The following is a 56405-nucleotide window of genomic DNA, read 5'->3' as shown; positions in this document are numbered from 1 at the left end:
GCCTCGCACTTAAGAGCCTAGACGAGCGTAGTCAGCATATTGTTCGCTCTCGTTGGTTAGAAGACAATAAAGCCACGTTGCAAGAACTGGCAGATACTTACAATGTATCAGCCGAGCGTATTCGTCAGTTAGAGAAGAACGCGATGAAGAAGCTTAAAGCGGCGGTTGGCGAGTTCTAATAGCCACGCACAAACTGATTTATCTAAAAAGCCGAGATCAAACGATCTCGGCTTTTTTGTTGCTGATCGCTTATCGATATTTTGCCTGTTTTTCGGGATCGAATGTAACCGACTTGCCTGTGGGTAACTCTGTGTGGAAATTATTGGCTATCTGTCAGAAAGCAGGGTGAATAAAGGGCTGTACTCTCTTTATCCAATGGGGATAGTTTTCTCTTTACACACAATCAAATAAGGATCATCACTACATATTGTGGATCGATTCTTATAAAAACACTTTATCAACGTAATCCACAAATTTATCCACAGATGGTTGAATTATGATCACTGGTGGATAACCTTACTGACACAGAGTACTTGTTGACCACTGGATAGGTTACAATCGCGTTAGTAAAATTAGCGATAAAAGAGAAAGATTATGGACCAGTTTAAACATATAGATGTGGCAGGTGCTCAAGCTCTGCTTGAGCAAGGTGACGCGAGAATGGTCGATATCCGCGACCCGCAATCTTTTGCTGTGAGTCATGCCAAACAAGCATTTCATTTGACCAACGATACGATGGTTTCGTTTATGGATGATGTGGCGTTTGAACAGCCGATATTGGTGATGTGTTATCACGGTATTAGCAGTCAAGGCGCGGCGCAATATTTGGTTAACCAAGGCTTTGAGCAGGTGTATAGTGTTGATGGTGGTTTTGAAGCCTGGCACAGGGCAGGGCTTGCTACGGAATCGAGTTTAGGATAGCAGTATGGTGAGACTGATTGCTCTCAACAATCCAAGAATGGCGCAAGCGTTTATCGATTATATGGCGTCTCGAAAAATAGACGTGCAGATGATGCCTGAGGGAGAGGGTCAGTTTGCTCTGTGGCTGGTGGGGGTAGAACATCAAGTGGAAGCGGAAGCTGAGCTGAAGCAGTTCCTGGCCAATCCAAACGCTGGCAAATACCAAGCGGCCTCATGGCAGGTAGCTGAAACAAGGCAGAATCATTTTAAATACCACTCGCCCAGTATGTTGGCAATGATCAAGGCGAAAGCTGGGCCAGTCACATTAAGTGTAATGATGATGTGTATCGTCATCTTTGGTTTGCAACAGTTTGGGTCAGGCCAAGGGGTGTTTAACGCACTCCACTTCCCCGCTTTTTCTACTCAGCAGTGGCAGCTATGGCGTTGGGTGAGTCATGCACTGTTGCATTTTTCCATTATGCATATCGCTTTTAATTTATTGTGGTGGTGGCAGTTGGGTGGCGATATTGAGCAGCGTTTAGGCTCGGCAAAACTGCTTCAGTTGCTGGTGATTTCCGCAGCGTTGTCGGGAGCAGGCCAATACTGGATTGAGGGTGCAAACTTTGGTGGTTTGTCTGGGGTAGTTTATGCGTTAGTCGGCTACTTATGGATGCTCGGTTACAAAGCGCCTCAACTGGGCTTAAACCTTCCTAAACCTGTGATTGGCTTCATGTTGGTGTGGTTAGTGCTGGGGTTTGTCCAGCCGTTTATGGCTATTGCTAACACGGCTCATTTGGCCGGTTTGATTTCTGGGGTGCTATTAGGTCTGTTGGATGCCAGTCGCATGGTAGAGCGAGACTAGTCAATGCGGCGCCTCATAGAGTGCGCCGTTTGGTTTTATTGGTAGAGATATTTAGTGAACAGTAAATCGGCGATAATGGTTTTGCCAGTTTCAGGCAGCAAGGTCGCATTTAATTGCTCAACTAAGGTTTTACGAAGATCTTCTCGCCCAGCGAGTGATGTGACGGTTTCTTCGGTTTGTTTACCGAGTAATTCTATCACTGCATCTCGAATAAGCGGTTGATGCAGTTCGATGATACCGAGGTCAGCCTGACTGGCAACCATGATGTCGATGCGAACTTGAATATAACCGAGCTTTTTTCCTTTGGTGTAGAAGTTGGTAGTGAGATCAGGCTCTAGAGTAAAATAAGCCAACTTGGGTGCGCCTTCCTCTTCGGCTAGTGTGGGTAAGCTAACAAGCAACCCCCAGACGACAAATATTTGGGCTAGGTAACGTTTAATCATATTTATAACTTTTCTTTCTTCCAATCACGATATTCGAATCGCCTGAGTCTTGTTACAATAGAGCATCTATTTGTAATAAAAATGCGTTAAGCACTCTATCTAGTGGTTAACATCAGAGTTCGAAGCTTTATTATTGTACGATGATAAGGCTACTTATTGAATACTAGTATGAATCAATCAACTGCGCTTTATTTATCTGCTTTACGTCAAGTTGAATGGCAAGACCCAAAACATTTTAGCTTTCCCACTCCAAGTGCGAAGGTTTGGTTGCTAGAACAGGGCTCCTTGTCACGTTTATTAGAGTCTTACTGTCAGGTATTGAGTGTCGACTTGCTACATAACAAAGCCATTGATGGCCAACAGCTTAATTGCCAAGAAGTAAGCTTGCTGACTCAAGAGCAGTGTTTGTTACGCAAAGTCGTCTTAAAAGGCGATGGTCAAGCTTGGGTATTGGGCCGAACCTTGATTCCAAAGAGCTCGATGCAAGGACAAGACTTTGATCTATCCGACCAAGGCGAAATACCGCTAGGGCTAACCGTATTTAGTGCCAGTAATGTTAAACGCGACGCTTTGCAAGTTGGGGCGGTGGACATTGATGGCCAGACACTATTAGCTAGGCGCTCGCGATTATGGATGAATCACAAACCTATGCTGGTGGCTGAATTGTTTTTGCCGACAGCGCCCATTTACACCAAGGAGAATGCGAGCGATGACCGCGGATAAAGCCGTTGCTTATTGGCAATTGATGCGTATGGACAAGCCGATTGGCACTTTGTTACTGCTGTGGCCGACTTTATGGGCGCTGATCATTTCGGCCCAAGGCATGCCAAACGTTAGTGTTCTAGTCGTGTTTACACTTGGGGTGATTTTTATGCGTGCCGCTGGGTGCGTGATTAACGATTTTGCTGATCGTAATGTTGATGGTCACGTCAAACGTACCGAGCAACGTCCTTTGCCTTCCGGGCGCGTCAGTGCCAAAGAGGCGATTGCGCTGTTTCTTCTTCTCGCGTTGAGTTCATTCCTGCTTGTTATGAGCATGAACCCGCTAACCATCAAGCTCTCATTTGTTGGCCTTTTCTTGGCGTTTATCTATCCATTTATGAAGCGCTATACGCATCTGCCGCAACTGTTCCTTGGTTTAGCATTTAGCTGGTCGATTCCTATGGCCTGGGCTGCGCAAGCCAATGAAGTGCCAATGATGGTGTGGTTTATCTTTGCTATCAATGCCCTGTGGACTATTGCCTACGATACGCAATACGCCATGGTTGATAGAGATGATGACTTAAAGATTGGTATCAAATCGACGGCCATTTTATTCGGTCGCTATGACAAGATGGTGATTGGTTTATTGCAACTGGTCACTTTGGCTATGCTGATGTGGGTAGGCAGTTACTATCAACTGGGCGCAAGCTATTACTGGAGCTTGCTGATTGCAGGTGCGCTGTTTGTGTTTCAGCAACATCTTATCCGCCATCGCGAACGAGCGTTGTGCTTTCGAGCTTTCCTCAACAACAACTATGTCGGTATGGTGATAACCATCGGCTTATTTATCGCATTCTGGTAAAACAAAGGGCATCGATATGATGCCCTTTGTTCTTTTATTTTAATGCTTCTTTGTGTGGTCAGTCGCCTGATGGATACTCTCTTTAATGGTCAGGCGTACTTCTGGATAAAGCATTGAGTAGAGCAGTTTTGCAAGCTCATTACTCTTGATGCTATCGCAGTTTCCGTCACCGTCGAGATACGCCTCTTGTTTGAGGGTAGCAAACATGGCCGAGAAGGCGCCTTTATCAAAGAACTCCGGGGCATTAATACCGTGCAACCGACCTAAACGTTGGGCAATATCTTGGCTCTTTTGTTCCAAATCAGACTTACCCAGATCAGGGCTTGAGACCAATAGGTTTAGCGCAATCGAATAACGTTGCAGAGTTTCGGTAATGGTGCGACCCAGTAATACCAGTACTTGGTTATTGGCTTGGTTCATGGCCACATTGTGCTGGTCATCAATGGTGACAAGGCCTTGATGCGCCAATTCTTCGATATACGCTTCAGTAAGTTCTGCCAGCCTCTTTTGTTCCACGCTTAAAAACAACTCTTGCTTAAGAAATGGGTAGATGAGCGCGACATTACGTTGAATCTGTTGCAGTGATAATTGCTGATGGCGAACCAGCATCTGCGCAATCAAGGAAGGTATCGCTAGCAAATGAATGATGTTATTACGGTAATAGGTCATCAAAATCGACTGACTGCGGTCAAGTGAGACAATATCGCCCATACTGTCGGTCTCAATAATAAACTTATCCAGTGACTCAGCATGTTTGACTAAGGCCTTGGCATCCTCAGTAGGGACGGTATAAGTTTCTGAGTACGGCACATTTTTCAAAATCGACAGATAACAGTCGATTTGATTCACCAAGCTGTCACGAGATAGGGCGCGCTGGCGAGAAGCAAGCAGTGCCGTTGCACATAACGTCATCGCGTTGGTTGCTGCCGCATCATTGATGTGCGTCATCATCTTGGTCGCAAGCGAGTTGACCACAGGGTTTAGCCATTGTGGTTTGCTACCACCGATAGGATCGATATCTTTGGTCCATTGTGGCGCTTGCTCGTTAAGGTACTGGTTTAACGGGATCGGTTCACCGAAGTTGACATAGCCTTGGCCGAAGTTGCGCAGTTTACGAATGGTGCGTAGCACTTGGCTGGCATTCTCTTTCTCTTTGCGTTTGCCGCGCAGCTCTTTGGCGTAAGTCCCGACTTCCATTACGTGCTCGTAACCAATATAAACTGGTACTAAGGTGACCGGGCGATTTAATCCGCGCAACATGGCCTGAATAGTCATCGCTAACATGCCAGTTTTGGCTTGCAGTAAACGACCAGTCCGAGAGCGGCCACCCTCACTAAAGTATTCGACGGAGTAACCTTTGGCGAACAATTCGGCTAAGTATTCACGGAAAATAGTTGAGTAGAGCTTATTGCCCTTAAAGCTGCGACGAATAAAGAAAGCGCCGCCACGACGGAAAAGCGGTCCGGCCGGGAAGAAGTTAAGGTTTATCCCTGCAGCAATGTGCGGAGGTACCATACCTTCATGGTAAAGCACGTAAGACAATAATAGGTAGTCCATATGACTACGGTGACAAGGAACATAAACAATCTCGTGACCATCTTGAGCGAGTTTACGTACAGTCGCCGCATTGTTAATGTTCAAGCCTTGATAGATGCGATTCCATAGCCAGCCAAGCAGACGGTCACCATTTTTTACCAGTGAGTAAGAAAAGTCTGCGGCGATTTCATCCATAATGGCATGCGCTTCTTTACGCATTTTTTCAATCGAAACGTTTTTCGCTTTTGCCTCATCTTCGATCACTTTTTCAATCGCCTGCGATTTCATTAAACGCTTAAACAGCGCTTGGCGACTTGGCAGGTTAGGGCCTGATGCTGCGAGCTTCTGACGTGAGAAGTGAATACGTGCCACGCGGGCCAGTTTATGGGCAATCGAAGTATCGGTGCCGTGCGAATCAGCCATATAACGCAGTGAGACCACAGGGCTGATACGAACAAGACAGTCGCGCCCAGAGACAATAACCGCCATGGCTTTTTGTGGGCCATTAAGCGATTGAAGGTAAGGCTTGTGCTGAGACTCTTTACCCGGTTTACGTCCCCATAGCACCGTCGTTGGGATCACTTGCACATCGAGATCTGAATCAAATTTATGCAGCTCAAGTAGATCTGAAAAGAGGGTGATCGATTCGTTCGGCACGTCTTGGTCGTTGTTTATCACGGTTTGTCGTGCAGAGGTAAACACATAGCGAGTGAACTGCTTACCATTGATCTCAACAGGCTGAAGGGGGTCTGGTAGCCCTAATGCGATAACCTGCTTTTGCAATGCGAGCAAGTCGACATTGGAGCGATATGGTAGCGCGTAAATAATGGGTTTGTTGATATCAATGCTATGATCTTCAATAGGATTTGAAGGAATTGTTGTCCCTTTTACTAACAATGACATGGGCAGTTTCAGTAAAGAGTACGATAACATTCGTCCAGAAGACATAAGGTTCTTGGCCTCAAAATTTGCGAGTTTGCGTAAGCGTATTTCCACTTCTCTAACTATAGAAGTGGGGGACGCCCAAGCGTTATTTTTTATAGCCGGCAAGGATACCAGAAACTGGTCTAACCTTTTACTTATTATTGATTAGGAAAACGTCAATTTTCACATCAACAAAGTCGTTCAATAAACTGCCGATAGAAAGCAACATGCCACTGAAAACCCTACATGGGGTCACTCCTCTTAGCAACGTAACCCGATGTTTATGCTAAGGGCTAAAAGGATGTTTTAAAATGACTTGCACCCAAACGGACCACAGTTTGTCATACTCATTCGACTCTCTGCTCGCATGATCTTAGCCAGTTAACACTCCTGTTAAAAAACAATCAATTGGCTTTTCATTTTTATAAATACTGGATATACTCACAGTCAACTGTATAAAAAGACAGGTGACTTATGAAGCCGCTAACGCCCCGCCAGCAACAAGTGTTTGACCTCATCAAGAACAAAATTGATGTGACAGGTATGCCACCAACACGAGCAGAAATTGCTCGAGAATTGGGGTTTCGCTCCGCTAATGCAGCAGAAGAGCATTTAAAAGCGCTTGCGCGTAAGCAAGCGATTGAGATCATTCCAGGCGCTTCGCGTGGTATCCGTATCTTGCTTCAAGACGCTGCAAATGACGATCAAGGTCTGCCGTTGATTGGCCAAGTTGCAGCCGGTGAACCTATTTTAGCGCAAGAGCACGTCGAGACGCATTATCAGGTCGACCCTGGTATGTTCAAGCCTCAAGCGGATTTTCTTTTGCGTGTAAATGGCGAGAGTATGAAAGATATCGGCATCATGGATGGCGATTTGCTTGCGGTGCACAAGACCCAAGATGTGCGTGATGGTCAAGTCGTGGTGGCCCGTGTCGACGACGACGTAACGGTCAAGCGTCTTGAGCGTAAAGGCTCAACAGTACTGTTGCATGCAGAAAACGATGAGTTTGCACCGATCAAAGTTGATCTTACTAGCCAGCATCTCGCAATAGAAGGGCTGGCTGTCGGCATTATCCGCAATACCGACTGGATGTAGTTAATAGTTGAGATCAATTCTCATTTGTTGCTTTTGTAACTGATATTCATTATCATCTTCTTCTGGCGACAGAAGGAAGATGATAATGGCCACTAACCCCCAATCCAATCAACATCGCTATCAAATCCCAGTCAATTTGCTCCAACCTATGTGGCTGCGCAGTCGTGAGAGTTTAATCGACAATGGCCTAGTTTACGATCCGATCGCCGCGCGTGCTTGCCAACGCTGTCAACTCGCTCCCGAATGCTTCTCTGGTGATATTGACCAGAAGCAACTACTTCATGTCACCTTAGCCCGTCTATGCGATCAGCACGTATCCGCTTTTATTAAACGCAATCCCGATGGTTGGATCATTAATGTTGGGGCAGGGTTGGATACGCGTTTCTACCGGGTCGATAATGGCCGTTGTCACTGGCTCGAATTGGATGTAACAGAACACTTGTTGTGGCGAAAAAAACTGTTTCATCATAGCGAACGCTACCATCACCTGTGTGGCAGTGTTGATGATTTAAGCTGGCTGACGCAGTTACCGGTGGGGGATAAGAGCCCGGTCATGATTGTTTGTGAACACGCTTTGTTAGATTGTAATCAACAGCAAATCGCCAAGTTTGTGCAGGCGCTTGGCTGTCATTTCGACAGCGCACGGATTTGTATGGTTTTAGCTGGAGATTTGTGTGTGAGTAAGTTGGGACAAAAGATGGGAGCCAGTCATTATCAACATGGTTATCGTTCGCCAGGAGAGGCGATGCTAGGTTATTTGCCTTGGGCACGTTGGGTTAAAACGGATTCACCACTTGAACGTGATTGCGGTCGTTGGAAGCTTTGGCAGCGTTGGATCAGTAAATTCCAGTTCCTAAAGCAGCGTTTAACCCCAGTCGTGGTTCAGCTGCGTTGGTGATCTTACTGTAATGATCCAAACAAACGGGTCGTTTAATTTCTCAATCAGTGACGCAGTCAACCAGTCAGTATTGACTTAAACACAAACAAGCCGGACAGGGTCCGGCTTGAAACAAGACATGAATATTAAAACAGTCGGTTGAGGCCATTGAGCGCAGCGACGCGATACGCTTCAGCCATGGTTGGATAGTTGAAGGTCGTATTGACGAAGTATTCGATGGTATTGGCTTCGCCTTTTTGCTCCATAATCGCCTGGCCGATGTGGATGATCTCAGCGGCTCGTTCACCAAAGCAATGGATGCCTAAAATTTCTTTTGTTTCGCGGTGGAAGAGAATCTTCAAACTGCCAATATCTTTACCTGCGATCTGAGCGCGAGCAAGGTGCTTGAACGAAGAGCGCCCAACTTCATATGGAACTTTGGCTGCCGTTAACTCCTGTTCGGTTTTGCCGACAGAGCTAATCTCGGGAATGGTGTAGATACCCGTTGGAATGTCATCAATCAAAAGCCCTTCTGCTTGGCCTTTATTAATCGCCTGCGCGACGAAGCGACCTTGGTCATAAGCGGCGCTTGCAAGACTTGGATAACCAATCACGTCACCGACGGCGTAGACATGGTCAATGTCTGTTTGATAGTTAGTGTCAACTTTCAACTGACCACGAGAGTCTGCTTCAAGGCCAACAGCAGCAAGATTAAGCTTATCGGTATTACCAGTGCGGCCATTGGCGTACAAAATACAATCGGCGCGCATTTTCTTGCCTGACTCTAAGTGAACAATCACGGCGTCTTCTGTGGCTTCAATTTTCTGATACGTTTCATCATTGCGAATAACGACACCGCTGTTCCAGAAATGATAAGACAGCGCGTCCGACACTTCGTTATCAAGGAAAGAAAGTAGTCGATCTCGGGTGTTAATTAGATCGGTTTTGACGCCTAACCCGCGGAAGATAGAGGCGTACTCACAGCCGATAACCCCGGCTCCGTAGATAATGATATGGCGAGGGTCATGTTTCAGACTCAAAATCGAGTCGCTGTCGTAAATACGTTGATGTGTGAAATCGACATCGGCTGGTTGGTACGGGCGTGAGCCAGTGGCAATCACAAAGCGATCCGCGCTGTAAGTCTCTTCGGTACCATCACTTTGCATCACGGCGATAGTGTACTTATCGGTGAAGCGAGCGGTACCAAAGATCAATGAACACTGATTACGATCGTAGAAACCTTGACGCAAGCGCGTTTGCTTATCTGTCACTGATTTTGCATGACCAAGAATATTGGAAAAGGTGGAATGCAAACTGGTGTTGTTGTGGCAAAACAGCGGGTTGTTATTGAATTCAATAATACGGCTAACGGCATGACGTAATGCTTTAGAGGGAATCGTTCCCCAGTGAGTACAACCGCCACCGACGCTGCTCTCTTTTTCCACAATGGCAACATTCAATCCCGCTTTGGTTAATCCCATCGCTGCCCCTTCACCTCCGGGGCCACTACCAATAACGATTACATCAAAGTGGTTATTCTCCGCCATAGCGCTTTTCCTTGTTATAGATTCTTAACATTGCTGTAGCGAGATTTTAACTGATTCGCTGACAGCGTAAATGATAAGCGCACTAGAGAGTCGGCGAGATCACGCAGAATAGATCAAAATGGCTAAAGGGTATGCTGTATGTCTCTAATTAGTCGCGAAAGGATTGAATTCTCAACTCAGCTCGATTTAATTGCCATTCGGTCATCAAAGCGAACGATTATGGCTTATCTCGTTACTCCAATCGTTGTATATTAATGGTATTAGAAGTAAAAAACAGAATTACAGCTATGAAATCCATGGGAATCCGAGCACAGCAGAAAGAGAAGACACGACGTTCTTTGATAGATGCTGCGTTTAGTCAACTCAGTGCCGATCGCAGTTTTTCCAACTTGAGCCTACGTGAAGTTGCACGTGAAGCGGGCATTGCCCCCACCTCGTTCTATCGTCACTTTAAAGATATGGACGAGTTAGGTCTGACCATGGTTGATGAAGGTGGTTTGTTGTTACGCCAACTGATGCGTCAAGCGCGCCAGCGTATTGTAAAAGAGGGCAGTGTGATACGCACGTCGGTAGAGACCTTTATGGAATTTATCGAGAGCAGTCCCAATGTCTTGCGTTTGTTATTGCGTGAACGCTCAGGCACCTCATTTGAATTTCGTAATGCTGTGGCGCGTGAAATGCAGCATTTTGTTGCTGAGATGACCGAATACTTAATTAGTAGTGGTATGGCGCGCGATGAAGCTTTTACCCAAGCTGAAGCGTCTGTGACGTTAGTTTTTAGCTCGGGTGCTGAAGCGCTAGATTTAGAGAGACCTGAGCGTGATGAACTCGCTGAGCGTCTTATTATGCAGTTGCGAATGATCGCCAAAGGGGCGTTTTGGTATCGCAAAGAACGTGAACGTAACCGATTAAAAGGTGGGATAGATTAATGTCGAATGAAACAAACCAAGTTAATCGTGGCTCTGAGAAAAAAACACTGGTTCTGGCGCTAGTCGCTGGTATGTGTGGTGATGCAGTGCTGTCATGGTTAACCATGAGCGAAGTCTCTTTCTCTATTTTTCCATTGATTGCGCTGGCTCTGTCAGTCCAAGCTCTGTATCGAGAGTATTTAAGTAACCCGGTCTCTGAAGATATTCCTTTAGTCGGACTGGCGTGTTTCTTTGTTGGTGCTTTTGGTCACTCTGCGTTTATCAAAGCGCAGTATCCTGAGGCAGGATCAAACATGCTCGCAATCTTTATTACCCTTGGTTTACTGTTATGGGTAGCCAAAAAGCTTGGTTTTCTGACTGCCACAGAAAAAGCTCAAGAGTAATCATTATCAACGCCATAAAAAAACGAGCCATCACGGCTCGTTTTTTTATATCAAAGTGATATTTAGACTTTACGCTCTAGCATTACACCCGCTTCCATGTGGTGGGTAAATAGAACCTTTAGTCCATCAAAGTCTACAGAGTTATATTTTTTAATTGTAAGATCATGATTAATATTGTTTTTTATGATCTTATTGTCCGTTGGAGTCCAAAGCCGTACAATAGAAACTCGATGTTCCCCGTACCCCACGCCGTACCCAGAGCCGTACCCAGAAATGCAGAGGTTTTCCAACGATGACGAAACGAATCAGCACCAATGCAACGTTGCAAGCATTGAAGCCACAGGATAAGGAATACTCGATTCCCGATAAGAAGGTCGAAGGATTGAACATTCGAGTTCGTCCAACAGGCACGATGACTTGGATCTTTCGTTTTCAAGTAGGGAAGAAACACGAAAAAATCTCTATGGGTCGATACATTAAGATCAAACCAGAGCGCGGGATGACATTGGATCAGGCGCGAAAGGAAGCTGGCCGTTATCGAAGTTGGTTGGAGAATGGTAAGAACCCAAAGGTTGAACTGGATATAGAGAAACGAGCGCAAGATGAAGCGAAAACCTTTGATGATGCGTTTATTAGCTTTGATGAGAAACGGCTATCAAAACAGCTACGGGGTGACCAGTCGAGGACCATTTACAATCGAGATATCAAGCCAGTTCTCGGTAACATCAAATTGGCAGATTTAAGCATATATGACCTCAATAGGGTCTTTGATGCTAAGGTTGATAAAGACGGTAAGCGTATGGCGGGGGCCATTGGAGTTTGCCATAAAATCATCAACCAAGTGATTAACCATGCCCTAGCGCTAAATATGCTCGATACTCATCCTGCACCCCAACTGAAAGCAAAAGACGTTGGTGGCGGCTCTAAAGTCACAAAACGTAATTTAAGCTTTTCAGAGTTAAAGATTCTGTTAACGAGTATGCCGTCATGGCGTACAGATCCCTCGAACATCCGTTTAATGCAGTTCTTACTTGGTTGTGGACAGCGTATTAGTGCCGTACTGGAAATGCGTTGGAGTGAGTTAGATTTTGATGAGGGAATTTGGCTATTACCAGCCAGCTCAGAAGAGCGACACACTAAAAGCCAAGACGCACGTAAAGTGCCTTTAAGTGGCTATTTGCTTGCACTTCTAAACGAGCAGCGTGACAGTGTGCCAAGTAAGTGGAAGTTGGTATGGCCCCAATTAATGGTCGATAGAGTGCAAGAACCTGCGGCTGTACGGGCATTGATCAAACGTAATCTACCTAGCGATTTTGAGCGCTTTTCACCTCATGACTTGCGCCGTACCTTTATCAGTCGTTGTAGTGAAATGGGGTTAGATATCGTAGCGATTGAAAAGACAGTCGGCCACCAGCTGCCAGGTATGCTCAGAGTCTATAACCATCATGATTATATCGATGAGCAGTTGAAGGTTCTGGAGGCATGGGGTAACAAGTTGCAATCACTAATGGAAGCGAACGTCCACCCGTTACCCTCTGCTAAGATGGCTTAGGTGGTCGTCTGGTTCTATGTAATCCACTAGGTGCTGTGGTTAAGAGATCTGGTGGAGATTAAGATTCATTTTTTTTGGATGAGCTCTGGTAAGCCGCATTTATCAACCGGTCAAGAGTTTCATTCATTGTTAGATCATAAACACATGATAATTTTTTAAGTTTTTCTTTTGTTCTCTTATCTGTAACAAAGTTAAAGTTAACTTTGTTTTCTTTTTTTATCTTATTTCTATATTTAACCTGTCCCCAAGCCTGTCTCATTTTTATTATCAATAATTCCCTTTCTGCATCTTCCATGTCCATTGAATAAATTAATGAAGGTACGGTTATATGAATTAATTCTTCTTTATTCAAGCACTTAGGAATTCTTTTTGTTATTGTTTCTATTAGTTCATTATTGGATATATATTTCTTCAGCCAAATAGCCTGATCTCGGTTTCCTTTTTCTATCCAAGAAAGTTTATTTTCAGATTTATATTTTTCGTAAAATTTGGATATTTTATCATTTACCTTTCCTTTTATACTACTATCGATGTTAGAGTTTTCATTATAATCAAAGAAAACTTCTAGCATATCTTGAGTTCTATATACCTCTATAACACCAACAAAATCTTCCAATCTAAACTTTTCAGTTATTCTTGTTAATCCAAATCTAGGTATGATATCGCCATTTTCTTGGAAATTATGAATATAAAGAAAAATGTATGGTATAGCTATGCTCACAGGATCACTATTATCTATGAAGCTAAGATCTCTTCTTGAAATAAAATTTTTTAATTTTTTATCTCTATCGGTCTGGTGGATTTGTGGCATCATCATTACTCAGTAGTTTTTGTATTAATTTTTTAACGTGTTTTTGGACGTTTTTCAAGTGTTTGTTTAGAGTTGTATGAACTAAGTAGTGTCTTTGTTGCTATGTGGTCAATGCCTAATTAGTGATAGATTCACAGAGAAATGTTGATGTGAAAGGCACTTTAAAGCGGTAAGTCTGAATGAAGACTCACCTCTGTATTGTTGAACCGATGATAAGTTACGTTGTTATGTATAACTTTAGATGATTTAAAGGAAAAAATAGTTATATCTAATATTTCTAGAGATGTTTACTGTAGGGGGGGTATTTAAAATGAAACTGATATGATGTTTTTTATTATATGTTTTTGGTGGTTTTTTCATTGTTCAATGTCGTTATAGACTTTTTTTGATATAATCTCTGTTGTTTTTTCGATTTGTTGATTATTTTAATTTTTGGTCGATGTCTGTCTGGTTAGTATTATATTATCTTCGTATCTATATAAACCCTCTACTGAGTCATCCCTAGTGACTCACAGTACGCAATTAAAATTAACGACACAGACCTATCTATGAACCTAAACACAGGAGTAGATAGGAATGAATGTACGTTCTAGAAAAAACAAAAACCTCAGACTAACCACCAAGAAAACGTTTCTGGGTAGACCTATCCAGACCGAGCATGGTCCACTCTATATCGACTACTTAGATAAAATGCACAATACGATTGATCTCGCATTGGACGAGTATCCTCGGCTTATGGCTATTCGCGTGGATTTGAGGTTTCCTAAGCTCAGGAAAAATGAAATGAGCGGTAATGTGATGACCGATTTTTTACGCTCATTACAGTCGCAGATTGAGCACTCGGGAAAGCGAAAGAAAAGAGAAGGGAGTAGAGTGCATCCCTGTAAAGTGCGGATTGTTTGGGTGAGGGAACGCTCTAGCTCGATAAATGACCACTATCACCTAGTACTCATGTTCAACAAAGATAGATTTAACTGGTTGGGGAAAACTCAAACGCAACAGGAGAACTTAGGCTCTTTTATCGTAGAAGCATGGGCGAGGGTAGCAGGTGTCGACTATGAAGAAGCTAATGGATTAGTCCATTTTTCAAAGAGAAAGAATAGTGACAGTGTGGTCATCCACCGCTTGAATTGTAACTCTGATGACTTTGATGATGCGTTTGATGAGTTCTTCAAGCACATTAGCTATCTAGCAAAAGAGAACACTAAGCACTTTGGTAGCGGTAGACGAAATTTCGGCCATAGTCATAAGTAGCTTAAAATTACGGTAGTTACAGTTCCTGTGGGAATCACAACAAACCACAGGAACCAATCATGATTCATCAACTTAACGTTGCTCATAGTCGTTCAGATGCTCTTAACCACCACACCATCACTCATGACAGAACCTTTAATGGGAAACCTCTCTACTACTTTGAAGATGGTCTCGTCCTCGAATACCTGGAGGAGATAGACCGAGTGCTGAATGATGCACTAAACCAATACCCAAGAATCTTTGCTGTTCACATCAACCTAAATCTACCGAGTGACTTAGGGGGTGATTACCTAACGGTGTTTGCCCATTTCTTTCGTATTTTAGAATCGGAGACTAATGAGCTCTGTAAGGACAAATACACGGGCAGAACTTATCAATACCAGCAAACGGTCATTCGTTATATCTCGGCGAAGGCGAATGAATCCACCAGCAAGCACCATCATCTTATCTTGCTCTTTGATAGGGTTCTCTTTCAAAGTTTAGGTACTGGTCGAGAGGGTTGGGGACGTTTTCTCTACAAAAAAGTGAGGAAGACATGGGATAGGGTGGTTGAAGCTTATTACAGCCAACCATGCTCTGGATTAGCGTATTCCCCTAGCAATGAAGGTTTTGAGCTGTTGTCTGACGCTGAAATGTTCCCGCTACAGTTAAACGAGTTCTTCTATCGAATCAGTCGTCTCGCGAAGCCCATTGCCAACCGGAACGATCACCGCAACAAGGGCTTTGGTTGCAGTCACGACTGACCTTAAAAAAATACAGCGCGAGTAATGCCTATGTCATTCACACACTAAAAGGCATTACTCATGGCGAATAGAACCTACCTCCCAAGCATTACCCTTGATAGAACTTTTGAAGATTACCCGCTGTATTACAGCGACAAGGGGTTATACGAATCAGCACTGACCTCGATGGTCGATGTTTTTGAACAGGCACTCAGTCAGTTTGACATCGCTCTCGCCACACGTTTGGACTTGTTTTTGCCAGAAGACCATCTAGATACCGACCTCAGTATCCTCAACGATTACTTTAATCTGCTTAAAGAAAAGCTTGATACGGATTCTCTGTTCTATGTATGGCGTAAACGGGAAGACAAGGTGCCATCCCACAACTATCGCGTGATGCTGTTTACTGACTATAGCCAGCACTTTGGTCCCGATATTTGCTGGGAAAAACGCAATGAATTGGTTGAGCACCTTAAAGAGGCTTGGCAAGAAGCGATAGAGAAGCACTACAGCGGTAAAGCGCGTTCATTGGTATTTCTCAATGACCGAGGTAATTATGGCTTGGGGACACGCTGTAGGGAGCAGGACACGAACATCAAACGCACTGTCTTTCATCGCATGAGCAGTCTTGCTGAAGCATGGAAAGAGCAGCGTTACTTCTTTGGCTCTAGTTCCGATTAGACCGACTGCACTTTTTTACAGTGGCGACTTATCTCATGGGTATATACAACACAGGAGATAATTCCCAATGATAATGAGGTTCTTAAGATTAAACGATGTAATCGCAGCGACAGGGTTAAGTCGTTCAACCATCTACAAGTTTATGGATGAAGAAGTTTTTCCTAAAACCATTCCATTGGGAGGAAGGGCAGTGGCATGGCTAGAAAGTGAAATCGAAGAATGGATGGAGCAACGTCTAGCACTGCGAGATAGCCAAGACTAATCCAAGTAGCAGAACACACACCTACCACATCAAAAGGGAGCCCACGAAGACTCCCTTTTTCAATTAGAGAGAGATAAAAAATGAGTTATTCAATTTACGTAGACGGCGCAGCACCAAACAATCAACACGGATGCACACAAGGTGGCATTGGTATCGCAGCCTTTAACGAACAGGGTGAACTAGAGCATCAAGATAGCATCACCATTAAGCGTAATACCACCAATGCCGAATTAGAGCTAATGGCATTAATCGAAGGTTTAGAGTATGCCCAAGATGGCGATACCATCTACTCAGACAGTGATTTCTGTGTAAAGGGCTACAACGATTGGTTAGATAACTGGAAAGAGAGAGGTTGGCGTAAGTCAGACAAGAAGCCAGTAAAGAACCGCCATCTATGGCAACAAATCGATGAACTGCGTTCAAAGAAATACGTTGAGGTGTTTAAGGTCAAAGCTCACTCAGGTGATAAAGGTAATGACATGGCAGACTTGTTAGCCGTTGAAGCGACAGAGGCTGATTAAGACTATGTGCACAGTTTGTTAGCAGACCGCTAACAGGCTGTGCGGTCGTATTCTTGCTTTATCCCTAAGAATGGTAATTCGTCCTTAGGGTAGCGTTAAGCGTTTTTATAGATAACATATACCTGAAGATTAATCGGTGTAGCGTTGATTGCTAATATTGAATGTGACTGGGATTAATCTGCCTCTACATGTTTGCTGAATTAGTTGGTTTGGTGGCAGGTGAAAAGTAGAGCCTTCCTTTATTATTAAATTATTAATTAAAAGGTGAACTGTTCACAGTAAAGAGATCGTTATTACTTCGTGTTTGTTCGCTAATAATAGCTACATAAACCTTTGCTGTGTGAGTAATACCATGAATCCATTAGACTACACCTTCTATACTTTAAACGCGAAACAGTACTTACCGGAAACCCCTCAAACAATGACAGTGATACAAACTCAAAGCCGTCCGCGTTTGTCTGGTATAGTTTTCTTGCTGGGATTCATCGTCGGCCAGATCGTCCATATCTATTAATTTCGGCCTGCGAGATCATAAACACACTATTTTATGTTACGTCGCCAAGTCACAGAGTGAACCGTCGTTTCTAATGAAGATAATTTTTGAGGTTGACATGGTAGGTTCTAAGTTGTTGTCCACGAGTCATCTACAACGCTTAAAGCAACTAGAGAAACATTTTTCTCGCAATGAAACTTATGATGTCGATATCGTCACCCTTGCTGAAATTCTGGTCTGTTCAGAAAGGTACGTGAGTAAGCTAATGGCTGCTTTCGAGAGTTTTGGGCTTATCCATTGGGCTTCGGGTCAGGGACGTGGCCACCGCTCTAAACTGACACTACTCAAAAGTTTTGAGGCCTCACTGCTGACTCAGTTAGAGCAGATGGCTCGCTCTGGCAGAATGAATCAGGCATTTCGGCTAGCCACTCAATTTGGCGAAGTCCGCCTATTTCAAGATCACATACCTCTCTGGTTAGGGGACGCACAACAGGAACTGAAAAAGCAGAACACTTTAATGTATTTAGTGCCTTATATGCTGCCTGAATGGCGTCCACATTTGGCACAGTCCGCTCGTTCTATTTTATTGATCGAAAGCGTGTTCGACACCTTAGTGCGCTATGACCCCGTTCAAAATGATATTGTGCCTCATATCGCTCACCAGTTTCACTACAGTGACAAGCAAATCCGTCTTCGCATCCGCAATGACATCATGATGCACAATGGAGAAGCGCTGACACCGGAGCTGGTCAAAAAAAATGTCGAGATGCGTCTCAACACGCCGCACCCATATCAAATTCTATTTCGCCATGTCGAGCGGATTGACATAGATAGGCAGTGGGTCATTTTCTCTATGCGTCAATCTGACCCCGTTTTGCTTCATTTATTAGCCGATTCGCACAGTGCGATTTTTGATTATCAGGCGTCAAAACCTATCGGGTGTGGAGCATATCGGGTCGAAAGTCTGGAAAAGCAATATTGGAGTTTGGTTCGTAATAACCACTACTTTGGCTTTGGTGGCCATATTGAACGAGTAGAGTTTTGGTGTAGCGATGCCCAACCCCAAACGCCTATGCACGTGGCAGAACTGCTCTATTGCGAATCTCAACCCGCTCAGCCACAAAAAGTTGATCGTAGTGGGTGTACTGTTTTGCAGTTTCATCATCATGCAAACGCCTTGTCCGCTCAAGAAAGAGCTTGGTTTGTTCATCATAGTCGACGCTTTACACTTGATAGCCAAAAAAGAGCAGCGAACAGCGTGATGGATTGCCATCAAGATAAGGGGTTTCACTTGTTCAATCACGACATGAAACTGCCATCTCGTCCGGTGGTCATTGAAGTGATAGACAGTCATATGAGGGAGTTGCAACCTTTGCTTGATGCGTTGTCTCAAAAAGGGGTTATTTGGCAGGTATGTCTTCAAGGACAGTCTCAAGATGTGGCTGTTGATGTCTCCTACGACTGTTACGTATTTGGTGACGACCTGACGTTCCAGTATTACGAATGGCTACTTTGTGGCAATGTGTTTAGCCTATGTTTGCCTGAACGAGGAAAACAAAGCCTATTAACCTTTATTGATATGCTCATGCAGGAAAGTAACGACAGTGAGGAGTTTCTGCACAAGCTGTATCGAGCGGAGGATTGGCTTATCCAGAACTATTATTATTGTCCTCTGTGGCGCAATCATTTCACCGTCACTCGCGCGGACAATTTGTATGGCACCGAAACCAACAATATGGGTGTCATGTCTTTGGTCAATATGTGGTTGGAGTAATCGCTGGTATGGTAGTGTGTCAGTGGCGATATTTTTTGAAGTGTTTAACGGAAAATTAAGGATAGAAAATGGATTTTAACCTTTGGCTCGGCTTTGTCGCGGCATCGCTCATTCTTACCGCGACACCGGGGCCTAGCATATTTTTAGGTATTGCACATGCACTGAAATATGGGCATAAACGCGTGCTTTATACCGCCCTTGGGGACATTTCTGCTAACTTTATTCAAATGGTATTAGTCGCCTTGGGTTTAGGTGTCATCCTTGCAAATTCGGTAATGGCATTTACTGTCATCAAAGTCTTTGGTGTGATCACCTTGGTTTACATGGGGCTAAAAATGCTCCTTGCTAAACCGGCACAAGTTGAGCACTTAAACCTCAAGGGTTCAGATTTACAGGCCTCAAACAAAAAGTTGTTTTACTCTGGCTTTTTAGTCGCGGCTGGCAATCCCAAAGCCATCCTATTCTTCTCAGCTTTTTTCCCGCAATTCATCAACCCCGACTTACCCGTATTCCCTCAACTATTAGTGATGTGCCCAACCATGGCGTTACTTGATTTCAGTTTGGTGATGTTTTATGCATTTTCGGCCAGACGGATTGTTGATGCGAGCCGACTGTCTCTTACCGCTGTGACTAGAGGAAGTGGTGCTTTATTACTGGGATCCGCAGGTATTCTAGCCCTAAAAGAGCCTGACTGACAGACGTACCACCACATCCTAAATGATATCAAGATGAATCGACAGAGGTTTACATGGATTTACCCTCAAATTTCAAGATCTTCGCACGCTACAACCAGCGCATGAATGATCAGCTGATGCGTGTGTGCGAACAACTGACAACGCAGCAGTTACACCAACCGACAGGGGCGTTTTTCCCCACGGTGATGGATCACTGGAATCACCTGCTGTTTGGCGATCTCATCATGCTGAGGCGTTTGGTCGACAACGGGGTTGTGAATATCGATGCACAGACGCTGGCATCGCTGCCTGTGGCGCGCACGGTGAATGACAGCTTTGCCAGCAACCTTACCGAACTGAGAGCGCTGCGGGCGTTGGTCGACCGAATTTTCCTCGACTTTACCCATGAGCTGACACCAGAAATGTGCAACCGGCCGATCCGCTATACAACCACAGAAGGGCAGGTTTTAGAGCGGGATCTGGGGGCGTTCTGTCAGCATTTGTTCAACCACCAAACCCATCATCGGGGTCAGTTAACTGGTGTGCTGAGTCAGTTCGGACTCGACTTCGGCTGCACCGACTTACCGGTGATCGTACCGGATGGGGATCGCGACTGAGCGGAAAGCCGCAATCCGGCGTGTTTATTTTTTACAAGCTTTCTGCCCCTGAAAGCGGTAGAAAGGAATTTCTGTAGTTGAAGGAAGGGTACCGATGATGGATAAAACAATTCAGCAGGCCATTGCGTTGAGAAGCGATGGGAAATTTGAGCAGAGTCGCCAGCTGTTAGCAACACTCCTGGAGCAGGAGCCGCTCAAAGCGAGGGCCCATCTTCATATTGCCTGGTCTTATGACAACCAGGGACTGGAGTCACAAGCCGTGCAGCATTATCACGCCGCGCTGGCCGGAGAGCTCGAGGCCACCGAGCGTTTTGACGCGCTGTTCGGGCTCGCGAGTACCCTGCGCAGCCTCGGGCAATATCAAGAAGCCGCCGTGTGGTTTGAAAAAACACTGGCACTTTTCCCGGATTGCCGAGAGGTGAAACCCTTCTACGCAATGTGTTTGTATAACCTAGGGAAACACAAGCAAGCGATCGAGCTTTTGCTGAACCTGCTGGTCGAAACCACCAACGATGAAGACATTCTGACCTACCAGCGGGCGATCAAGTTGTACGCACAAGATTTAGATCGGACCTGGTCATAGCGCGGGAGCAGCAAATGCAAAACGAGGCAACACGCTCGGCTGAGCAGGACATCAAGGTACACCGTGTGAACTCATTTACCCGGGATCACTCCGGCGGCAATCCTGCCGGGGTTGTTCTTAACCCGCCCCCCCTGAGCGCCGGACAAAAAACTGAGATTGCGCGGCAGGTGGGTTTCTCCGAGACCGCCTTTGTCTATACCGGAGAGGAGACAGATTTCAAAGTCGACTTTTTTACGCCTGAAGGGGAAGTGGATTTCTGCGGGCACGCAACCTTAGCCGTTTTTTCCACCCTGGCGTCACTCGGTCAGCTTGCGCCGGGCCAATACACACAACAAACCAAAGCCGGCATACTGCGTGTAGCCGTCGGCCCCCACGGGGTTGTCATGGATCAGGCCTTGCCTGTGATGCGGCAGGGGCCTGCGGTTGCAGACGTCGCTGCGGCGCTCGGAGTATCCCCCGGGATCATTACCGGAACTGGCTTACCCACCGCTGTGGTCTCGACCGGATTGCCGGACATCCTGATCCCCGTCCTGCCCGGCCAGCTCGACACCCTGCAGCCCGACTATGAAGCGATTGCCAACCTGAGCCGCACGTTCGACACCATCGGCTTCCACGTCTTTGAACTGAGCCGCGATGCATCCATCACGGCCCACTGCCGGAACTTCGCGCCGTTGTACGGCATTGATGAAGAATCCGCAACCGGTAGTGCCAGCGGGGCACTGGGATGCTACCTGGTCCATCATGTCCTGCCCGGGGAAACTCAGTTCCTGTTAGAGCAGGGGCGGGCCATGGGATGCTCATCCCTGATCCAGGTGATGATCGATGCAGAAGGAAATACGATTCACCGGGTTCGCGTCGGCGGCCAAGCCACCATGGCCGGCACTCAGACCATCGCTCTCTGAATCATTCTCGCAGGAGCACAGCCTCTGTCGTTGGCTGTTGCATTATCTTCCAGAGATGGCTACCTGTAAGCTGTCATCTCAACGAAGGTTGCACTATTGACGTGATTTCTATTTGCCAAGTTTGGATTTTAAGCTGAGATACAACGTTTTAGAGGCTGATTGACCAAGAGTTTTACTAGCTCAAATGACTTCGATAATGCCGTTAAGTCCGAGCTGAACTTAGCATAATATGAATATTGAGTTGTGGTATTGCCTGACTTATTTGCTGGTCTGGCCACAAATAGTACACTGTATTTACGTTGAATTTCGTGGTCACCCCCTTCCCGTTAGATCCCCGGCATCAGTACGCTCTGGCTTACGAAACAAGGCAACTTGGTGAGAACATGGGACGGTACTAGAATCCTGACCTATGCCGAAACGTTTTTGGACCACGCGAACTTTGCTTCCATAGGAGCGGGTCGCCGCGAGGGTTATCGGCTAGTTTCTGGGGAAATATGCAGGGCAAGTCGGAGATACTTTTCTCTGCTACCGATCCCACACATTGATGACTCAGGAACAAGTGCATGCCGATCAGAAGGGGCTGTCCTTGGGTCTGTGGCTGATCTTTGGACCGGAAGCAACCTAATCGACCAACAGATTTCCTTCGGCCCTGCTATACTTACTTGGTCGCCTGTCGGCCAAAGGAAATACATCATAAGTACCGTCAGCATTTCACATGTAAGTGAAGTTTGTCTCCGGAGGAAATGAATTTTCAATGATCACAACAGAAAGGTTACTGCTAACACCTGCCACTGAAGCAGATATTGATATCTACCAAAAGCTTTTTACCTGCCCCGACACCACGCGTTATCTGCCGGGGGGAAAGCCTTTCAGCGTCACCTATATCGTGCAATATTTGTCGACCAAAGTTGCGCATTGGGAGAAAGGATTCGGTATGTTTATCGTCTCCCTGCGCAGCGATCCTACCGTGAAAATCGGTTACGCTGGTGTTGAAATGCTAGCGGATGTGAACCTGTGTGATATTCGCTATGCCATTGCTGCGGAGCATCAAGGACAAGGCTATGCATTTGAAGCAGCTAACGCGGCATTAAACTTTGTGTTCTCCAATCAACTGGTCGATGAAGTTTATGGCGTGGCAGTGTCCGAGAACCATGCATCGCTCCGGCTCCTGCGCAAGCTCGGGATGCAGGAAACGGACACCAAGCTGTACGACGCTGACAACCTAGTGACCCTATCGGTGCCCCACGGCTCTTTTACGCCCCACTAATCGTTGAACCCCAACTTGTGCAGCGATATTACGCCCATGATATCAGTGTCTGCGCCCTGGATAGCCCCGGTAATATCCTAAATCAATAAATCGCGCCACAGGGGATATACACCCCTGGCTGGGCGAGCGAGTCTTCACATCGGTAGAGCTGATCGAGCAAATCGGCTTCACAAGGACAGTCACGCAGCAACTGGTCAATCTGACTGAGCTGGGATTTCTGTTGCGCCGACAACGAATATTTGAAAATGTCGCTGCATTGCTGCAGCCATTGGTTATAGTCAAACAAAAAGTTGCCCTGCTCTAGGTAAATCGACGCGTGCATCTCGGTCTGGGTCTAAAGCATTATATGGCGTGACCTTGCTTCACTATAACAATAACTCACTCCCCCTCAGTGTCGACGTCTGCAATATGTCGGTACATGGCTTGGTAAAGATGGGGCTGGGTAACTCGGTCGTGGAGGCAATCGGCCACATGTGCCGAGGTCATCTTTTCCCCGTGATGAAAGTAGACATCCGACTGGAGGCGGAGCCAGAGCTGATCTCCTCTGAATTCATAATGGTGCGCCAAATGGGACCGGATCCGCTCGGTCTCGCAGTGCAAAAGCGTATCAAACATAGAGTCTTGAGACGGCCTGATAGGCCCATAGGGGGATGAATCTGCGGTACTTGACAAGGAACCAGGGATACGAGGAGATTTCGCGTCTGCAGCGAAGCTTGTGCCACCGATAGCCAGTAAGGCAGGTTTGCCCGAAAAATACTTGGCAACCGAAGCTTTCAGCAAGGCGCGACTCTTCGATGAGCCCCTGCACTTGCAGTGCATGTCCTGCACCCCATCAACGCAGTGTTGAAAGGTGTCACAATCAGCCATCTAAGATTTATGCCCGCCTTCCGGTGGCCAGTAAATCCAGCCAATTGAGGAAAGGGTTTTCATTAGCTTGGCGGGCGGTTTGCCGAGTCGTGATTCAAAAGTGTTGAGGCATGTATAGAACTCGTGCTGTATGACCTTGTCATGTACTTCTTCTGATTTAGCCCATTTCGATAGTTCTGCGAACTAACTGTTTGAACCTAGAACGAACTGATTTGTCGGCGAACAGCCTTTGCCATTTGGCGTATTGCTCACGAAAGCACTCAAGTCGTTAAAATGGCGTGCAGCGCTGCCCACAGCACTTAAAGCATCCTACTTTCCACCGGGCGGGATACAAGGTGACTTCCGCCCGCGGGTTTGCCTGAAGATGGCACCATCAGTCTTAAGTTTTACCATCAAGAACCTAAAGTATATCGTTTTGCGATAAATTTTTATTGATTATTGTTTTTTATTGGCCTAGAGTAGCCCCATAACATCATCAAACTTCGGAGTACCTAGATGGACAAAATTACAAAATTAAGCCGCCTTGCGCGGAGAGTGTTCCAGTTTATTCTTGTTGTATTGCCGCTTTTTGTCGCCTACTTCTGGCTGACCGTCGAAACCTCTTATGACATTTTGACCCGTTCAGGGCTCATCAACCTGAGCTTAAACTTTGACTCGCTTGGCGATGCCCCTATTACAGTGGGAATGCGACTTTCACTAACCCTGATTAGTCTGGCCGTGACAGCGGTTCCGGTCTATGCGCTGGTGAAACTGGTCCGTTTGTTCAGAAATTATGAGCAAGGGGATGTGTTTTCGCTCGAGAATGCGCTGATTTACCGGCAATTGGCACTGAGCCTGTTTTATTGGGTGATCGCGTCAGTCATCTATGGGGCGATGATTTCACTGATCGTCACCTTTGATGCACCTGCCGGGCAGCACCAACTGACCTTGAGCTTTGATGACGGGCAGCTACTGACCCTGATGCTTGGCCTGATCACACTGCTGATTTCCTGGGTGATGAAAGAAGCATATCGATTGTCAGATGACAACAAATACACGATCTAGAACAGGCCCGACATGAGTATAGAGATCAATTTAGATGTCATGATGGCCAAAAGGAAAATGCGCCTGAAAACGCTTTCCGAAGCCGTCGGTATCACGGAAGCAAATTTATCGGTGCTTAAGAATGGCAAAGCGAAAGCCATTCGCTTCTCGACCCTGGAGCTGCTATGCCGGGCACTGGATTGTCAGCCCGGCGATCTTCTGGCGTTTGATACTACAGGGGAAGATGATCAGAAGCGATAGGTTATCCCGGCAGGGTTATGCGGGGTAACACCATTGGTTCAGCGTGTTTGCAAAGATAAAAGGCCATCGGGGTGGCCTTTTTCATCAACAGCAATCCGGCTTAGAGATATTGTGCAAACCAGCTGAGTTCCTGGCGCATGACCGACTCAAAGTGATCGCCACTGTACACCTGGTAATGCGTCGCCCCTGGTTCAATATGCAACTGTTTCGGTTCATTGGCCTGCGCGAATAAGCGCTGTGACTCGCTCACAGGATTCACGCCGTCTTCTCCGGCAGCCACAATCAGCAGCGGTTTTTGCAATTCCGCTAGGGCCTTGAGCGGTTTGTGATTGATGGTTTCCCACACGGTCAGGAACGGGATCTTAATGTTGAGCGCGGGAAAGTCCGCTTTGAACTGGTGAAAGAAGGCGACCGACTGCGGATCGGAAAGCACTTTAGCAATCGGTACCATCATCTCTTTGCCCGTCTTGGCCTTTTTGTCGTGCATCCGCGCTAACGTGGTCATGAACTTGTCCTTCTCTGCGGTACTCATGTCACCGCAAAGCACCGACTCGCCATCGGCGAACGTGAGCTGGGCCACCACACATTGAACAAGCGAACTCTGGCTGGCGGCAATTATCGCGTTTGCGCCGCCGAACGAGGTTCCCCACAGTCCGATACGGCTTGAATCCAGGTTCGATTGGGTCGCAGCCCATGCGATCGCGGCGTGAATATCCTCAATCTGCAGTGCTGGTACCAGGCGACCGGGCTCCCCCTCACTGTCACCGAACCCGCGGTAATCAAAGGTCAGCGCGGCATAACCCTGCTCGGCGAATCGCGCAGCAAATGCCGGCAACAACAGCTCTTTCACTCCGCAAAAACCATGACATAGGATGATGACGGGGTGAGGCGCGGATGATTCATTTTTCGGCAGGTAAAGATGGCCGGAAACAGACATCCCCTGGACAGGGAATTGCACATGCTGGTACATGATATTTTCTCTAGTGTTTGAACTGCGGTAAAAAAATGCCATCAGTTGATGGCATTATGGTTAGTTTTTAATGATCTGATGCAAGGCTCTGACAATGTCGAGTGCATCGAAGTTCTCTGTCGAGCGACAAAACTCCAGCTCTAGTTCGAGGCGCTCCAAAATCATGGTTTTTATGGTCAGCCTGTCCATGTAGTCCAGGTTTTTACTTTTGACTAAGATGCATTTAATTAACGTTCTCAGCTCATCGATGTGACGGCCTTCCTGGCCGGTAATTGCCTGGTATGCTTCAAGCATCAGCGGCAGAGAGTTCTTTTTCTCCATCGTTAGCCCTGAAGGGCGGCGATCGCTGCTTCGTAATTCGGCTCGTCGGTGATCTCTGCCACCAATTGTGCGTAGGTCACCTCGCCTGCTTCGTTGATCACCAAGGTCGCTCGCGCAGCCAGGTCACGGAGCGCACCTTCTTGGATGTGAACACCGTACGCTTGGGTGAATTCGGTATTGCGGAAGAAAGACGCAGACTGAACGCCCTCAATGCCTTCTGTGGAGCAGAAACGGTCGGTAGCGAACGGTAGATCCGCGGAAATCGCCAGGACGATCACATTGTCCAGACCGGTTGCTTTTTCATGAAACGCACGCACACTGGCCGCGCAGACCGGGGTGTCGATGCTCGGGAAAATATTCAGCAGTACTTTCTTGCCCTTGAGCGATGCCAGCGTCAGATCACTGAGATCTGCAGCGCACAGCGTGAAGTCCGGTGCCTGCGTCCCCGGTTGCGGGAAAGCGCCTGAAAGCGTGACAGGATTGCCTTGAAAAGTAACTTGAGTCATGACTTTACCTTTTCTATTTATGGCCGTTGGTACGGCAATTGTTATCCGAGGCGATTGATCGCCTCGGCTGTGGGCGCCAGTGGTGCCATGAGGGCAGAGCGCAGGCGCAAAAATGAGCCCGGCGACAGACTCGTCAAATGAGATTGTCGTTTATCGTGGACAGCCGGCGTCGCCAAGTTTCTCGTACTTGGACGCAGGAGCGTGCTCCAGCATCCTAACGATATGCGCATGGCGATAGTCACTGTGAGTTATTATCCACAGAACAGGCTGGAGTCAAAATACGCAATTAAATGCACATTGTAAGTGGGGTGAGAAATTTAATGATAATAATCAATAAATTAAAAAAGAGGGAGGGAGGGGGAAGTCACATTTCCCCCTTTAATTGGACGTATTTACAATGCTAATGTTGTTGCTTAACCTGTCTAATACCCCTTATCTCAAGTGAGATGTTGACCAGAGCTCTACCTATGAAATCAAACATATTCCCTGGAACTTTCGGGCCTTCTGCCACAACAGTCCCATCTATTCTTCTGTAATAAAGTTACTTTTATCAAGATATGTATACAGGCACATTTTTAAAACGGCAGGGAAGCCTTATGATGCAAGCCTTTCCAGATATATTACAGAAAATACCTGTGTTAGTGATTCGTTTGTCAGCGATAAAAGAAAATAGAAATTATGAAGACCATTTCCCTTCGTCAATCTTACCGAAACGTATTTGGCTTGTAATTTATATGGGCAAGTACCCACTGATGAACGATTACGGAGAAAATGCAATTTATTGATTAGTTGGCTCGATGAAATCGGACATGACTTTGGTCAACAAGAATTAAATAAATGTACCATTTAGGCTCAGAAAAAATCACCAAGACTATGCTGAAGCAGATAAACTACGACCTGTTCAGCAACTTAACCAGAGCAAAACGACTACGCAATTATTGCCGTTGAACTGGTGAGCGATAACTCGTTTATAACATGGCTCCTATGCCTACCGGATCCAACGACGGTTATTTTTATCCTCTACGAAGGGCCACTGTTCATCGACTTCACAGATGAGTTCAATACTCTCCTTGCGTCCCTCACGTCAGGACTGTTCATTGTCACCTTTACTATTTTATCTTTAACGCTAGGTCGACTAGCTGAGCAGAAGTAATTCAATTGAAAGTCTAGCTTAATTCAAGACACCGAAAACGTGGAAATCCTACAGAACCAGTGCCGCGATTATGCACAGATTCGGTTTGATTGCAGAAACGACATTTTACTGGAACCGTTACCATAGGTACTTACGAGAATACTATGTTTCAACGGCTTTGAGTCATGACCCATTGTCATGGCTGTCGATAGATATAAAATCAGAGTTTTGCACTGTTCCCAACAGTGGCTAAATACCCTTTTGTCTGCTTTTAAAGTTAGCTCTGACACAACAGGTCTGACCGCAGAAAGTCAGCTCGTTCAGCCACCAGTTTATAAGGTTGCTTGTCAAGCTAAGTCGCTTGAGCAGCAATCAACTACGCAGATCAAGTAATTACCTGTTATTGATTTATTTATCATGCCGAAAAATATATATTTACAAAATTATAATCCGATCGCGGTTGAGGTCATTTTCAATGGGGGGGCGGCTATCTTCGCGACACTAACACATTGAAGCACAGAAGGTATCTATGTGGGATTTTAGACCGCAAGAGCAGTTTCAACTGCGTCACCGCGTCACAGGGGATATCCGGTATTTGGCTAAATCGGTGGGCCAGTTGCTGTTGCTGCTGTTAGCCAATCCGCACCGTACAGTCACCAAAGCAGAAATTCATCAACAGGTTTGGCAGGGCAAGTTCGTCTCGGATGCGAGCATTACACGTGCGGTGGCAACTTTGCGTATGGCCCTGGATGACAGCGCAGAGGCGCAGCGGATCATCCGCACGGAACCAAAGGTCGGTTATTTTCTGGTCGGCAATGAAGTGTCACTGATCCATCCCTGCACCGATCTGGATGCAGAAGACGCAGCGCCGGCGAGCGTACCTCCCCCTTCCCGAGTTGCAGGGTTGCTCCGATCCTGGCGCGTCTGGGCAGTCGTCTTGCTGCTGATCCTGAATCTCGGTCTGTTTCAGTTTCTATTTTCCCCCCCGTCACATGGACAGGGCGTCGATGTGTTGCGGCTGAGTGCCGACAACCACACCTTTACCATTGAGCGTGATGATCTGATCAGCCAGACACTGATGGAGCACCTGGCCGAGCGCGTTCGCCCGGGCCGGGTGGATTTTTATATCACCTCGAATAAAACCCGGGTATACGTCAGTTGTGTCCGACATACCGACCAGGCGATGTATGGCCAGAGCCTTAATTTTTCTTTCGACATTCACCATCCCATAGCGAGCATCAGTGATGAAGTTATCCTCCAGTGCCAATAAGCTTCTATCGCTGAGCGCGTTACTTCTGTTGCTCCTGCTACCGCTTCAGGTCTACCTTAACGGGCTGTTTGTGCCAAGTTTTGCCCGCGATCCCGACACCTTGATCAGCAAAACCATTCTGACTTACGGGCCAGGCACGGACGGACAAAAGTCACGCACCATGCAATATCAGCTCGAGCCCTACCTGTGGAATCACTTTCTGTTGATGACGACGATTCAATTCGATAGCGGAGAGAAGCTCAAAACTCAGTTTTTAATCACCTTCTGGCCGCAGAAGTTGTATTCGATCAAATACATTAATCAGCTGGTTGAAGCCGAAGAAACCAAGTATTTCGATCCGCCCGAGCAACATGTGCTCTTCGATGGGGGGGACGAGGATTTTCAGGTCCTGGTCGAAAACCCGCACCGCTACTGCTATATCCAACTGTCGAACCAGGCCGTCCAATGTGTCGATGTGCATTAAAGTGTCGAGGCGGAGCCAGTTGACCGGGGGCCGGTCGGGATGGATGGTGATGAATATTAATGTTAGACGCGGGAGTCTTGAAATAACTAATGTGGAATTTTAACCCGGCAGCCAGGCTGCAACTGACGAACCCGGACCTGGGGATCAGCAAAAAACTGCGCTCGACAGACAGCAAAGTCCTCGAGCTGCTGTGTACGCATCAGGGCCATGTGGTGTCCAAACAGGCGTTAGTGGATGTCGCGTGGACGGATCGTATCGTGACCCCGTCCAGTTTGCCGCAGTCGATTGCACAGCTGCGCATGGCCCTCGGAGATAAGGGCCGTGAGCAAAAGGTGATTAAAACGGTGCCGAAGCAGGGGTATTTGCTGGTTGAAGGAATTATCGAGATGGAAACGCCGGTACCGCCTGAACCGCAACTCGGCGAAGACCCTCAACCGGATCCCTTGCCTGATCCGGTGCCGCCTGAAATAACCGCAGCCTCTCACCAGCGCCGTTGGCACAAATGGCAGCAGACGCTCCTGCTCAGCTTGTCCGTGTTGCTGGCGTTTCTGGTGTTTTGGCTAGCGCGGATGGCGTATTACAACGGGACGACCGAGCGTGTGCAATGGCAGCAGTCGGAATATCAGGGGGTGCGCTATTTTTATACCTCCGGGGAAAAAGGGACGCGCGCATTTCAAGCACTTCAAGATCGTTACCCTGACAATCTGCTGATGCTGTATCTCGCCAACAATCCCGAACAATTGTATGTGTCCTGCATCTATCTTTCCAAGAAACTGCTTGAACACAATGCGATCAATATGAGCTTTACACACGACTATTCGATGGCGCAAGTGAAGGAGGCGATCCGTGAGCAATGCCAATAAGGTCATTTTGGGGTTAGCCCTGGCCAATGTCCTGGTGCTGGCGATGATTGCGCTCTTCAACGCACGCCATCACCCATCTTTTCTGGAAGGCAGAAACAATACCATGCTATTTTCTCATGGGCGGACTTACAGCGCCGAGGGGATTGAGGGCTACCAGGAACTGTTTACAGTGGATAACCGCTGGGATGGGTTCCATGATCTGCATTCGACCATCCTGACGGAAGGGGATGAAAAAAGCCTGAAAGTGTATTACTCGGTGTATTTTTGGGGACGGGATCTGTTCTCGACCCGTGATTCGTTCCGCAGCAAAGACTATACACCGCAGGTGGAACCCGACGCCACAGAAGCCCATTTAATTGACAACCCGGCAGAGCAGTTCTTTCAGACTCTGTACCAGGATAAGAGCAATTTTTGTTATGCCAGTCTGCTAACCAGTAGTGTTCAATGCATTACCGCGGATCAATAATTAGAGTTATTAACCTAATTTAAACCAACAGAAATCGTTAAAAACAAACTTATTAATAATTTATTTCTTTAAAATCAGTGTATTAAAAAAATGTAGTTTGATGGGTTAAAAGGAAAATTCGAACGTTGATTCAGATTTGTTCATTAGTGTTGTCATGGTTTTAAGGACATAGTGTTGCCATATCGGACTTATGAACGTGGTAATGATACAGATGATTGACCCAAACAAGCCTTTACGCATCACAGCACTATTAGTGGATGATATGCCCACAACCGCAATTTCCGGCCCGGTAGAAATGCTGACGATCGCATCGATGATGGCGGGCTTGCCTGAACCCAAGATCAGCTATGTTTCTCCTATGGGGGAACTTGTCCGGGCGAAAGGCGGGTTAACCATTGCGTGCAACACCCAATGGTGGGCGGTGAGTGAAACCGATATTCTGCTGCTGGGCGCTTGCGGTGATCCGGATCAGGGAACGTATCGGCTGCCCGAGGAGATGAAGCGCTGGCTCAAAACGCAGATAGAGCATTGCCTGTTTGTTTTTTCACTCTGCACTGGCGCATTCATTCTGGCTGAGCTTGGGGTATTAAACAAGCAGAGCGCTACCACGCACTGGGTGCATGCCGAGCTGTTTCGCGAGCGTTATCCGCAAGTGCGCCTGATGCCACATCTCAATATCACCCACGAAGGGACGTATATATGCACCTCTGGGGTCAAGGAGTATTTCGAGGCGACGCTACTGCTGATTGACGTACTGTTCGGGGCGGCACACCGGGAAAAGTGCGAGCAGTTTCTGGGGGGGAATATCTCAAACATCACCCAAATCTGTTTGACCAGTTTCGGCAAGTACCGGCAGCATTGTGATAGCTTGATTCATGCTCTGCAAGACTGGATGCATCGTGAAGAGCCGAGCAAACTGACGGTGGTGCGGTGTGCTGAAAAAAGCCATCTCAGTGAACGGCAAATGAAGCGCCGCTTTAAAGCTGCCACCGGTGAAACGCCGATGAATTACATTCAGCGTATCCGGATGGCGCTGGCTAGGGATAAGCTCGACACGACTCGGCTCAATATCGATCAGATTTGCCAGCAAGTTGGGTACAGCGATCCCAACCATTTCCGGTTGTTGTTCAAGAAATTCCACGAGATGACCCCGACCCAGTACCGTAAGGCCACTCAGGTGTATAGTTAATGCGGGGGATGAGGGCGGCCCGGCTAATGGCCGGTCGCTCGATAATATGCAATTGAGTTAATTGGTGTCTTCGTTCAACAGCGGGCGCACGGTTTGGTAAAGTTCGCTCTTTTCAAAGGCCCCCAGTAATACCCGGCTCGGGTGGGCCAACGCCTGACCCAGCACTTCCCCAATTTTATCAACGTGAATATCTGTGTCCGTCACACAAGCGATCACGTAGGCCTGGATGTTGCGCTGGGAAATATCCAGCTCCAGCACGCGTGCACATCGTTTCGCTTCTTGCAGACGGGTCTGTAGGCAGGTTTCAGCTAGCACGATTTACTCCTTTTATATGGTATCGCGGGCAATGCGATAGACGCCGCGTTTTTTGCGGCTTGCCAATCGCGCGGGACATTTTTCTGTTCCGGTGTCTTTTACAACGGGATATTAACGTGCAGTGGTGAAATGAGAAGAGTGCACATAGTTGCATTAAAAGCCGGTAAGTCTTTTCATAACAACCATTTAATAACTTCACTAGCTTCAAAAAGACCGAAATGGTCAGGATATTCGTCCGGTTCGCTAGGGAGGGGCCAGCCCGGCCTGCTTCCCAGCCCTGCTCCGGTTCAGAGATAGCTATATGAACTATTGTAAAACCGACAAATCCCGCTGTGATATGGGACTTTGTTGCATCAACGGATTTAGTTAACGTCATGATTTTTAGATTAAAAATAAATTATGTCGCCATCTTTATGAGCTGTGTTGCATCTACTTACCCCTGATTATTGAGTGGATAATTAGCACTAGGATATTAAATGTAGAAGGGGTAGACAATGTTATACGCACAACCAAACACTGAAGGGGCCGTGGTTCATTTCAAACCACAATACCAAAACTTTATTGGCGGCGAGTGGGTTGCGCCGGTAAACGGGGATTACTTTACCAACACCTCCCCCGTCAATCACGCAGCCATCTGTGACGTGCCGGCGTCCACACAGGCCGATATTGATCTGGCGGTTGCAGCGGCGCACTGCGCCAAGGCGGGCTGGGCGGCCACCTCTGTGGCAGAACGCTCGAATCTGCTGCTGAAAATTGCCGATCGAATTGAAGCCAACCTGGAGCTGCTGGCGGTTGCGGAGACCTGGGACAACGGGAAGCCGATCCGCGAGACTCTGGCAGCGGATATTCCTCTGGTAGTTGACCACTTCCGCTATTTTGCGGGCTGTATCCGGGCGCAGGAAGGTACCGCAGCGGAGCTGGACCCGCAAACTGCGACCTATCACTTCCCAGAGCCGGTGGGCGTTGTGGGCCAGATTATTCCCTGGAACTTCCCGCTGTTGATGGCTGCCTGGAAACTGGCGCCGGCCTTAGCGGCCGGGTGTTGTGTGGTCCTGAAACCGGCAGAGCAGACGCCGGCGTCTATCCTGGTGCTGATGGAGCTAATTGAAGATCTGCTGCCAGCGGGCGTAATCAACGTGGTCAACGGTTTCGGCGCAGAAGCCGGCCAGGCGCTTGCAACGCATAAGAAGATAGCCAAGGTCGCATTTACTGGTTCAACCGAAGTCGGTCAGCACGTGCTCCGATGTGCCGCTGAAAGCCTTATTCCATCGACAGTGGAGCTCGGGGGAAAATCACCGAACATATTTATGGCGGATATTTTTGACCACGAAGACAGTTACCTGGATAAATGTGTGGAAGGGGTACTGCTGGCATTCTTTAACCAAGGAGAAGTGTGTACCTGTCCGTCTCGCCTGCTGATTCAGGAGTCTGTGTATGAGCGTTTCATGGCCAAGTTGCAAGAGCGCATGAAAACTGTTAAACAGGGCAACCCTCTGGATACGCAGACGCAGGTCGGCTCTCAGGTCTCGCGTGAGCAGTTTGACAAAATCCGCGGTTACATCGCATTGGGCCTGGATGAAGGGGCTGAGTTGCTGATCGGCGGCGGCAGTAGCGAAGCGAACGGCTACTATGTTGAACCAACATTGCTGAAGGGTACAAATGATATGCGCATCTTCCAGGAGGAAATCTTCGGTCCTGTCGTAGCGGTTACCACTTTCAAAACCGTCGAGGAAGCGTTGGAAATCGCCAACGATACAGAATACGGCCTGGGGGCGGGTGTGTGGACCCGTGATAGCAACCTAGCGTACCGTATGGCGCGTGAGATAGAAGCTGGCCGTGTCTGGGTTAATTGTTACCACGCTTATCCTGCACATGCGGCATTTGGCGGCTATAAAAAGTCAGGCATTGGCCGAGAAACGCACAAGATGATGCTGGGCCACTACCAAAACACCAAGAATATGATTGTGAGCTACAGCACCAACCCGCTGGGCTTCTTCTGATCCGCTATTATTTTGGTGTATAAGCCCGGTCTCCTGGTCGCAATGTAGATCAGATAAGGAGCGGTTGACCGACCCTTCTGATGAGAGACAATCGGAAGCCTGTCTTTAGGCTTCCGATTTTTTATATCTATTCAAAACTGTTTTGCCGATTTCCTGGAAGAAAGTCCTATTGATGTTGCCCAATTCACCACTTTCTCTGAACATATCCCAGACGACTGGGTTGCTAAGGCGGCGAATCTTTCTGATAAAGCAACTATCCGCCGACGCCGATTACCAAGTGATATGGTTTTGTGGTTAATTGTCGGTATGGCCTTCTTTCGCAATGAGCCTATTGCCGAAGACGCACGAAGAATCAATGTTTGTGCGGATGGCTTAGCTGATGAAGAGTTGCTAGCCAAAAGTGCGTTAACCCAGGCTAGGCAACGTTTAGGTAAATCTGCACCAGAGTGGCTGTTTAAACAGTGTGGACGAACGTGTGGGGGCTTGAACGATACCCTGATGATATGTGGCAAGGTCTACAAGTTTTTGCCGTCGATGGTGTTCTTTTTCGAACAGCGGAGACTCCTGAACTCTGAGAACACTTTGGCTCAGGTAATACCTCTAACAATAGGCGGACTCCGCATCCAGTATTAAGGGTTGTGGAAAAAAGAGCTGCTTGAGAACGCTGTCATGATCTTTGCCTCTGAAAGCCAGTTAGGCAAAGGTAATTCCAAAGAAATAGACAAGCTGCACGCAAAAATCGGCCAATTGACCATGGAAAAATGATTTTTGTCCAAAGTGCTCGGTCGTTAGACCGAGCCCAGCGAAAGAGTTCGCTGGTTAAATTCACCCAACTACCGATAAAGCGTCAGTGTGAGCTTCTCGATATTGCTCTACGGAGCCTATCGGACTCTCTGCTGAGGAGATTGAATTACGCCGTATGATTGACGAAATTCACCTTCAGTATCCGTTCATGGGCCGTAGGCGCATTCGAACTGAACTGATTAAGAAGGGTCATAACGTTAATTGCAAGCGTCTTGTCCGGATCATGCGAGAAATGGGCATTGGGGCGATTTATCCCAAGTCAAAAACGACACTGGCGAACAAAGCATACAAGATTTATCCGTACCTGTTGCGTGATATCGAAGTCACTTATCCAAACCAAGCTTGGGCTATTGGTATCACGTACATCCCAATGGCTAAAGGGTTCCTGTACTTGGTTGCCATTATCGACTGGTATAGCCATGGATAAAAGCTTTTTATCGAGGCACTCGAAGAAGAGCTCCAACGCTACGGGTCGCCCGATACCTTTAACTCCGATTAGGGCAGCCAGTTTACTAGCATTGAGTTCACACAGAAGTTCTTTTAGTCAGGGAATACTAATCAGCATGTATGGAAAAGGTCGATGGGTCGACAACGTTTTTATAGAGCGATTATGGCGAAGTCTGAAATATGAGGAGGTTTACTTAAAAGCTTACAGCACGCCCCGTGAAGCAGAGCTTGAAATTAGCCACTATACATGGTGTTTTATAATGAGGAGCGTAACCATCAGGGATTCAATGACCTCACCCCTGATGAAGTCTACTTTGGCAGACAGAGATACGCGGCATGAACTGGATCAACCACTTAAAGGATTAGCTTATGTGTCCAACCATTGGGAGCCACTTCTGAGTTCTTCAAGCACATTAGTTATCTAGCAAAAGAGAACACTAAGCACTTTCGTAGCGGTGTGTTTATATAACTTAGGCAGACATAAGAAGGCAACCGCTTTGCTTCTTAATTTGTTGGTATCGACAACTGATAATTAGTCAATAAAAGAATACCAAAGAGCAATACTGCTATATGCAGAAGACCTTGATAAAAAGTGGTAAATATTGCCTTCCTATGTGTGTTTGTTCGTCTAACCGTGGAGTAGACACAATAGCGTTGTTCTAGTGATGAATTCTAAGGTTTTGGGTCTCGATAACAGTTTAACAGTTAGTAGCTGACAAGGAGCGATGAATGAGAATACAGAGACGGTGTGCTGAGACTCAAAGTGAGTTTAATAATGACCACTCGTAAGATTACTCATTTTGTTGCGGGAGGCGCATCTGCTGGCATTTTGAATTCTCTTCTTGCACCAGATGAAAATAAGCGGGTGGTAGAGCTGTGTGACCCGTTGGCTTATGGTCCTCTAATTAATTATGGTACTGTGCAGGGACGTGCTCTACGTAGCAATTGGTTTAAGGGGGTATGTGGTCTTATTAATGAACCAGACTTATGGTCATGGTTATCCGACTATATAGGGCTGCCCATATTGCAGAGTTATCAGGATCTCGAACGCGATGGCGATTATGTTGTTTGGGTTGGCCAGTCAGTGGATGAACAATTAATGTTGCGATTGCTTTGCTCAGTATTGCCGGAACAAAGTTTATTTTTAGCTGATGTAACGACAGGTCAGTTGGATAGAGACACCATACCAATCGTTGGAGCCTGTTCAACTAAAGAGCTTACCACCGTCATTCCGGTGCCTATTGATATCTTTCAGCAAACTAAATTAGCAAAAGAATGGGAGAGTATTCTTGTGTGCAGGGATATGGTTAGAACTTGGAACGGTTCCTCAATTAAGTCCCATGATGAGACGTTTTTTGATGATGCACTTCTTTCCGCGATTGGGTCACGAGTTTGTGTTGCAGCACAAGCCATTGGCCGTGTACTTGGTGATTATGTAGGGCAAGTCGATGATACTTTTCTTTGTTACAGGTTGCATGTGTTGATATTGAAGGGAATAGTGTGTGCGGTTGGTGAAGGGCCTTTATTTAGACGTGAGTTGAGTCTGGCGTTATGACACGAGAGGTTTGAACTCTTAGAGAAAACATAATAGGGTGAGAAAAGGAAATGGAAACATAATTGCTAGGGGGCACACTTTGCCTATAGAGTGCCCGTTTAGTGTATGGCTAAAGAAAATATAATTTCGCATACTCACCATCCGTAGTGTTGGACATCAATGATGCGAACGTTTGGCGTTTGGATAGTCGAGCTATGGGAGCATCAGTAAGTATGAGCCATTACACGCTATAGCATAGTTTTGATTATGAAAATTACCAATGGCAGTGTTTATATAGGGACTCAACACATTTCATTGACCTGAGTTGGGCCTCATCAATATCAGCCTGGCTTAAGTCATCAAAGATTATTCCTTTCATATTTTTAATATCTTTTCCGTTGTATTGACTGATGTTTAACCACATATAGCTTGTGATATCATTTTTAGGTACCATTTTCCCCTGATAGTAAATAACAGCAAGCTTATATTGTGCGTCTTGCTGTCCATTCCTTGAGGCTAAGTTAAACCAATGTAGAGAATACTTGTCATTTTGTAGGACACCTTCACCTAGTTCATACATTTGACCAATGTAGAACTGTGCATCTTTATTGCCTTTCTTTGCTGATTGTAAGAACCAATGTGCTGATTTTTTTAGATCTTTGCTAATGCCATCGCCACGGTAGTACATTAAACCCAAATAAAACTGCGCTTTATTTTCGTCATTTTCTGCTGCTAACTTAAAATACGTAAATGCATCCTCGTATTGTTGAAGAGAATAAAGGTAGATTCTCCCAGCACTATATTGAGCGTCTACAAAACCTTGGTTTGCTGACTTAACGTACCAATCTAAAGCTTTCGCGACACTTTTTTCAACACCCAGTCCTTTACTATACATCCAGCCTATCGAGTACTGTGCTTGAGCATCTCCGTTCTCAGCTAAGGATAGCCATTCTGCATAAGCAGCCTTATATTTCTTTTGGCTAAGCGCGATGTATCCTTTTTCATAGGCTTCATCAGAGTTTAGAGTTTGTTCATTTGTGATATTGGTAGTACCACTCGTACAGGCGCTTAAAATAAGAAGAGGAATGAAAATTAAATAGCGAAGCATGATTTATTGACTGCATGATGAAAATTTAAACGTAAGTATATCAGTGGTGGTCACTAAAAACATGATGTTAATCAGATGATTAATAAGTACTATTTGAATTAAGTGAAATTGCCAGCTAATGGGAATAGTATTGTTGAGAGGTATTTAGATAAGAAGCTATGTCTAGAAGCAAAAAAAAGAGTGGGGAGCGTGATTGCTCCCCATAGTCGTTTTTGATTGTTGCTGGTGGTATTACTTTTCTTTGATGGCTTCACAGCCTTGAGGAATAGTAATGGTCGCTACGTCCTTACCTGCCTGTTGCGCCGCTTTCACCTCCATTTTGTATTGAGTACATTTGCCTACACTGACGTTGACCGCTCCCGTCTCTACCGATGGATTACCTCCAAGCGATCCACCACCTTGTGCTAAAACAAAAGGTGATACAAGGGTAGTCAGTAGAACAAGTGTGTTTGTTGTGATGTTTTTCATTGTCGATCCTTATTGATGTTGATAAATAAATGAGTCGTTTTTTCGATTTAGAAGGTGTAAACAAAGGTGCCAGCCGTTGACGTCACTTCGATTTCTTTCACGTTGTCTACGGTGCAGTTGTTGCTGTATCCGGTGTAGGTTTGGCCGAACTTCAATGAAACGTTTCTTGATAGCTCTGAGGTTGTACCTGCGGGTAATCGGCAGTTGCCACGGTTAATCACCACATTGCTAATTACGGTGTTGTCGGCGATAGCTTGCAGGTCAAAGACCAATGTTCCCCAGTGAGGGTTAGTTGATATCGACACTTCAATATCTGCCGTTGCTGCTTGAGTTTCTTCTTGGTCGCCACAAGCAGTGAGCCCGATAAACAGCACGCTCATAGCGGCGTATCGGAGTAGGGTGTTGATTAATGTCATAACGGTGCTCTCCTTGTCGGTGAGTAAAATTCAGGACGCACGGATTCCATCGTGTTCACGCATGAACCGCTCAAGATTGAAATCAGTCGGATAGGTAAAAGAAAACGTCGATACACTGGCCTCATCAATCAAAGGCAAGGCGAGGGTGCGTATCGTGTGTTGACCGGATAATCGAAAAAGCAGCAAGAGCGCGTCACACTGAACCGAGAGTCCCAGTGGCTCAATGAGCGCCTTCTCTTGCTGCAATACTTGGCTCGATATCTTGAGCATACGGTTGTGCATTAATGCCGTGTGTACCGCATTCAACACGTGCCGTTGCTCGTCGCTCCACTCGCGAATAGTGGGTAATGCCACATGTACTTTGGCTAACCATGCTTGCTCTTTTGAATGTGCTGAACCCTTGTCACGCAAGGGTTTGTCTCTCTCCGAGGAGGACCATTGTCCATGATTCAGTGCATCAGGAACCAGCGGTAGTAAGTACTTGTTGGTCAGTTGCCAATAGAGCATTTCCTGCTTGTTGAGCTTCCATAATTGCTCTGAGGTTTTCCGATAAACGTGGGGCATGCTCATCGAATCACACTCCACGTTAAACACCTCCACAATGATGTCATCGAGGTAGCGTTTAATGCTGCGCGTGGTGCGGTGGATATCGAGTAGGGCTAATTGCTGCTGCAACTCCCTAACGGTGATCCATCGATGTTGAGGAATAAGCATCAGCGTGTGCAGCAAAGCGGATAACCCTTCAATGCTGGTTTTATTGCTCATGACTATGCTCTCAATACATCAAAGCTCCACACCGGAGTCGGACATTTAATGTCGGGAGAATAGAGGTGGGTCAGACACATAATGTCCAACGGTGAAAACAGCATCAATCGGCATCACCAAAGCGTGAGCCGATTAACATTAACGAGGCTTATGCTTATCACTGAGCTCGGCAATCGCTGCCAATAACCCAATCAACAGCACTACCAGAAACCCTAAAGTGGATAGGGCTCCGATGGCACCGAAGAAAGGGGAAAGTGAAAACAGCGTAATGAGGGCGGTGACAAGTTTGATGGTTTGTAGAAGAAGGGAAGTCATGAGTTATTGCGGGGTGACGGCTATCTCGTTGTAGGAGTCCATATCGACATAGGCAAGAAAGTTACTCTCCCATAGCCGATACAGCTCTTTGGCATCACGGTTACCTTGCATTGGTAGCCAGCCACGATAGGCCACAAAGAACTGTCCAACCCGAAAATCAAAATCCAAGTTGCGCTCTAGCTCTGGATAGTAATTTCCCATATAAGCAAAGTCGGTGATGTACTCAATGCTCCATTCTCCTGTTGAGGTTTGGCAAATCGCCATCTCAACCGGATGGAAGCCGCCTTCATCCGCGCTGTATGTTTTATCGCGAAAGTTAAACACCAGATAACGGCTGGTGGTCAGTGCTTCATTACTCAGCAAATGAGCGGTGAGTTGCTCACTTAACAGCTTATGCAGTTTCTTTGACACAGGTAATAATGATGCAGTGAAGGTTAATTTGGACATAGTGAGTCCTCCTTGTTTCAGGATTCAAATAAGAAATAACAGAGTGAGAATTATTGGAACGTACCGACCATCGTCAGTTGCACGTCATCAAAGACGTTTCTGGAAAGGTGGCGAGTAAAGGCTTTCATCCATACTGAGAGTAGCTCTTGTACTTCTGGGTGGGATAAATCCGTGCTCCCTGCATCGGGTTGATAGCACCAGCGATTAGCTAGGTGAAAGTACAGCTCAGGCTCAACGGTTGTACTGCTGTCGTCGGGGTAAGAGAAGCTCGCAAAGAAGACTACCAGCCAGGGGCTAGTATCTGACTCACGTTTAAACTGTACCTCTATCGGATGCAAACCTTGTCGATGTCGGTAGTAACTCATTTGGCGGCAGTTCAACACGAGTCGTTCGGCATTCTCAGGGAGTGTGTATCGATTCAAAAGGGCTTCCATTGACGAATGTAAAGCATCGTCAATAAAAAGCTCACCATAATGTTGTTCAATCATAACCAACCTCTTTCAGCAAACGAGGTGCAGGCATCGCCTGTCACGATGTGGTCCAACACACGCACATCCACCAGCGCTAAAGCATCCTTGAGTCTTTCGGTTATACGTCTGTCAGCTTGGGAAGGTGTTGAGTCACCTGATGGATGGTTATGCGCGAATATCACCGCTGCGGCATTCACTTCTAACACCGCTTTCACCACTTCACGTGGGTAGACGCTGGCCGCATCCACCGTTCCATGAAACAGCTCTTTAAACTCAATCAATCGGTTTTGGTTATCCAGTAGCAATAAGGCAAACACTTCACGCTCATAGCTGCCTAGCTTACAGCGCACATACTCTTTAGTGGCATCAGGGTTGATTAGGGCATCACCACGCACGTAGCGCGTAGCCAGTATTTCTGCCGCATGCTCTAGGATTTCATTTTCCTGATAGCGTTGCTGCTTTTGGTAATCGGACATTTTGGGATTCATTTCAGGCTCCTGTCGGAATCAATGATGGGGTTTCACATTGATGACATATGCCTGAAGATTTTTGGATTGAGGGGGGATGAATGGAATATAGGATGTGATCAGTTTTTTAGATTTTAAGATTAAAAAGTTAAGTTGGAATGAAACTTTTAATCGAAGTCATAAATTCCTGATAGAATGCAGTCTCAAAGAAGTCTTACCGATATGGATAGGAAGACATGATTAAATGCAACCTTTCCCGCATGATGGGTGAGAGAAAATTAAAGATTTCAGATGTCATTCGTGAAACGGGTTTAAGCCGCAACACAGTGACACTTCTGTACAAAGAAACAGCACAAAAAGTGGACTTAGAAGCCATCGACAAACTGTGTGTGCTATTTAATTGTCAAGTTGGTGAGCTCCTAGAACAGTCACCAGAGAATGATCAATAAAAACAATAACGAAGGACTGATATGAGCTTCACTGAAGATTCAAGAGTAAAAATACCAACGATCCTACATCTCATGCGTTTGGGTTATGAGTACCTATCCCTAAAAGGAACACACTGGGACAAGGATACAAATATCTTCCCGGAATTATTCTCTTCAGCGGTCAGCCGTATAAATCCTGACATGACATCTGATGATGTTGACCGTTTGCTCGAAGAAGTGAAACTCTCTCTGGATAACGAAGACTTAGGCCGAGCTTTTTTCAATAAGTTGAAGGCTCGATCTGGCACTAAGCTGATCGATTTCGAGAACTTTTCCAACAACAGCTTCCATGTCGTTACTGAGCTAACCTACAAGAACGGAGACGATGAATTTCGTCCTGACATTATCTTGTTAATCAACGGCATGCCGCTGGTGTTTATTGAGGTGAAAAAGCCTAACAACCGAGACGGTATCATCGCGGAAAGAGAACGCATCAATAAACGTTTTCAAAACCCGAAATTCAAGCGCTTTGCTAACATCACTCAGTTCATGATTTTTTCCAATAACATGGACTACGTCGATGGTGATCCAGAGCCAGTACAAGGTGCGTTTTACGCGAGCAGTTCATATGACAAGCCAGTGTTTAACTACTTTCGCGAAGAAGAGGTGTTAGATCTCACTGCGCTTTTAAAACCACTGACTGATGAACAAGAACTGGCAGTACTCAAAGACAACAACTTAGAAGTGATCCGCAGCAATCCTGAGTTTTTGAGCAACAAAGAACCCAGCCGCCCAACCAATCGAATCTGTACCTCTTTACTCAGTAAAGAACGTTTGTCCTTTGTTCTACGCTATGCATTGGTCTACGTATCAGAGAGTGATGGCCTGCAAAAACACATCATGCGATACCCACAGATGTTTGCGACCAAAGCTATTGAGAGAAAGCTAAACGAAGGGGTTCGTAAAGGGATTATTTGGCATACCCAAGGAAGTGGTAAAACCGCATTAACCTATTACAACGTTGGGTTCTTAACGGATTACTTCCAAAAACGAGAAATCATTCCAAAGTTCTATTTTATCGTCGATAGACTAGACTTGCTGCAACAAGCGCAGCGAGAGTTCACTGCACGCGGCTTGATTGTTCATACCATAAACTCCCGTGAAGCGTTCACACGTGACATCAAAGCCACACAAGTGATTCACAACCACTCAGGCAAAGCCGAAATAACCGTCGTCAACATTCAGAAGTTTAAAGATGACCCCGACGTTATTTCAACGCAAGACTATAATGTCACCATCCAACGTGTTTACTTCCTGGATGAAGTTCATCGCAGTTATAACCCGAAAGGTAGCTTCCTGGCCAACCTGACTCAGTCTGACACCAATGCTATCAAGATCGGTTTGACTGGTACGCCTTTACTTGGTGAAGACTATAACTCACGAGCTCTTTTTGGCGATTACATTCACAAGTATTACTACAATGCTTCAATTGCCGACGGTTATACCCTGCGCTTAATTCGTGAAGAGATAGCGACCAATTACAAAATGACGCTTCAGCAAGCGCTGGAAGAAGCTGAAGTAAAAATGGGCGATGCAGACCGCAAAGAAATATACGCCCATCAAAGTTTTGTTGAGCCAATGCTGGACTACATCATCAGCGACTTCGAAAAGAGTCGCGGCACGCTAAATGACGCAACCATAGGCGGTATGATCATTTGCGATAGCTCAGACCAAGCAAAGAAAATGTTTGAGTTGTTTAATGCTGTGTACGCCTCAAAGCCCATATTCAGCAGTGACAGCGCGGAACCTCAGCAAGCAACATCGGTAGCAGAACCACGCCCGGCTTACGTTCAAACGGCGAACATGGAGCCAGCCAAGCAAGCCCACAAAGTGAGCAATGCTGCGCTAATTTTGCATGATGTCGGTACAAAACAAGAACGCAAAGATTGGGTTGAAGATTTCAAAGCAGGAAAAATCGACTTACTGTTTGTTTACAATATGCTACTCACAGGCTTCGATGCTAAACGTTTGAAGAAACTCTACCTTGGCCGCGTGATCCGCAAACATAACTTGCTACAAGCACTGACACGCGTCAACCGCACATATAAGGACTTTCGTTATGGCTACGTGGTTGATTTCGCAGATATCCGCAAAGAGTTTGACGCGACTAACAAAGCTTACTTTGACGAATTACAGTCAGAGCTGGGCGACGAAATCGAAAGCTACTCCAAACTATTCAAATCACAGGAAGAGATCAAACAAGAGATAGAACACATTAAAGATGTGTTGTTCCGCTTTGATATCGACAACATGGAGACTTTCTGTGATCAAATCAGCCAGATACAAGACAGAGAAACTGTCTTAGCTCTTAAAAATGCCCTAGCTGATGCACGAAGCCTGTATAACCTTATTCGCCTGCAAGGGGAGTACGACTTCCTAGATGAACTGGATTTTGCCAAGCTAAACGTGCTTTACCGCGAAACCTGCAATCATTTGGATTTGCTCAACCTCAAGCAAGATCTTGAACAAGGTACAGACACCACACACCTGCTTCACCGAGCCTTAGAAGATGTCATCTTCAAGTTCGTTAAAATCGGTGAAGAAGAGCTGGTTTTGGCTGACCAGTTGAAAAACACACTGCGCCAAACACGCGAAGCTCTAGCAAGTAACTTTGACCAACAAGACCCGAAGTTCATCAACCTGAAAGATGAGCTAGAGCGATTATTTAAGAAAAAGAATCTCAGTGAAGTTACGCAAGATGAAATGGTCGCCAACATTGATGCGCTCAATAAAATTCACCAACGAGTGAAAGAGTTGAACCGACAGAACAACCAATTGCGTCAGAAGTACCTAGGTGACACCAAGTATGCGCGTTTACACAAGCGTTTATACGAACGCCAACAAGAACGACGCGACATTACTGACTCTGAAAGAAAGATTTTTGAGGCCCTAATCGGAGTCAAAGAAGACGCAGATAGCCAGGTACTCGACAACACGTCCGTTCTCGATAACGAAAGTTATTTTGCGCGGCATCTGCTACCAAAGGTCCATAACCGCTTTATTAAACAACAGAGCATTCCCTTGAATGCGGAAGCGGTACGTTATGTAAACCACCTTGTCGTAGCAGAATATTTAAAAGAATTTAATACAGGTAGCCAATCCTGGTAAGAACACCAACTAAGGCAGTACACAAACCATGGTCGAACTCGAATTTAGAGAAAAAACAAAAGCCCTTATAGATAGCCTAAAAAGCATCTGTGCAACCAATGGCTTAGGCAACAGTACCGGGGAATTTGAGATCATCACTCAGGTCTTTTTGTATAAATTCCTGAACGATAAGTTCGCCTATGAAGCAAAGAAAATAGACGAAAAAATCGCCAGCGCGGCAAAGTGGGAGGAAGCGCTGATTGAAATGAGTGAAGAGGATCTAGAGATGCTCCAGATCCAGATGGGCGGTGACACTGCTCGTCTCAAGCCACATCACTTCATCAGTCACTTGTTCAACCAGCAGGATAAGCCGGGGTTTGCTCAGCTGTTTGATGATACCTTGATGGACATCGCCATCACCAACAACGATGTGTTTGCGGTAATGACGGACACTGGCGAGAAAGTACAATTGTTTACCCGCGTTAGTGAAAATGTGACGGTTTCGAAGCGTGATGCTTTCTGTAAAGCGATCATCAACAAGCTGATTGAGTTCAGCTTTGAGCGTATCTTTAACCAGAAGTTTGATTTCTACGCCACCATCTTTGAATACCTGATCAAAGACTACAATAGTAACTCAGGCGGCAAATATGCCGAGTACTACACCCCTCATGCTGTAGCACGCATTATGGCTGCAATTTTGGTGCCTGAAGATCAGCAAGGCACCGTGCGCAACGTTAGCTGTTATGACCCATCAGCGGGCTCTGGCACCTTGCTTATGAATGTCGCCCATGCCATCGGTGAAACACGTTGTAGCATCTACACGCAGGATATTTCGAAGAAGTCATCAAACCTACTGCGTTTGAACCTGATTTTGAACAACTTGGTACATTCAATCCCTAACGTGATTGAGGGTAATACGCTGTGGCACCCTCACCACAAGGAAAATGGTGATTTACGTAAGTTTGATTACATTGTCTCTAATCCACCATTTAAACTGGATTTCAGTGATTTTCGTGATGAGTTGGATAGCAAAGAAAACAAAGATCGCTTTTTTGCTGGTATTCCAAAAATTAAAGCCAAGGCCAAGGACAAAATGGAAATCTACCAATTGTTCTTGCAGCACATTATTTACTCATTAAAACCAGGTGGAAAAGCAGCGGTGGTACTGCCAACAGGGTTTATTACCGCTCAGTCAGGTATTGATAAAAAGATCCGTCAGTATTTGGTTGATAACAAGATGCTGGCGGGTGTTGTCTCTATGCCATCCAATATCTTCGCGACCACAGGTACCAACGTCTCCATTCTGTTTATTGATGACAGCAACAAAGACAAAGTGGTACTGGTTGATGCATCAAACTTGGGCCAAAAAGTCAAAGAAGGTAAGAATCAGAAAACGGTTCTAACACCAGAAGAAGAGCAGAAAATCATTGATGTGTTCAACAAAAAGTGGACGGAAGAAGATTTCTCTGTCGCAGTTAGTTATGACGAGATTACTGCGAAAAACTACAGCCTCAGTGCTGGACAGTACTTCGAAGTCAAGATTGAGTATATTGATATCACTCCGGAGCAGTTTGCGGAAAAAATGCAAGGCTTTAGCAGCAATTTGGACAGTTTGTTTAATCAGTCACGTGAACTAGAAGCTGAGATTAAAAAGCAGTTGGCGGGGTTGAAGTATGAAAGCTGAACATTGGCCACGAGTAAAGGTTTCAGAACTTTGTGAACTTATTGTTGACTGCATTAATAAGACGGCACCAAGAGTAGAACGTGTAACCCCATATAAGATGATCCGTACCCCAAATATCAAGAAGGGAAAGATAGACTTAGCTGGCTGTCGTTACGTAGAAAAAGAAACATATGAGAAATGGACTCGGCGAGCAACTGTGAATAAAGGAGATGTCTTGCTTACCAGAGAGGCACCGATGGGCGAAGCTGGCTTAGTAAATTTTGAAGATACCGTATTTCTAGGTCAAAGAATTATGCAGTATCGAGTAAACCCTAAGAAGCTTGACCCTAACTATTTGCTATATGCCTTCTTGTCTCCAGATCTACAATTTCAGTTTCGTAAACATGACAGTACAGGTTCTACGGTTAGCCATATTAGAGTGCCCGACTGTTCAGAATTTGAGATTAATACGCCACCTTTAAGCGTGCAAAAACAGATCTCAAAAGTATTAAGAGACATTGACGATAAAATCGAACGCAACAATCGTATCAATTCTGAGCTAGAAGCCATGGCTAAAACGCTTTATGACTACTGGTTTGTTCAGTTTGATTTCCCTGATGCCAATGGAAAACCATATAAAGCTTCTGGCGGAAAGATGGTTTATGACCCTGTTTTGAAGCAGGAAATTCCAGCTGACTGGCACGTTAATGCAATATCTGATTGGATTCGTTCAGATAAAACTGGTGATTGGGGAAAAGAAACCAAGCAAGGTAACTACACACTTCAGGTTGATTGCATAAGAGGCGCAGATATTAACGGCATAAATGGTCAAGGAAATGTCGATGCGCCTAACCGATTTATTCTTAAAAAGAATGATCACAAACTTCTTGCTCCATTTGACTTTGTTATCGAAATATCAGGTGGTAGCCCCACTCAATCTACTGGTCGAATGGCTTTTATTACAGAGCATGTTTTAGATAGATTTAACTATCCTCTGATCTGTTCCAACTTCTGCAAAGCGATAGACCTTATAGATAAGAGCTATTTCTATAACTTCGCATACCAGTGGCAAAGCCTGTACGAAAATGGTGTTTTGTTTGGTTGGGAAGGGAAAACTAGTGGTATCAAAAATCTTTTATTCGAGTCATTCGTCAGTAATTACAACGTAGTGATGCCTCCTAAAGATCTAGCTAAGAAGTTTTTCCAGTTTGTTTCTCCTTTGCAAGAACAAAGGCAGAAGAAACTTAAAGAGAATGCAGAGTTAGCAGGCCTGAGAGATTGGCTTCTACCAATGCTAATGAACGGCCAAGTAACGGTAAAACCAAGCACTGAATCAAAGGAGGCTCAGCATGGCTAAAGATCTCACGGAGTCTTTGCATGACAGGCAAAACATTCTGAATAACCGCTACGCCTTGCAGAAAGCTGAGCAACACCTTGCGTTAGGAGGTATTCAGTTTGAGGGTGAAGCTGTATTTACCAAGCAGCAGGTTATGGAGTTATTTGAAATCAGCGAACGTACTATTGAACGCTATTTATCTAGTCATGCGGATGAATTGAAAAACAATGGCTATCAAATTCTAAGAGGTTCAAAGCTTAGAGAATTCAAAGTGTTAACTCATGGTACCGTCATCGATGACGGTACCAAAACTAGTGTGTTGGGTGTTTTCTCTTTTCGTGCCATTTTGAACCTTGGCATGCTGTTAACTGACAGTGAACGAGCTAAGGAGCTACGTTCCCGTGTGCTCAATATCGTTATTGATGTACTTGCTGAACGTGCTGGTGGTCACACCAAGTACATCAACCAGCGAGATCAAGATTACTTAATGGCGTCGTTCCAAGAGGAAAATTATCGGAAACAGTTCACGGATGCTCTAGATAAATATGTAGATGGCAATAAGTGGAAATATGGCCGTTTTACCAACCTAATCTACCAAAGCATCTTCCATGAGAATGCGGCTGAGTATAAAAAAATACTACGGTTGGCTGAAAAGGATAAGATCCGTGAAACCATGTACTCAGAAGTCCTCACCCTTATCGCCAGTTTTGAGTCAGGTATTGCGCATGAGCTAGAACACAGAAGTGTAAAACTAGGGCGTCCTTTGACCCAGAAAGAGGCGGAGGTACTGTTTGCGAGCTTTGAGCAGCACCCGTTGTTTAGACCGTTGATATTGGATGCTAGAACAAAAATGGCGAGTCGTGATTTATGTTTTAGAGATGCTTTACATGAAAAACTAGAAGCATACATAAAGTCAGTACCAGAAGCCGACTTTGAACGTTTTCTTGGAGAGAAGAGTAAGTCTCTAGAGGAGCAGCTCAGCGATCCAGATACATTGGATGTATTCAAACGCTTGAAGGATCGCTGATATGACTGGAGAGGTTCAACCAAGATTTTTTTATTTTGATGTTGCTTATGCGATTAGAACGCATGATTGGATCATAGAAAAATCAGGTGGCTTAACTGGGACAAAAGATATTGGTCAACTTGAAAGCCCATTAGAGCATATTCAAAACGACTTATATTACCCTGAAATCGAAGACAAGCTGACTCACTTAGCATTTTCCATCAACAAAAATCACGCTTTTAATGATGGGAATAAACGTTCCTCACTTGCTCTCGGTGCTTACTTTTTAGAGCTCAACGGATTTGACTACATCGTGCAGCATTTCGTTCGTGAAATGGAGAACATCGCCGTTTGGGTCGCCGATAACGTTATTGACAAAGAGTTACTGCATAAAATCATTAGCTCAATTCTGTATGATGATGAGTATTCTCTAGAGTTGAAACTGGAAATTTATGAGGCCGTTGAACGAGCCGAGGAAAGTAGGCAATACTAGCCGACAATTATAGAGCCTCCTTAACCGGAGGCTCTATAATTTTTTAAGTGTACTAATCTAGACTACAAAGTCGCTTTAAGTGACTTTGTCAAATTCACTATTAGTCGATAGTCCATAACAAGCTTCCCGTACCCCAAGCCGTACCCAGAGCGTTTTTTTGCTACAGCTAAAAACCTTTCAAGTCCTTATTTAATGCGATCTAGCATGACACCCGCTTCCATGTGGTGGGTAAATGGAAATTGATCGAATAGTGCAAAACGGGTGATGTTATGAGTGTGACTCAGAATATCGAGGTTATCTTTGAGCGTTTCAGGATTACAAGAGATGTACATGATGCGCTGGTAACCTTGCACCATTTTGCAGGTATCGATGTCCATCCCTGAGCGTGGGGGATCGACAAAAATGGTATGGCAGTTGTAGCTGTTTAAGTCAACGCCCGCTTCTTTTAGACGGCGAAACTCACGTTTTCCTTCAATTGCTTCAGTAAACTCTTCAGCCGACAAGCGCAAAATTTGCACGTTATCAATCTTATTCGCTGCAATGTTATATTGTGCAGAAACCACAGAAGGCTTCGCGAGTTCTGTGGCGAGCACGCGGTCAAAGTTCTGCGCCAGCGCTAGAGAGAAATTACCATTACCGCAGTAAAGCTCAAGTAAGTCACCTTGGCTATCTTGGGTGCAATCAACCGCCCATTCCAACATCTTCTCTGCGACCTTACCGTTAGGTTGAGTAAAACTGTTCTCAACTTGTTGGTAGACATAAGGCTTGCCGTTTACATCCAGTTTCTCGATGACGTAATCTCGATCGAGGACGACTTTCATCTTACGCGCGCGGCCAATAAGATTCAGGTTAAACCCTTCATCGTTAAGGCGTTGTTTGAGTGCTTTGGCGTTTTGTGTCCACTCATCATCAAGTTGCCGGTGGTAAAGCAGCGAAACCAAAATCTCGCCGCTTAATGTTGATAAGAAATCCACTTGAAATAGTTTACGGCGTAGAGAGTCGTTGTCCCTGATGGCATCAATGAGTAGAGGCATAAGGTCGTTGATCAGGCGACTTGCTGCTGGGAACTGGTCAACACGATATTTCTCACGGGTTTGTTGATTGAACATGATATAATAAAGGTCTTCACCTTCATGCCAAATACGAAATTCAGCACGCATGCGGTAGTTCTGTTCTGGTGATTCAAACACTTCCAATTCAGGTACATTGTAATCTGAAAACATCTCATTGAGACGCTCGACCTTTTCAGCCAGTTGTTCTTGGTAGCGTTGCGGGTTTACGTCCAGAGTCGCCATGATCATTACCTTTGGTATTTGTACCTGTGGAGGGTGTGTTGTATTTGAGAGCGCAGATTTTATTCAATCTCAGCGTGATGTCCAGCATTGAGCGCCTAATCAACAAAATATAGCGTGTAAAACCTGTGTTGGCTGACCACGAATTAGGCGTTAATTTATAGTTCCGTTCAATATTGGCTGGACAAACTATCAATTGCTTAATAACATCATCGCCAAGCTGGTGCTGTTTAGATGTATAGACGGCCAAAAGGGAATCTGGTGTAAATCCAGAACTGACGCGCAGCGGTAAAAGAGAACGAACGCTCAAATGACACTGCATAGAGATTGATGTGGGAAGTCGAGCAAGTAGGTGGCATAGCCAAGCTCTTAAGTCCGAATACCTGCCAGCGCCTGAGTCACAATGGAATGCTTTCCGACTCACTAGGACTTACGCGATTTAGGATTAAACAATGAACCGATCTATTTTAGCGATAGCCGTGGCATCGCTACTTCCGTACACCTCTTTTTCATACGCTCAAGAAATCTCTGCTGACGAAACTATCGTCGTTACCGCTAACCGTTTTGAACAACCGCTACAGGATGTGATTGCTTCGACCACGATCATATCAAAGCAAGAAATTGACGCAATTCAAGCGAAATCACTCGTTGATATTTTTAAACGTATCCCAGGCATAGAAGTCTCTCAAACGGGTGGTCGTGGCCACAGTGCATCGGTATTTATGCGTGGCTACAATAGTGACCAGGTTTTATTCTTAGTCGACGGTGTTCGTATTGACACGGCGGCTGGTGGTATCAAATTTAATCATATTCCAGTTGGAATTATTGAGCGTGTAGAGGTCATTCGCGGCTCTGGTGGTGCTTTATATGGTTCAGATGCTGTCGCTGGCGTGATTAATGTGATTACCGCGTCTGGTGATAGTCGTGAATCAACCTATGTCTCACTTGGAGCAGGAAGTGATGCGCAAAAAGAAGCGAGCTTCTCTAATACCGCCAAACTAAGCAACGGTGGAAGCTTGAAGTTGGCCGGTGGTTTTGAAGAGACTGAGGGTTATGATATTAAAACCCCTGCAACAGGCCTAGACTATGGCTACGAGAGTAAGAACTTATTTGCATCATACTCACAACCGATAACAGATAAGCTACTCGGTAAGGCTTCTTTACGTTGGTTTGACAGTTTGACTGAGTATGACTCAGGCGGTAAGAAATTTGGTTATTCTGAAAATCTCAGCGTAACTGCTGAATTAGAGTACCAAGGAGACTTGCTGAACTCGGTCTTTAGAGCTAACCAACAAGCTATCGACAATTTAGATTACTCTCAAGTTGAAGGCAAGGATAACGCTGGCACGAAAAAAGAGATTGATCTAACAACGCTTCAATTTCTAAATCTTTACCAACTAAACGAAGTCATTGCTCTTGGTGCCGGAGCTGATTGGCGTAGAGAAAAACTCAATGAAGGCGCGTTATCATATGGTTTTGCAGATGCGCTGGCCGGCGAGTCTCGCGATACGACAGGACTTTATGTGTCTGCGGATGCTCACGTTGGTTCTGTACAGCTATCAGGTAGTGTTCGAAACGATAAGCACGATACCTACGACAACTACACCACTTGGTCTTTAGGTGCACGCTATAGTATTAATGACATTCACTCAGTACGTGCCGCGGCGGGTACGGCATTCAAGGCGCCAAGTTACTCTGACTTAACCTACAATTCGGACTTAAAGCCGGAAGAAGCTCTTAATCGAGAGATTGGTTATGTCGGTAACTTTGATCTTTTTGAGCTTGACGTGACCGCTTATGACAATGAAGTTGATAACCTAATTATTTGGTATCAAGGTTCGCCATGGTACCCGCAAAATGTTGATGCCAAACTAAGAGGTCTAGAGATAACCGCTCAGTTTGAAACGTTATTCATTCATCACACGGTGGTTGCTGAGTTTAAAGATCACAATGACTCTAAAGGTAATAAGTTAGCTAAGCGTGCTGATGAAAATTATAAATGGCTGATGGATGTATCGTATGAAGCGCTTGATTTCAACTTGACCTACACGTATACCGGCGAGCGCTTAGGTAATCCAAACGAAACGTACTCCGCAGATAATATACTGCCTTCAATTAGCTTGTGGGATGTATCCGTTGGTTATTGGATTTCTCCTGAATTAGTTGTGAGAGGCCGCATCGATAACCTTATTGACGAGAAGTATGAGACTACGCTCGGCTATAAAGCGCCGGAGCGCAGATTTTTCGCAAACCTAACTTACCAATTCTAATCACTTAAACCGCCTTCGGGCGGTTTTTACTTATCTATATATCGCCTATGAAAAAGAAAGTCATCATCAGTTGGTCGAGTGGTAAAGACTCGACATTGACCCTTGAAAGGTTAATCGAGAGTTCTGATTATCAAGTGATAGGGCTCTATACTACTTACGTCAGTAATGAGGTGCCCTTTCAGGCAACACCAATGAAGGTTGTCGAAATGCAGGCCGCGCTGTTAAACCTACCCTTAGTTAAAATAGAACTGCCGCAAGTATTTCCGAGTAACGAAGTTTATCAAACCACTATTGTTACGGCGCTAAAGCAGTGTGGCTTATCAATCGATGCAGTGGCCTTTGGCGATATGTTTTGTAATGGCATTGAAGCCTATCGGCGAAGTTACATCGAACCTGCGGGGTGGGAGTGTGTTTTTCCATTATTAGGTGAAAGCAGCTCGGCACTTGCCAGTGAAATTATGGCACGACAAATTAAAACATTGGTGGTCACAGTTGATGGCCATGCATTGAGTCGGCAATATTGTGGCCGCTGGTATAACAGTGACTTTATTACCAGTTTGCCTCAAGGTATCGATCCTTGTGGTGAAAATGGAGAGTTTCATACTTTGGTGACCAAAACGCGCAGTTATCGCGGCCAGCTTGAATTGTCTCCAACTCAAATCGACGTTGGTGAACGTTTTAGCCATCAGCGCTATCATGCGAAGATATTGCCAAATTAAGCGCAGCGAGTATTATTGCCAAGTCGAAAACAAACGAGCGAACCCGGTGTCCCAACAAGCAAAAATTCTTATCTTTGACTCTGGCGTTGGTGGCCTTTCAGTTTATCAAGAAATAGAGACTAAGCTGCCTCAACTTGATTACCTCTATATCTTTGACAATCAAGCCTATCCATATGGAGAACTGGATCGTCATACCTTAATAGCTCGGGTTGATACGTTAATCACCTCAATGGTTGAGCAGTATCACGTCGACTTGGTTGTGATCGCTTGTAATACCGCAAGTACCATTGTTCTACCTACTTTGCGGGCCAAACTGTCTATTCCTGTGGTGGGAGTTGTACCTGCGATAAAGCCAGCTTCTAATATGGCGAATAAAGCGGTTGGTCTGATTGCAACACCTGCGACTATCACTCGTCCTTATACGCACGACCTGATTCGCAATTTTTCGCAAAGTAAGCCTGTCAAACTGCTGGGCTCTACAAGACTAGTGGATATTGCGGAAGAAAAACTGCGTGGTGAAAGCATTGATCTAGAGGAACTTAAGCAAATCTTATTGCCGATTGCCAATAAGATAGATGTGGCGGTTCTGGGCTGCACCCACTTTCCGTTGATTAAAACCGAGATTCAAGCTGTGTTGAGTGAACAGGTTCAATTGATCGATTCGGGAGAGGCGATTGCACGTCGAGTAGAAGGCCTGTTAGCGCTGGACGATTTAGTGCTGAACAATAATGAGAGTAAAAAAGGCAGTCGTGACATCTTTTCAACCGCTCCCCCTTGGCAAGAGGAAGCGTTGAATAAGGCTTTAAAGGCGTTCGGTTTTAGTCCTGTTCAATACTATCCGCTTGAGATTTAGGATCGTTAGCGACACGTACTTTTAATGTACGCTGCATGTAATCCTGCTCGTTAAGCGCATCGATAGCGGTTGGGACATCGGTTGCAGCCATCACAACAAAGCCAAAACCTCTTCTTTTACCAGTGCGCTTATCTTTCATTAAGCGTACGGCAAAAACTTCCCCATGCTTAGCAAAGAGATCCTTAACATGTGATTCGTTGGCTTTATACGGCAGATTACCGACATAAAGGGTTTTGGTTGAAGTGTCGCTGGCTTGATCGTCTTCTTCTTTTGCTTCGCTGTTGGTAGTAGAAAGTTTAAAGATAAAAGTAGAGGCAACAACACCTACAACAAAGCTTAAAGCGGGTGAAACCGCTACCTGCGAAAAGATGATTGCACCCAAAACGGCTAAGGCAACAATCAATAAGGTCGATTTGTTTGAATTCATACTGGAATACAACTTTTTAGGTTTAAGAAAAAATAGGTCTACATTAACAAAATAGACACAGCGATATTACGTATATGGTTGATGTTTTTCCAACGCATTGATGTGACATGACTCAAATGTTGAAATTTTATTCTATTTTCAGTGTTTTGATTTCTTTTTAACCAAACGAAAAATTAATTTAAAAAAACGCTTGTCATCCTCTCATACCTCCCTATAATGCCGCCTCACCGACACGGAGTGAGACGGAAGTCACACAGCGAGTTGGAAAATGAGAGAAAAGAAATCATCAAAAAGTTCTTGACTCTCAACACGGGAAGCGTAAGATTCGCACCCCTAACGACGAAGCGCTGAGCGCAACGAAAGTTAGAAAATGCTCTTTAACAATATAAACCTATCAATCTGTGTGGGCACTCGTTGATGATAATCCAATAAGTTGTTGCTTAGGCAATGACCGTTTCTTCGGAAACACATTGGGTTCAATGAACTGAGTGACCAATACGAATAGCTACTTGTAGCTATTTGGCACAGTCAATTCATTATCATTCTGTTGGAATGATAATAGCTTTAAAATTACCGTTTACTTTCGAGTAAGCGCAGTTTTGAAGTCAGTATTCATTGAGCCGAAAAAACTTAAATTGAAGAGTTTGATCATGGCTCAGATTGAACGCTGGCGGCAGGCCTAACACATGCAAGTCGAGCGGAAACGACAAC

Annotated in this window: 59 protein-coding genes, 1 rRNA gene, 3 pseudogenes and 1 riboswitch (1 of these 64 running past the window's edge); of the genes and pseudogenes, 44 read left to right on the top strand and 19 right to left on the bottom strand. The window is 45.6% G+C overall.

Annotation, left to right across the window (positions count from 1 at the left end):
• From rpoH to glpG, 3 genes are all read left to right on the top strand, one after another.
• On the top strand, positions 1 to 179 hold the final stretch of the coding sequence (gene rpoH / locus BS19_RS12805; protein ID WP_038175697.1) for an RNA polymerase sigma factor RpoH. The gene continues 679 nt to the left of window position 1, outside the view; only the last 179 of its 858 coding nucleotides appear in the window; its start codon lies off the left edge, out of view; it ends in the stop codon at positions 177 to 179.
• A 415-nt stretch (positions 180 to 594) separates the two neighbouring features.
• Positions 595 to 921 carry a thiosulfate sulfurtransferase GlpE gene (glpE, locus tag BS19_RS12800; protein WP_038175696.1) on the top strand — a complete coding sequence of 109 codons (327 nt, stop codon included), beginning with the start codon at positions 595 to 597 and terminating at the stop codon, positions 919 to 921.
• A 4-nt stretch (positions 922 to 925) separates the two neighbouring features.
• A complete protein-coding gene (glpG, locus tag BS19_RS12795; RefSeq protein ID WP_038175695.1) occupies positions 926 to 1762 on the top strand; it encodes a rhomboid family intramembrane serine protease GlpG in 837 nt (278 codons plus the stop codon).
• A 35-nt stretch (positions 1763 to 1797) separates the two neighbouring features.
• On the opposite strand, the gene BS19_RS12790 is transcribed toward glpG, so the two are convergent.
• Positions 1798 to 2205, bottom strand: coding sequence for a flagellar basal body-associated protein FliL (locus BS19_RS12790; protein WP_038175694.1), 408 nt, complete (start codon positions 2203 to 2205; stop codon positions 1798 to 1800).
• Positions 2206 to 2373: 168 nt separating this feature from the next.
• Between BS19_RS12790 and BS19_RS12785 the strand changes: the two genes are divergently transcribed.
• Complete coding sequence (locus tag BS19_RS12785) at positions 2374 to 2928, top strand: chorismate lyase (protein ID WP_038175692.1); 555 nt, start codon at positions 2374 to 2376, stop codon at positions 2926 to 2928.
• Positions 2915 to 3769, top strand: coding sequence for a 4-hydroxybenzoate octaprenyltransferase (gene ubiA / locus BS19_RS12780; protein ID WP_038175690.1), 855 nt, complete (start codon positions 2915 to 2917; stop codon positions 3767 to 3769). Before BS19_RS12785 ends, ubiA begins: the two co-directional genes overlap by 14 nt.
• A gap of 39 nt (positions 3770 to 3808) precedes the next feature.
• Here ubiA and plsB read toward each other — a convergent pair whose 3' ends face one another.
• Positions 3809 to 6253, bottom strand: coding sequence for a glycerol-3-phosphate 1-O-acyltransferase PlsB (gene plsB, locus BS19_RS12775; protein WP_051686534.1), 2445 nt, complete (start codon positions 6251 to 6253; stop codon positions 3809 to 3811).
• Positions 6254 to 6703: 450 nt separating this feature from the next.
• Between plsB and lexA the strand changes: the two genes are divergently transcribed.
• Complete coding sequence (gene lexA, locus BS19_RS12770) at positions 6704 to 7324, top strand: transcriptional repressor LexA (RefSeq protein WP_038175688.1); 621 nt, start codon at positions 6704 to 6706, stop codon at positions 7322 to 7324.
• A 79-nt stretch (positions 7325 to 7403) separates the two neighbouring features.
• Positions 7404 to 8222, top strand: coding sequence for a class I SAM-dependent methyltransferase (locus tag BS19_RS12765; RefSeq protein WP_211253005.1), 819 nt, complete (start codon positions 7404 to 7406; stop codon positions 8220 to 8222).
• Between the two features lie 125 nt (positions 8223 to 8347).
• Here the strand turns inward: BS19_RS12765 and sthA are convergent, their stop codons facing one another.
• Positions 8348 to 9748, bottom strand: coding sequence for a Si-specific NAD(P)(+) transhydrogenase (gene sthA, locus BS19_RS12760; RefSeq protein WP_038175686.1), 1401 nt, complete (start codon positions 9746 to 9748; stop codon positions 8348 to 8350).
• Between the two features lie 287 nt (positions 9749 to 10035).
• Between sthA and fabR the strand changes: the two genes are divergently transcribed.
• The 3 genes from fabR to BS19_RS12745 all read left to right on the top strand — a co-directional run bounded on the left by fabR (position 10036) and on the right by BS19_RS12745 (position 12612).
• Positions 10036 to 10677 carry an HTH-type transcriptional repressor FabR gene (fabR, locus tag BS19_RS12755; RefSeq protein ID WP_038175685.1) on the top strand — a complete coding sequence of 214 codons (642 nt, stop codon included), beginning with the start codon at positions 10036 to 10038 and terminating at the stop codon, positions 10675 to 10677.
• A complete protein-coding gene (locus tag BS19_RS12750; protein WP_038175684.1) occupies positions 10677 to 11060 on the top strand; it encodes a YijD family membrane protein in 384 nt (127 codons plus the stop codon). The genes fabR and BS19_RS12750 overlap by 1 nt, the downstream gene beginning before the upstream one ends.
• Positions 11061 to 11352: 292 nt before the next feature.
• Positions 11353 to 12612, top strand: a complete 1260-nt coding sequence (locus BS19_RS12745; protein WP_000166747.1) for a tyrosine-type recombinase/integrase — start codon at positions 11353 to 11355, stop codon at positions 12610 to 12612.
• Between the two features lie 58 nt (positions 12613 to 12670).
• On the opposite strand, the gene BS19_RS12740 is transcribed toward BS19_RS12745, so the two are convergent.
• Positions 12671 to 13429, bottom strand: a complete 759-nt coding sequence (locus tag BS19_RS12740; protein WP_211253004.1) for a hypothetical protein — start codon at positions 13427 to 13429, stop codon at positions 12671 to 12673.
• Between the two features lie 570 nt (positions 13430 to 13999).
• Here BS19_RS12740 and BS19_RS12735 point away from each other — a divergent pair.
• The 11 genes from BS19_RS12735 to BS19_RS12685 all read left to right on the top strand — a co-directional run bounded on the left by BS19_RS12735 (position 14000) and on the right by BS19_RS12685 (position 23173).
• A complete protein-coding gene (locus BS19_RS12735) occupies positions 14000 to 14677 on the top strand; it encodes an inovirus Gp2 family protein (protein WP_038175678.1) in 678 nt (225 codons plus the stop codon).
• A 59-nt stretch (positions 14678 to 14736) separates the two neighbouring features.
• Complete coding sequence (locus BS19_RS12730; protein ID WP_038175677.1) at positions 14737 to 15420, top strand: inovirus Gp2 family protein; 684 nt, start codon at positions 14737 to 14739, stop codon at positions 15418 to 15420.
• 60 nt (positions 15421 to 15480) lie between these two features.
• Complete coding sequence (locus BS19_RS12725; RefSeq protein ID WP_038175676.1) at positions 15481 to 16080, top strand: inovirus Gp2 family protein; 600 nt, start codon at positions 15481 to 15483, stop codon at positions 16078 to 16080.
• Between the two features lie 73 nt (positions 16081 to 16153).
• Positions 16154 to 16342: an AlpA family transcriptional regulator gene (locus tag BS19_RS12720; RefSeq protein WP_038175756.1), complete on the top strand. Its 189-nt coding sequence runs from the start codon at positions 16154 to 16156 to the stop codon at positions 16340 to 16342.
• Between the two features lie 80 nt (positions 16343 to 16422).
• A complete protein-coding gene (locus BS19_RS12715; RefSeq protein ID WP_038175674.1) occupies positions 16423 to 16863 on the top strand; it encodes a ribonuclease HI in 441 nt (146 codons plus the stop codon).
• 611 nt (positions 16864 to 17474) lie between these two features.
• The gene (locus BS19_RS12710) at positions 17475 to 19130 is read left to right on the top strand and encodes an SgrR family transcriptional regulator (RefSeq protein WP_038175673.1); all 1656 of its coding nucleotides are present in this window, start codon (positions 17475 to 17477) and stop codon (positions 19128 to 19130) included.
• 68 nt (positions 19131 to 19198) lie between these two features.
• Entirely contained in the window at positions 19199 to 19825 is a 627-nt protein-coding gene (locus BS19_RS12705) for a LysE family translocator (RefSeq protein WP_038175672.1), read from the top strand.
• Between the two features lie 53 nt (positions 19826 to 19878).
• Positions 19879 to 20421, top strand: coding sequence for a DinB family protein (locus BS19_RS12700; protein ID WP_038175670.1), 543 nt, complete (start codon positions 19879 to 19881; stop codon positions 20419 to 20421).
• Between the two features lie 97 nt (positions 20422 to 20518).
• Positions 20519 to 21004: a tetratricopeptide repeat protein gene (locus BS19_RS12695; RefSeq protein WP_038175754.1), complete on the top strand. Its 486-nt coding sequence runs from the start codon at positions 20519 to 20521 to the stop codon at positions 21002 to 21004.
• Between the two features lie 14 nt (positions 21005 to 21018).
• The gene (locus BS19_RS12690) at positions 21019 to 21906 is read left to right on the top strand and encodes a PhzF family phenazine biosynthesis protein (RefSeq protein ID WP_038175668.1); all 888 of its coding nucleotides are present in this window, start codon (positions 21019 to 21021) and stop codon (positions 21904 to 21906) included.
• A gap of 754 nt (positions 21907 to 22660) precedes the next feature.
• Positions 22661 to 23173 (top strand): GNAT family N-acetyltransferase, encoded by a 513-nt coding sequence (locus BS19_RS12685; RefSeq protein WP_038175667.1) that lies wholly within the window; start codon positions 22661 to 22663, stop codon positions 23171 to 23173.
• A gap of 82 nt (positions 23174 to 23255) precedes the next feature.
• Here the strand turns inward: BS19_RS12685 and BS19_RS12680 are convergent, their stop codons facing one another.
• Positions 23256 to 23495 (bottom strand): hypothetical protein, encoded by a 240-nt coding sequence (locus BS19_RS12680; RefSeq protein ID WP_038175666.1) that lies wholly within the window; start codon positions 23493 to 23495, stop codon positions 23256 to 23258.
• Positions 23496 to 24535: 1040 nt separating this feature from the next.
• Here BS19_RS12680 and BS19_RS12670 point away from each other — a divergent pair.
• A complete protein-coding gene (locus tag BS19_RS12670) occupies positions 24536 to 25084 on the top strand; it encodes a DUF2975 domain-containing protein (protein ID WP_038175661.1) in 549 nt (182 codons plus the stop codon).
• A 12-nt stretch (positions 25085 to 25096) separates the two neighbouring features.
• The gene (locus tag BS19_RS12665; RefSeq protein ID WP_038175660.1) at positions 25097 to 25324 is read left to right on the top strand and encodes a helix-turn-helix domain-containing protein; all 228 of its coding nucleotides are present in this window, start codon (positions 25097 to 25099) and stop codon (positions 25322 to 25324) included.
• A 100-nt stretch (positions 25325 to 25424) separates the two neighbouring features.
• Here the strand turns inward: BS19_RS12665 and uilS are convergent, their stop codons facing one another.
• From uilS to tpx, 3 genes are read right to left on the bottom strand one after another with little or no spacing between them, the layout of a single operon-like run.
• Positions 25425 to 26336 carry a UilS family quorum-quenching N-acyl-homoserine lactonase gene (gene uilS, locus BS19_RS12660; protein WP_157631173.1) on the bottom strand — a complete coding sequence of 304 codons (912 nt, stop codon included), beginning with the start codon at positions 26334 to 26336 and terminating at the stop codon, positions 25425 to 25427.
• 18 nt (positions 26337 to 26354) lie between these two features.
• Entirely contained in the window at positions 26355 to 26615 is a 261-nt protein-coding gene (locus BS19_RS12655; protein WP_038175659.1) for a hypothetical protein, read from the bottom strand.
• A 2-nt stretch (positions 26616 to 26617) separates the two neighbouring features.
• Complete coding sequence (tpx, locus tag BS19_RS12650; protein ID WP_038175657.1) at positions 26618 to 27121, bottom strand: thiol peroxidase; 504 nt, start codon at positions 27119 to 27121, stop codon at positions 26618 to 26620.
• Between the two features lie 596 nt (positions 27122 to 27717).
• Here tpx and BS19_RS12645 point away from each other — a divergent pair.
• The 6 genes from BS19_RS12645 (at position 27718) to BS19_RS12620 (ending at position 32504) form a co-directional block, all read left to right on the top strand.
• The gene (locus BS19_RS12645) at positions 27718 to 27906 is read left to right on the top strand and encodes a hypothetical protein (protein WP_038175655.1); all 189 of its coding nucleotides are present in this window, start codon (positions 27718 to 27720) and stop codon (positions 27904 to 27906) included.
• An 876-nt stretch (positions 27907 to 28782) separates the two neighbouring features.
• Complete coding sequence (locus BS19_RS12640) at positions 28783 to 29523, top strand: winged helix-turn-helix domain-containing protein (protein WP_038175653.1); 741 nt, start codon at positions 28783 to 28785, stop codon at positions 29521 to 29523.
• Entirely contained in the window at positions 29498 to 29986 is a 489-nt protein-coding gene (locus BS19_RS12635; protein ID WP_038175652.1) for a hypothetical protein, read from the top strand. Before BS19_RS12640 ends, BS19_RS12635 begins: the two co-directional genes overlap by 26 nt.
• An 89-nt stretch (positions 29987 to 30075) precedes the next feature.
• Positions 30076 to 30849, top strand: a complete 774-nt coding sequence (locus BS19_RS12630; protein WP_038175650.1) for a winged helix-turn-helix domain-containing protein — start codon at positions 30076 to 30078, stop codon at positions 30847 to 30849.
• Positions 30833 to 31315, top strand: coding sequence for a hypothetical protein (locus BS19_RS12625; protein WP_038175649.1), 483 nt, complete (start codon positions 30833 to 30835; stop codon positions 31313 to 31315). Before BS19_RS12630 ends, BS19_RS12625 begins: the two co-directional genes overlap by 17 nt.
• 211 nt (positions 31316 to 31526) lie before the next feature.
• The gene (locus BS19_RS12620; RefSeq protein WP_038175751.1) at positions 31527 to 32504 is read left to right on the top strand and encodes a GlxA family transcriptional regulator; all 978 of its coding nucleotides are present in this window, start codon (positions 31527 to 31529) and stop codon (positions 32502 to 32504) included.
• Between the two features lie 57 nt (positions 32505 to 32561).
• Here the strand turns inward: BS19_RS12620 and BS19_RS12615 are convergent, their stop codons facing one another.
• Entirely contained in the window at positions 32562 to 32819 is a 258-nt protein-coding gene (locus tag BS19_RS12615; protein ID WP_038175648.1) for a hypothetical protein, read from the bottom strand.
• Between the two features lie 494 nt (positions 32820 to 33313).
• Between BS19_RS12615 and BS19_RS12610 the strand changes: the two genes are divergently transcribed.
• The 5 genes and pseudogenes from BS19_RS12610 (at position 33314) to BS19_RS12590 (ending at position 37625) form a co-directional block, all read left to right on the top strand.
• Positions 33314 to 34819, top strand: a complete 1506-nt coding sequence (locus tag BS19_RS12610) for an aldehyde dehydrogenase family protein (protein ID WP_038175647.1) — start codon at positions 33314 to 33316, stop codon at positions 34817 to 34819.
• Positions 34820 to 34942: 123 nt separating this feature from the next.
• A pseudogene (locus BS19_RS12605) lies at positions 34943 to 35460 on the top strand (transposase domain-containing protein); the annotation flags it as partial.
• Positions 35459 to 36410: pseudogene (locus BS19_RS12595) on the top strand (IS3 family transposase); the annotation flags it as partial. The pseudogenes BS19_RS12605 and BS19_RS12595, both read left to right, overlap by 2 nt.
• 106 nt (positions 36411 to 36516) lie before the next feature.
• A pseudogene (locus tag BS19_RS20755) lies at positions 36517 to 36669 on the top strand (tetratricopeptide repeat protein); the annotation flags it as partial.
• A gap of 176 nt (positions 36670 to 36845) precedes the next feature.
• Positions 36846 to 37625, top strand: coding sequence for a DUF3658 domain-containing protein (locus BS19_RS12590; RefSeq protein WP_038175646.1), 780 nt, complete (start codon positions 36846 to 36848; stop codon positions 37623 to 37625).
• A gap of 253 nt (positions 37626 to 37878) precedes the next feature.
• On the opposite strand, the gene BS19_RS12585 is transcribed toward BS19_RS12590, so the two are convergent.
• The 8 genes from BS19_RS12585 to radC form a co-directional block, all read right to left on the bottom strand.
• On the bottom strand, positions 37879 to 38712 hold the full coding sequence (locus BS19_RS12585) for a tetratricopeptide repeat protein (protein ID WP_051686533.1): 834 nt from the start codon (positions 38710 to 38712) through the stop codon (positions 37879 to 37881).
• Between the two features lie 231 nt (positions 38713 to 38943).
• Positions 38944 to 39180: a hypothetical protein gene (locus BS19_RS12580; protein ID WP_038175645.1), complete on the bottom strand. Its 237-nt coding sequence runs from the start codon at positions 39178 to 39180 to the stop codon at positions 38944 to 38946.
• 47 nt (positions 39181 to 39227) lie between these two features.
• Positions 39228 to 39596: a hypothetical protein gene (locus BS19_RS12575; protein ID WP_038175644.1), complete on the bottom strand. Its 369-nt coding sequence runs from the start codon at positions 39594 to 39596 to the stop codon at positions 39228 to 39230.
• Positions 39597 to 39626: 30 nt separating this feature from the next.
• Positions 39627 to 40361, bottom strand: coding sequence for a WYL domain-containing protein (locus tag BS19_RS12570; RefSeq protein ID WP_038175641.1), 735 nt, complete (start codon positions 40359 to 40361; stop codon positions 39627 to 39629).
• A gap of 138 nt (positions 40362 to 40499) precedes the next feature.
• On the bottom strand, positions 40500 to 40676 hold the full coding sequence (locus BS19_RS20210) for a hypothetical protein (protein WP_004724457.1): 177 nt from the start codon (positions 40674 to 40676) through the stop codon (positions 40500 to 40502).
• A gap of 3 nt (positions 40677 to 40679) precedes the next feature.
• Positions 40680 to 41123, bottom strand: coding sequence for a DUF2787 domain-containing protein (locus tag BS19_RS12560; protein WP_038175640.1), 444 nt, complete (start codon positions 41121 to 41123; stop codon positions 40680 to 40682).
• A gap of 50 nt (positions 41124 to 41173) precedes the next feature.
• Positions 41174 to 41611 carry a DUF2787 domain-containing protein gene (locus BS19_RS12555; protein ID WP_038175639.1) on the bottom strand — a complete coding sequence of 146 codons (438 nt, stop codon included), beginning with the start codon at positions 41609 to 41611 and terminating at the stop codon, positions 41174 to 41176.
• Positions 41608 to 42081, bottom strand: a complete 474-nt coding sequence (radC, locus tag BS19_RS12550) for a RadC family protein (protein ID WP_038175638.1) — start codon at positions 42079 to 42081, stop codon at positions 41608 to 41610. Before radC ends, BS19_RS12555 begins: the two co-directional genes overlap by 4 nt.
• 215 nt (positions 42082 to 42296) lie before the next feature.
• On the opposite strand from radC, the gene BS19_RS12545 reads away from it, so the two are divergent.
• Genes BS19_RS12545 through BS19_RS12520 form a run of 6 tightly spaced genes read left to right on the top strand, consistent with a single transcriptional unit; the run spans position 42297 to position 50133 of the window.
• Complete coding sequence (locus tag BS19_RS12545) at positions 42297 to 42509, top strand: helix-turn-helix domain-containing protein (protein WP_038175637.1); 213 nt, start codon at positions 42297 to 42299, stop codon at positions 42507 to 42509.
• 21 nt (positions 42510 to 42530) lie between these two features.
• Positions 42531 to 45656, top strand: coding sequence for a type I restriction endonuclease subunit R (locus BS19_RS12540; protein ID WP_038175636.1), 3126 nt, complete (start codon positions 42531 to 42533; stop codon positions 45654 to 45656).
• Positions 45657 to 45684: 28 nt separating this feature from the next.
• Entirely contained in the window at positions 45685 to 47319 is a 1635-nt protein-coding gene (locus tag BS19_RS12535) for an HsdM family class I SAM-dependent methyltransferase (RefSeq protein WP_038175635.1), read from the top strand.
• Positions 47309 to 48655: a restriction endonuclease subunit S gene (locus tag BS19_RS19820; protein WP_084185986.1), complete on the top strand. Its 1347-nt coding sequence runs from the start codon at positions 47309 to 47311 to the stop codon at positions 48653 to 48655. Before BS19_RS12535 ends, BS19_RS19820 begins: the two co-directional genes overlap by 11 nt.
• On the top strand, positions 48648 to 49661 hold the full coding sequence (locus BS19_RS12525) for a hypothetical protein (protein WP_038175634.1): 1014 nt from the start codon (positions 48648 to 48650) through the stop codon (positions 49659 to 49661). The genes BS19_RS19820 and BS19_RS12525 overlap by 8 nt, the downstream gene beginning before the upstream one ends.
• A gap of 1 nt (position 49662) precedes the next feature.
• Positions 49663 to 50133: a type II toxin-antitoxin system death-on-curing family toxin gene (locus tag BS19_RS12520; protein WP_038175633.1), complete on the top strand. Its 471-nt coding sequence runs from the start codon at positions 49663 to 49665 to the stop codon at positions 50131 to 50133.
• Positions 50134 to 50318: 185 nt separating this feature from the next.
• Here BS19_RS12520 and trmA read toward each other — a convergent pair whose 3' ends face one another.
• On the bottom strand, positions 50319 to 51428 hold the full coding sequence (gene trmA, locus BS19_RS12515; protein ID WP_038175632.1) for a tRNA (uridine(54)-C5)-methyltransferase TrmA: 1110 nt from the start codon (positions 51426 to 51428) through the stop codon (positions 50319 to 50321).
• A gap of 201 nt (positions 51429 to 51629) precedes the next feature.
• A riboswitch (cobalamin riboswitch) is annotated at positions 51630 to 51830 on the top strand.
• A gap of 47 nt (positions 51831 to 51877) precedes the next feature.
• On the opposite strand from trmA, the gene BS19_RS12510 reads away from it, so the two are divergent.
• The 3 genes from BS19_RS12510 to murI are packed head-to-tail and all read left to right on the top strand — an operon-like array spanning position 51878 to position 55267.
• Positions 51878 to 53695, top strand: coding sequence for a TonB-dependent receptor domain-containing protein (locus tag BS19_RS12510; protein ID WP_038175631.1), 1818 nt, complete (start codon positions 51878 to 51880; stop codon positions 53693 to 53695).
• A gap of 47 nt (positions 53696 to 53742) precedes the next feature.
• Positions 53743 to 54414 carry a Dph6-related ATP pyrophosphatase gene (locus BS19_RS12505; RefSeq protein WP_038175630.1) on the top strand — a complete coding sequence of 224 codons (672 nt, stop codon included), beginning with the start codon at positions 53743 to 53745 and terminating at the stop codon, positions 54412 to 54414.
• A 46-nt stretch (positions 54415 to 54460) separates the two neighbouring features.
• On the top strand, positions 54461 to 55267 hold the full coding sequence (gene murI / locus BS19_RS12500) for a glutamate racemase (RefSeq protein WP_038175629.1): 807 nt from the start codon (positions 54461 to 54463) through the stop codon (positions 55265 to 55267).
• Here murI and BS19_RS12495 read toward each other — a convergent pair.
• The gene (locus BS19_RS12495) at positions 55233 to 55694 is read right to left on the bottom strand and encodes an RNA recognition motif domain-containing protein (protein WP_038175628.1); all 462 of its coding nucleotides are present in this window, start codon (positions 55692 to 55694) and stop codon (positions 55233 to 55235) included. The genes murI and BS19_RS12495 overlap by 35 nt on opposite strands.
• A gap of 632 nt (positions 55695 to 56326) precedes the next feature.
• On the opposite strand from BS19_RS12495, the gene BS19_RS12490 reads away from it, so the two are divergent.
• Positions 56327 to 56405: ribosomal RNA gene (locus BS19_RS12490) — 16S ribosomal RNA — on the top strand; the annotation flags it as partial.

The organism is Vibrio pacinii DSM 19139, assembly GCF_000711795.1.
In the GTDB taxonomy this organism is placed as follows: Bacteria; Pseudomonadota; Gammaproteobacteria; order Enterobacterales; family Vibrionaceae; genus Vibrio; species Vibrio pacinii.
Note: the sequence above shows the minus strand (reverse complement) of the source record. Positions and strands in the feature narration are given on the sequence as shown.

Bases quoted from the DNA above. Each gene is read 5' to 3' on its own strand.
- BS19_RS12545 (WP_038175637.1), top strand. From the start codon at position 42,297: ATGATTAAATGCAACCTTTCCCGCATGATGGGTGAGAGAAAATTAAAG.
- BS19_RS12720 (WP_038175756.1), top strand. From the start codon at position 16,154: ATGAGGTTCTTAAGATTAAACGATGTAATCGCAGCGACAGGGTTAAGT.
- BS19_RS12710 (WP_038175673.1), top strand. From the start codon at position 17,475: ATGGTAGGTTCTAAGTTGTTGTCCACGAGTCATCTACAACGCTTAAAG.
- BS19_RS12535 (WP_038175635.1), top strand. From the start codon at position 45,685: ATGGTCGAACTCGAATTTAGAGAAAAAACAAAAGCCCTTATAGATAGC.
- BS19_RS12610 (WP_038175647.1), top strand. From the start codon at position 33,314: ATGTTATACGCACAACCAAACACTGAAGGGGCCGTGGTTCATTTCAAA.
- BS19_RS12765 (WP_211253005.1), top strand. From the start codon at position 7,404: ATGATAATGGCCACTAACCCCCAATCCAATCAACATCGCTATCAAATC.
- BS19_RS12540 (WP_038175636.1), top strand. From the start codon at position 42,531: ATGAGCTTCACTGAAGATTCAAGAGTAAAAATACCAACGATCCTACAT.
- BS19_RS12680 (WP_038175666.1), bottom strand. From the start codon at position 23,495: ATGCACGCGTCGATTTACCTAGAGCAGGGCAACTTTTTGTTTGACTAT.
- BS19_RS12695 (WP_038175754.1), top strand. From the start codon at position 20,519: ATGGATAAAACAATTCAGCAGGCCATTGCGTTGAGAAGCGATGGGAAA.
- BS19_RS12520 (WP_038175633.1), top strand. From the start codon at position 49,663: ATGACTGGAGAGGTTCAACCAAGATTTTTTTATTTTGATGTTGCTTAT.
- BS19_RS12630 (WP_038175650.1), top strand. From the start codon at position 30,076: ATGTGGAATTTTAACCCGGCAGCCAGGCTGCAACTGACGAACCCGGAC.
- BS19_RS12590 (WP_038175646.1), top strand. From the start codon at position 36,846: ATGACCACTCGTAAGATTACTCATTTTGTTGCGGGAGGCGCATCTGCT.
- BS19_RS12685 (WP_038175667.1), top strand. From the start codon at position 22,661: ATGATCACAACAGAAAGGTTACTGCTAACACCTGCCACTGAAGCAGAT.
- BS19_RS12585 (WP_051686533.1), bottom strand. From the start codon at position 38,712: ATGCTTCGCTATTTAATTTTCATTCCTCTTCTTATTTTAAGCGCCTGT.
- BS19_RS12505 (WP_038175630.1), top strand. From the start codon at position 53,743: ATGAAAAAGAAAGTCATCATCAGTTGGTCGAGTGGTAAAGACTCGACA.
- ubiA (WP_038175690.1), top strand. From the start codon at position 2,915: ATGACCGCGGATAAAGCCGTTGCTTATTGGCAATTGATGCGTATGGAC.
- BS19_RS12730 (WP_038175677.1), top strand. From the start codon at position 14,737: ATGATTCATCAACTTAACGTTGCTCATAGTCGTTCAGATGCTCTTAAC.
- BS19_RS12750 (WP_038175684.1), top strand. From the start codon at position 10,677: ATGTCGAATGAAACAAACCAAGTTAATCGTGGCTCTGAGAAAAAAACA.
- BS19_RS12645 (WP_038175655.1), top strand. From the start codon at position 27,718: ATGATGCAAGCCTTTCCAGATATATTACAGAAAATACCTGTGTTAGTG.
- BS19_RS12620 (WP_038175751.1), top strand. From the start codon at position 31,527: ATGATTGACCCAAACAAGCCTTTACGCATCACAGCACTATTAGTGGAT.
- radC (WP_038175638.1), bottom strand. From the start codon at position 42,081: ATGAATCCCAAAATGTCCGATTACCAAAAGCAGCAACGCTATCAGGAA.
- BS19_RS12790 (WP_038175694.1), bottom strand. From the start codon at position 2,205: ATGATTAAACGTTACCTAGCCCAAATATTTGTCGTCTGGGGGTTGCTT.
- BS19_RS12700 (WP_038175670.1), top strand. From the start codon at position 19,879: ATGGATTTACCCTCAAATTTCAAGATCTTCGCACGCTACAACCAGCGC.
- trmA (WP_038175632.1), bottom strand. From the start codon at position 51,428: ATGGCGACTCTGGACGTAAACCCGCAACGCTACCAAGAACAACTGGCT.
- BS19_RS12555 (WP_038175639.1), bottom strand. From the start codon at position 41,611: ATGATTGAACAACATTATGGTGAGCTTTTTATTGACGATGCTTTACAT.
- plsB (WP_051686534.1), bottom strand. From the start codon at position 6,253: ATGTCTTCTGGACGAATGTTATCGTACTCTTTACTGAAACTGCCCATG.
- lexA (WP_038175688.1), top strand. From the start codon at position 6,704: ATGAAGCCGCTAACGCCCCGCCAGCAACAAGTGTTTGACCTCATCAAG.
- sthA (WP_038175686.1), bottom strand. From the start codon at position 9,748: ATGGCGGAGAATAACCACTTTGATGTAATCGTTATTGGTAGTGGCCCC.
- BS19_RS12745 (WP_000166747.1), top strand. From the start codon at position 11,353: ATGACGAAACGAATCAGCACCAATGCAACGTTGCAAGCATTGAAGCCA.
- glpE (WP_038175696.1), top strand. From the start codon at position 595: ATGGACCAGTTTAAACATATAGATGTGGCAGGTGCTCAAGCTCTGCTT.
- BS19_RS12655 (WP_038175659.1), bottom strand. From the start codon at position 26,615: ATGGAGAAAAAGAACTCTCTGCCGCTGATGCTTGAAGCATACCAGGCA.
- BS19_RS12575 (WP_038175644.1), bottom strand. From the start codon at position 39,596: ATGACATTAATCAACACCCTACTCCGATACGCCGCTATGAGCGTGCTG.
- BS19_RS12665 (WP_038175660.1), top strand. From the start codon at position 25,097: ATGAGTATAGAGATCAATTTAGATGTCATGATGGCCAAAAGGAAAATG.
- BS19_RS12635 (WP_038175652.1), top strand. From the start codon at position 29,498: ATGAAGTTATCCTCCAGTGCCAATAAGCTTCTATCGCTGAGCGCGTTA.
- tpx (WP_038175657.1), bottom strand. From the start codon at position 27,121: ATGACTCAAGTTACTTTTCAAGGCAATCCTGTCACGCTTTCAGGCGCT.
- glpG (WP_038175695.1), top strand. From the start codon at position 926: ATGGTGAGACTGATTGCTCTCAACAATCCAAGAATGGCGCAAGCGTTT.
- BS19_RS12740 (WP_211253004.1), bottom strand. From the start codon at position 13,429: ATGATGATGCCACAAATCCACCAGACCGATAGAGATAAAAAATTAAAA.
- BS19_RS12690 (WP_038175668.1), top strand. From the start codon at position 21,019: ATGCAAAACGAGGCAACACGCTCGGCTGAGCAGGACATCAAGGTACAC.
- BS19_RS12510 (WP_038175631.1), top strand. From the start codon at position 51,878: ATGAACCGATCTATTTTAGCGATAGCCGTGGCATCGCTACTTCCGTAC.
- BS19_RS19820 (WP_084185986.1), top strand. From the start codon at position 47,309: ATGAAAGCTGAACATTGGCCACGAGTAAAGGTTTCAGAACTTTGTGAA.
- BS19_RS12495 (WP_038175628.1), bottom strand. From the start codon at position 55,694: ATGAATTCAAACAAATCGACCTTATTGATTGTTGCCTTAGCCGTTTTG.
- BS19_RS12560 (WP_038175640.1), bottom strand. From the start codon at position 41,123: ATGTCCAAATTAACCTTCACTGCATCATTATTACCTGTGTCAAAGAAA.
- BS19_RS12525 (WP_038175634.1), top strand. From the start codon at position 48,648: ATGGCTAAAGATCTCACGGAGTCTTTGCATGACAGGCAAAACATTCTG.
- BS19_RS12640 (WP_038175653.1), top strand. From the start codon at position 28,783: ATGTGGGATTTTAGACCGCAAGAGCAGTTTCAACTGCGTCACCGCGTC.
- BS19_RS12735 (WP_038175678.1), top strand. From the start codon at position 14,000: ATGAATGTACGTTCTAGAAAAAACAAAAACCTCAGACTAACCACCAAG.
- BS19_RS20210 (WP_004724457.1), bottom strand. From the start codon at position 40,676: ATGACTTCCCTTCTTCTACAAACCATCAAACTTGTCACCGCCCTCATT.
- BS19_RS12570 (WP_038175641.1), bottom strand. From the start codon at position 40,361: ATGAGCAATAAAACCAGCATTGAAGGGTTATCCGCTTTGCTGCACACG.
- BS19_RS12705 (WP_038175672.1), top strand. From the start codon at position 19,199: ATGGATTTTAACCTTTGGCTCGGCTTTGTCGCGGCATCGCTCATTCTT.
- BS19_RS12785 (WP_038175692.1), top strand. From the start codon at position 2,374: ATGAATCAATCAACTGCGCTTTATTTATCTGCTTTACGTCAAGTTGAA.
- fabR (WP_038175685.1), top strand. From the start codon at position 10,036: ATGAAATCCATGGGAATCCGAGCACAGCAGAAAGAGAAGACACGACGT.
- BS19_RS12670 (WP_038175661.1), top strand. From the start codon at position 24,536: ATGGACAAAATTACAAAATTAAGCCGCCTTGCGCGGAGAGTGTTCCAG.
- BS19_RS12725 (WP_038175676.1), top strand. From the start codon at position 15,481: ATGGCGAATAGAACCTACCTCCCAAGCATTACCCTTGATAGAACTTTT.
- BS19_RS12715 (WP_038175674.1), top strand. From the start codon at position 16,423: ATGAGTTATTCAATTTACGTAGACGGCGCAGCACCAAACAATCAACAC.
- BS19_RS12580 (WP_038175645.1), bottom strand. From the start codon at position 39,180: ATGAAAAACATCACAACAAACACACTTGTTCTACTGACTACCCTTGTA.
- uilS (WP_157631173.1), bottom strand. From the start codon at position 26,336: ATGGCATTTTTTTACCGCAGTTCAAACACTAGAGAAAATATCATGTAC.